General features: G+C 66.6%; 46 protein-coding genes and 1 pseudogene (1 of these 47 only partly in view). 11 read left to right on the top strand and 36 right to left on the bottom strand.

Features of this window, described 5'->3' with window-relative positions:
- Positions 1-548 precede the first annotated feature (548 nt).
- Positions 549-3626, top strand: coding sequence for a TonB-dependent receptor (locus tag AC5P78_RS18420; protein WP_495217318.1), 3078 nt, complete (start codon positions 549-551; stop codon positions 3624-3626).
- A gap of 204 nt (positions 3627-3830) precedes the next feature.
- Positions 3831-4025 carry a heavy-metal-associated domain-containing protein gene (locus AC5P78_RS18415; protein WP_005409441.1) on the top strand — a complete coding sequence of 65 codons (195 nt, stop codon included), beginning with the start codon at positions 3831-3833 and terminating at the stop codon, positions 4023-4025.
- Between the two features lie 79 nt (positions 4026-4104).
- On the opposite strand, the gene cueR is transcribed toward AC5P78_RS18415, so the two are convergent.
- From cueR to hisS, 18 genes are all read right to left on the bottom strand, one after another.
- Positions 4105-4560 carry a Cu(I)-responsive transcriptional regulator gene (gene cueR, locus AC5P78_RS18410; protein ID WP_043035085.1) on the bottom strand — a complete coding sequence of 152 codons (456 nt, stop codon included), beginning with the start codon at positions 4558-4560 and terminating at the stop codon, positions 4105-4107.
- A gap of 11 nt (positions 4561-4571) precedes the next feature.
- On the bottom strand, positions 4572-7073 hold the full coding sequence (locus tag AC5P78_RS18405) for a heavy metal translocating P-type ATPase (RefSeq protein WP_065183916.1): 2502 nt from the start codon (positions 7071-7073) through the stop codon (positions 4572-4574).
- 173 nt (positions 7074-7246) lie between these two features.
- On the bottom strand, positions 7247-10204 hold the full coding sequence (locus AC5P78_RS18400) for a TonB-dependent receptor plug domain-containing protein (protein ID WP_329761489.1): 2958 nt from the start codon (positions 10202-10204) through the stop codon (positions 7247-7249).
- A 400-nt stretch (positions 10205-10604) separates the two neighbouring features.
- Positions 10605-11336, bottom strand: coding sequence for a copper homeostasis protein CutC (locus tag AC5P78_RS18395; RefSeq protein ID WP_138969629.1), 732 nt, complete (start codon positions 11334-11336; stop codon positions 10605-10607).
- The gene (locus tag AC5P78_RS18390; RefSeq protein WP_138969630.1) at positions 11333-12331 is read right to left on the bottom strand and encodes a glycosylasparaginase; all 999 of its coding nucleotides are present in this window, start codon (positions 12329-12331) and stop codon (positions 11333-11335) included. Before AC5P78_RS18390 ends, AC5P78_RS18395 begins: the two co-directional genes overlap by 4 nt.
- A 51-nt stretch (positions 12332-12382) precedes the next feature.
- On the bottom strand, positions 12383-13405 hold the full coding sequence (locus tag AC5P78_RS18385; protein ID WP_138969631.1) for a glucokinase: 1023 nt from the start codon (positions 13403-13405) through the stop codon (positions 12383-12385).
- 84 nt (positions 13406-13489) lie between these two features.
- Positions 13490-13774, bottom strand: coding sequence for a hypothetical protein (locus AC5P78_RS18380; protein WP_012480039.1), 285 nt, complete (start codon positions 13772-13774; stop codon positions 13490-13492).
- Positions 13775-13809: 35 nt separating this feature from the next.
- On the bottom strand, positions 13810-15399 hold the full coding sequence (locus tag AC5P78_RS18375; protein WP_172711738.1) for a calcineurin-like phosphoesterase C-terminal domain-containing protein: 1590 nt from the start codon (positions 15397-15399) through the stop codon (positions 13810-13812).
- 154 nt (positions 15400-15553) lie between these two features.
- Positions 15554-16174 (bottom strand): bifunctional phosphoribosyl-AMP cyclohydrolase/phosphoribosyl-ATP diphosphatase HisIE, encoded by a 621-nt coding sequence (gene hisIE / locus AC5P78_RS18370; RefSeq protein WP_012480037.1) that lies wholly within the window; start codon positions 16172-16174, stop codon positions 15554-15556.
- Positions 16164-16940, bottom strand: a complete 777-nt coding sequence (gene hisF / locus AC5P78_RS18365; RefSeq protein WP_005409431.1) for an imidazole glycerol phosphate synthase subunit HisF — start codon at positions 16938-16940, stop codon at positions 16164-16166. The genes hisIE and hisF overlap by 11 nt, the downstream gene beginning before the upstream one ends.
- A complete protein-coding gene (gene hisA / locus AC5P78_RS18360) occupies positions 16934-17668 on the bottom strand; it encodes a 1-(5-phosphoribosyl)-5-[(5-phosphoribosylamino)methylideneamino]imidazole-4-carboxamide isomerase (protein WP_049395190.1) in 735 nt (244 codons plus the stop codon). Before hisA ends, hisF begins: the two co-directional genes overlap by 7 nt.
- Positions 17665-18267: an imidazole glycerol phosphate synthase subunit HisH gene (hisH, locus tag AC5P78_RS18355; RefSeq protein WP_227415213.1), complete on the bottom strand. Its 603-nt coding sequence runs from the start codon at positions 18265-18267 to the stop codon at positions 17665-17667. The genes hisA and hisH overlap by 4 nt, the downstream gene beginning before the upstream one ends.
- Entirely contained in the window at positions 18264-19337 is a 1074-nt protein-coding gene (gene hisB, locus AC5P78_RS18350; protein ID WP_241875929.1) for a bifunctional histidinol-phosphatase/imidazoleglycerol-phosphate dehydratase HisB, read from the bottom strand. The genes hisH and hisB overlap by 4 nt, the downstream gene beginning before the upstream one ends.
- A complete protein-coding gene (hisC, locus tag AC5P78_RS18345; RefSeq protein WP_241880192.1) occupies positions 19334-20428 on the bottom strand; it encodes a histidinol-phosphate transaminase in 1095 nt (364 codons plus the stop codon). The genes hisB and hisC overlap by 4 nt, the downstream gene beginning before the upstream one ends.
- The gene (hisD, locus tag AC5P78_RS18340; protein ID WP_414498646.1) at positions 20425-21720 is read right to left on the bottom strand and encodes a histidinol dehydrogenase; all 1296 of its coding nucleotides are present in this window, start codon (positions 21718-21720) and stop codon (positions 20425-20427) included. The genes hisC and hisD overlap by 4 nt, the downstream gene beginning before the upstream one ends.
- The gene (gene hisG, locus AC5P78_RS18335) at positions 21717-22628 is read right to left on the bottom strand and encodes an ATP phosphoribosyltransferase (RefSeq protein ID WP_012480030.1); all 912 of its coding nucleotides are present in this window, start codon (positions 22626-22628) and stop codon (positions 21717-21719) included. Before hisG ends, hisD begins: the two co-directional genes overlap by 4 nt.
- 34 nt (positions 22629-22662) lie before the next feature.
- On the bottom strand, positions 22663-22971 hold the full coding sequence (locus AC5P78_RS18330) for a YerC/YecD family TrpR-related protein (RefSeq protein ID WP_005416326.1): 309 nt from the start codon (positions 22969-22971) through the stop codon (positions 22663-22665).
- A 306-nt stretch (positions 22972-23277) separates the two neighbouring features.
- Positions 23278-24672, bottom strand: a complete 1395-nt coding sequence (hisS, locus tag AC5P78_RS18325; protein ID WP_414498269.1) for a histidine--tRNA ligase — start codon at positions 24670-24672, stop codon at positions 23278-23280.
- A gap of 127 nt (positions 24673-24799) precedes the next feature.
- Here hisS and AC5P78_RS18320 point away from each other — a divergent pair, with 127 nt between their 5' ends.
- Positions 24800-25552, top strand: coding sequence for a Crp/Fnr family transcriptional regulator (locus AC5P78_RS18320; protein ID WP_060380847.1), 753 nt, complete (start codon positions 24800-24802; stop codon positions 25550-25552).
- A gap of 102 nt (positions 25553-25654) precedes the next feature.
- Here AC5P78_RS18320 and thrC read toward each other — a convergent pair whose 3' ends face one another.
- Genes thrC through thrA form a run of 3 tightly spaced genes read right to left on the bottom strand, consistent with a single transcriptional unit; the run spans position 25655 to position 30386 of the window.
- On the bottom strand, positions 25655-26941 hold the full coding sequence (thrC, locus tag AC5P78_RS18315; protein ID WP_012480027.1) for a threonine synthase: 1287 nt from the start codon (positions 26939-26941) through the stop codon (positions 25655-25657).
- A gap of 29 nt (positions 26942-26970) precedes the next feature.
- The gene (locus AC5P78_RS18310) at positions 26971-27885 is read right to left on the bottom strand and encodes a homoserine kinase (RefSeq protein WP_235643847.1); all 915 of its coding nucleotides are present in this window, start codon (positions 27883-27885) and stop codon (positions 26971-26973) included.
- On the bottom strand, positions 27882-30386 hold the full coding sequence (gene thrA / locus AC5P78_RS18305) for a bifunctional aspartate kinase/homoserine dehydrogenase I (RefSeq protein WP_060380063.1): 2505 nt from the start codon (positions 30384-30386) through the stop codon (positions 27882-27884). Before thrA ends, AC5P78_RS18310 begins: the two co-directional genes overlap by 4 nt.
- 27 nt (positions 30387-30413) lie before the next feature.
- On the opposite strand from thrA, the gene AC5P78_RS18300 reads away from it, so the two are divergent.
- A complete protein-coding gene (locus AC5P78_RS18300) occupies positions 30414-30734 on the top strand; it encodes a hypothetical protein (RefSeq protein ID WP_167552812.1) in 321 nt (106 codons plus the stop codon).
- Positions 30735-30743: 9 nt separating this feature from the next.
- Here the strand turns inward: AC5P78_RS18300 and AC5P78_RS18295 are convergent, their stop codons facing one another.
- Both AC5P78_RS18295 and AC5P78_RS18290 read right to left on the bottom strand, forming a co-directional pair.
- Positions 30744-31694 carry a DMT family transporter gene (locus AC5P78_RS18295; RefSeq protein WP_065183930.1) on the bottom strand — a complete coding sequence of 317 codons (951 nt, stop codon included), beginning with the start codon at positions 31692-31694 and terminating at the stop codon, positions 30744-30746.
- Between the two features lie 119 nt (positions 31695-31813).
- Positions 31814-32512, bottom strand: a complete 699-nt coding sequence (locus tag AC5P78_RS18290; RefSeq protein ID WP_060380061.1) for a helix-turn-helix domain-containing protein — start codon at positions 32510-32512, stop codon at positions 31814-31816.
- An 81-nt stretch (positions 32513-32593) separates the two neighbouring features.
- Between AC5P78_RS18290 and AC5P78_RS18285 the strand changes: the two genes are divergently transcribed.
- Positions 32594-33373: a DUF6491 family protein gene (locus tag AC5P78_RS18285; RefSeq protein WP_099485199.1), complete on the top strand. Its 780-nt coding sequence runs from the start codon at positions 32594-32596 to the stop codon at positions 33371-33373.
- On the opposite strand, the gene AC5P78_RS18280 is transcribed toward AC5P78_RS18285, so the two are convergent.
- The 3 genes from AC5P78_RS18280 to AC5P78_RS18270 form a co-directional block, all read right to left on the bottom strand.
- A complete protein-coding gene (locus AC5P78_RS18280; protein WP_012480021.1) occupies positions 33370-34422 on the bottom strand; it encodes a linear amide C-N hydrolase in 1053 nt (350 codons plus the stop codon). The two genes, AC5P78_RS18285 and AC5P78_RS18280, sit on opposite strands and share 4 nt — an antisense overlap.
- Positions 34423-34491: 69 nt before the next feature.
- Positions 34492-34905, bottom strand: a complete 414-nt coding sequence (locus tag AC5P78_RS18275; RefSeq protein WP_005409414.1) for a DUF6691 family protein — start codon at positions 34903-34905, stop codon at positions 34492-34494.
- Complete coding sequence (locus tag AC5P78_RS18270; protein ID WP_012480020.1) at positions 34902-35339, bottom strand: YeeE/YedE family protein; 438 nt, start codon at positions 35337-35339, stop codon at positions 34902-34904. Before AC5P78_RS18270 ends, AC5P78_RS18275 begins: the two co-directional genes overlap by 4 nt.
- 86 nt (positions 35340-35425) lie before the next feature.
- Between AC5P78_RS18270 and AC5P78_RS18265 the strand changes: the two genes are divergently transcribed.
- Positions 35426-35746 carry an ArsR/SmtB family transcription factor gene (locus tag AC5P78_RS18265; RefSeq protein WP_012480019.1) on the top strand — a complete coding sequence of 107 codons (321 nt, stop codon included), beginning with the start codon at positions 35426-35428 and terminating at the stop codon, positions 35744-35746.
- A 204-nt stretch (positions 35747-35950) separates the two neighbouring features.
- Here the strand turns inward: AC5P78_RS18265 and AC5P78_RS18260 are convergent, their stop codons facing one another.
- From AC5P78_RS18260 to AC5P78_RS18245, 4 genes are read right to left on the bottom strand one after another with little or no spacing between them, the layout of a single operon-like run.
- Complete coding sequence (locus tag AC5P78_RS18260) at positions 35951-37084, bottom strand: hybrid sensor histidine kinase/response regulator (RefSeq protein ID WP_012480017.1); 1134 nt, start codon at positions 37082-37084, stop codon at positions 35951-35953.
- A complete protein-coding gene (locus tag AC5P78_RS18255; protein ID WP_005409409.1) occupies positions 37081-37656 on the bottom strand; it encodes a chemotaxis protein CheB in 576 nt (191 codons plus the stop codon). The genes AC5P78_RS18260 and AC5P78_RS18255 overlap by 4 nt, the downstream gene beginning before the upstream one ends.
- Positions 37656-38480, bottom strand: coding sequence for a CheR family methyltransferase (locus AC5P78_RS18250; RefSeq protein WP_005409408.1), 825 nt, complete (start codon positions 38478-38480; stop codon positions 37656-37658). The genes AC5P78_RS18255 and AC5P78_RS18250 overlap by 1 nt, the downstream gene beginning before the upstream one ends.
- Positions 38477-41578, bottom strand: a complete 3102-nt coding sequence (locus AC5P78_RS18245; RefSeq protein WP_012480016.1) for a hybrid sensor histidine kinase/response regulator — start codon at positions 41576-41578, stop codon at positions 38477-38479. Before AC5P78_RS18245 ends, AC5P78_RS18250 begins: the two co-directional genes overlap by 4 nt.
- A 151-nt stretch (positions 41579-41729) precedes the next feature.
- Here AC5P78_RS18245 and AC5P78_RS18240 point away from each other — a divergent pair, with 151 nt between their 5' ends.
- Together AC5P78_RS18240 and AC5P78_RS18235 are read left to right on the top strand one after the other, a co-directional pair.
- The gene (locus tag AC5P78_RS18240) at positions 41730-42893 is read left to right on the top strand and encodes a two-component system sensor histidine kinase NtrB (protein ID WP_394253808.1); all 1164 of its coding nucleotides are present in this window, start codon (positions 41730-41732) and stop codon (positions 42891-42893) included.
- Positions 42883-43242: a response regulator gene (locus AC5P78_RS18235; RefSeq protein ID WP_012480014.1), complete on the top strand. Its 360-nt coding sequence runs from the start codon at positions 42883-42885 to the stop codon at positions 43240-43242. Before AC5P78_RS18240 ends, AC5P78_RS18235 begins: the two co-directional genes overlap by 11 nt.
- A 31-nt stretch (positions 43243-43273) precedes the next feature.
- Here the strand turns inward: AC5P78_RS18235 and AC5P78_RS18230 are convergent, their stop codons facing one another.
- Positions 43274-43840: a TetR/AcrR family transcriptional regulator gene (locus tag AC5P78_RS18230; RefSeq protein ID WP_005409404.1), complete on the bottom strand. Its 567-nt coding sequence runs from the start codon at positions 43838-43840 to the stop codon at positions 43274-43276.
- Between the two features lie 172 nt (positions 43841-44012).
- Between AC5P78_RS18230 and AC5P78_RS18225 the strand changes: the two genes are divergently transcribed.
- Positions 44013-44843 carry a universal stress protein gene (locus AC5P78_RS18225; RefSeq protein ID WP_005409403.1) on the top strand — a complete coding sequence of 277 codons (831 nt, stop codon included), beginning with the start codon at positions 44013-44015 and terminating at the stop codon, positions 44841-44843.
- Here AC5P78_RS18225 and AC5P78_RS18220 read toward each other — a convergent pair.
- Positions 44791-45684 carry an AraC family transcriptional regulator gene (locus AC5P78_RS18220; protein ID WP_076738982.1) on the bottom strand — a complete coding sequence of 298 codons (894 nt, stop codon included), beginning with the start codon at positions 45682-45684 and terminating at the stop codon, positions 44791-44793. The genes AC5P78_RS18225 and AC5P78_RS18220 overlap by 53 nt on opposite strands.
- Before the next feature lie 146 nt (positions 45685-45830).
- Between AC5P78_RS18220 and AC5P78_RS18215 the strand changes: the two genes are divergently transcribed.
- The gene (locus AC5P78_RS18215; protein ID WP_414498266.1) at positions 45831-46469 is read left to right on the top strand and encodes a GNAT family N-acetyltransferase; all 639 of its coding nucleotides are present in this window, start codon (positions 45831-45833) and stop codon (positions 46467-46469) included.
- Here AC5P78_RS18215 and AC5P78_RS18210 read toward each other — a convergent pair.
- The 4 genes and pseudogenes from AC5P78_RS18210 to AC5P78_RS18195 all read right to left on the bottom strand — a co-directional run bounded on the left by AC5P78_RS18210 (position 46391) and on the right by AC5P78_RS18195 (position 49716).
- Positions 46391-46855, bottom strand: a complete 465-nt coding sequence (locus AC5P78_RS18210; protein WP_059034281.1) for a GNAT family N-acetyltransferase — start codon at positions 46853-46855, stop codon at positions 46391-46393. The two genes, AC5P78_RS18215 and AC5P78_RS18210, sit on opposite strands and share 79 nt — an antisense overlap.
- Positions 46856-47028: 173 nt before the next feature.
- Positions 47029-47511, bottom strand: a complete 483-nt coding sequence (locus AC5P78_RS18205) for a hypothetical protein (protein WP_005409399.1) — start codon at positions 47509-47511, stop codon at positions 47029-47031.
- A 1165-nt stretch (positions 47512-48676) separates the two neighbouring features.
- Positions 48677-49120, bottom strand: coding sequence for a RidA family protein (locus AC5P78_RS18200; RefSeq protein ID WP_099561527.1), 444 nt, complete (start codon positions 49118-49120; stop codon positions 48677-48679).
- Positions 49121-49190: 70 nt separating this feature from the next.
- A pseudogene (locus tag AC5P78_RS18195) lies at positions 49191-49716 on the bottom strand (hypothetical protein).
- Positions 49717-49957: 241 nt separating this feature from the next.
- On the opposite strand from AC5P78_RS18195, the gene AC5P78_RS18190 reads away from it, so the two are divergent.
- Positions 49958-50319, top strand: partial view of a GNAT family N-acetyltransferase gene (locus AC5P78_RS18190; RefSeq protein WP_087803449.1) — the 5' portion only. It continues 100 nt past the right edge of the window; only the first 362 of its 462 coding nucleotides appear in the window; the start codon lies at positions 49958-49960; the stop codon falls past the right edge of the window.

Raw genomic sequence — 50319 nt, 5'->3', positions numbered from 1 at the left:
GGATGGCGCCATCGAGCCCCCAGGGGTGAGGGCGCTTTGCTTGCGAAGCACTGCTTCGCAAGCGCCCGAACGCACAGCCGCCAGCGGCTGGGCCGGACCCCGGAAGGGGGGTTTACGGCGTGTCCTGCCAGCCCACACCGCCCCACCAAACCAGCAGAAAACCAGAGCCGCTTTGGCTTTGGGTTGTTGCCGGCCAGCGGCCGGCACACCGCGGGTGCAGGGCGCAGCCCTGCCGACCCACCCTCCCCTGCGCACGAAAACGATTTCACTGTTTTCAGCAAACCGTCATCCCTTCGCCACGCCAGTACCATATTGCGGAGCAGCATGCGCCCACGGGCGACCCATGCTAAAAAACGCCCGCCCATCGCTTAGATCGATCCAAGACGACATTGCGATGGCCGGGAGTTGGGGGAGCGGCAACAGGACGTACCAGGCCACGCGTACGGTGCAACTGCCACTGCATGGCGATAGCGACAATGTCACTTCAAATTAGATCGATTCAAGTTGTCCGTGCCACGTCACCGGATCAATCCAGGAGAGAGGGAGAGATGGGAATGAAGCATTCAACACGTACGCATGGCCAGGACGCACTGTCGCTGGCCATCGCGCTGGCCCTGGCCGCCGCCGTCGTTCCGGCCGGCGCCGCCGCGCAGCAGGCAACCACCAGCGGCTCGCAGGAAGCCACCAACCTGGACAGCGTCCAGGTCACCGGCTACCGCTACGCCATCGAAAAGAGCCTTGAGCAGAAGCGCGACGCCAACGCCGTTGTCGAAGTGATCACCGCCGAGGACGTCGGCAAGTTCCCCGACAAGAACGTGGCCGACGCACTGCAGCGCGTGCCCGGCGTGGTCATCACCCGCAGCGGTGGTGAAGGCAAGAGTGTCAGCGTGCGCGGCCTTGCGCCGGACCTGACCCTGACCCAGTTGAATGGCAACTACGTGGCCACGTCGGAAACCAACGACGAAGCCACCCGTTCGTTCAACTACACCCTGCTGCCGTCGAACATGCTGTCCAGCGCCGAGCTGTTCAAGTCGCCGGAAGCACGCATCGACGAAGGCGGCATCGGCGGCACGGTCATCCTGCACACCCGCCGTCCGCTGGACATGGAGTCCAACTCGGGCTTCGTCACGCTCGAGGGCACCTCCTCCGATACCCACCACGATATCGACCCGCAGGCCTCGGCCCTGTATTCGTGGCACAGCAAGGATGAGCGTTTCGGCGTGCTGGTCGGCGTGACGCAGCAGAAGCGCACGACCCGTACCATGGAAGCCAGCACCGAGGACTACCAGTGGTACGGCGCCGGCAAGGCACGCGACGCCTATGGCAACGTGCAGCAGCAGGACGGCATCCACTACTGGTGGGGCAAGTCCGGCTTCAACAACCAGACCGGCGGCAACTACAGCGACTTCTTCATGCCGACCTCGGTCAACTTCGCCGTGAAGGAAGAAAAGCGCGAGCGCAAGGGCGGCCAGCTGACCTTCCAGTTCAAGCCGGTCGACAACGTCACGATGACCGCCAACTACTTCCGCTTCGAGCTGCAGGGTGACTACACCCAGAACATGCTGAAGATTCCGGAATGGAGCATGGCCCGCTTCAACGGCGATGGAAACTGGGCCGGCGGCCGCCTGCTCAACGGCCTGGATTTCGACCCCAGCGGCAACACCGTCACCGGTGCCCAGTTCGAAAAGCTGGCCGGAAAGACCTACTACTGCAGCGAAGACCAGGCCAAGGCCGCCGGCCTCAAGCCCGGCGGCTGGGGCCCGGACGACTGCACGATTCCGACACCGCAGCTGACCGGTGGCTACAGCAAGGAAAAGGCGCTGTCGCAGACCGCCGACCTGACCATCGACTGGGACATCAGCCCGCTGTGGAAGGCCTCGTTCACCGGTGGCCGCACCTGGTCTGAAGGTGGTCCGTCGATGAACTTCCGCATGTCGGCCAAGCCGCGCCGCAAGGTCGGCAACGACTACCTGTCCGGTAACCAGTACAGCGCATGGGACCTGACCGGCACGCCGTCTGCCACCTTCTCGCCCGACCTGCAGCAGCAGCTGATGAACGGCATCGCCGAAGTCGACACCGGCTCGACCGATTCGTCGTGGAAGCGCACCGAGGTCAAGCAGAACTACTTCCAGGCCGACGTGACCAAGCTGTTCGAGTCCGGTTGGCTGGATTCGATCCAGTTCGGTGCCAAGTACCGTGATGGCAAGGTCCACCGCAACACCGGCAACACCTACTGGGTATGCCCGGGCCGTGACCCGGCCGACTATGACAACAGCCGCTACCAGAGTGGCTGCGATCCGACTGCCGGCGATGCGCAGCCCGGCTTCTTCCTGTCGAACCCGATCAGCAACATTGCCGGTGGCTTCAATGCCAACGTGTTCCCGGGCATCAACTACCCGGCGTACATCGACTATCTGAACAAGACCTACGGTGGTTCGCACAACCGTACCGAGGAAGACTTCGTCTACAACGTCAACGAGAAGATCTACTCCGGCTACTTCCAGGCCAACTTCCGCACCGAGCGCCTGCGCGGCAATGTCGGCGTGCGTGTGGTGCGCACCAAGCAGTTCGCGCAGTCTTCCGACTCGATCGAGAAGTTCAACGACTACTTCCTGGACAACGCGTCCGGCGCGCCGATGGCGTGCACCGATCCCGCCGCTGCGGCCTACCCGACCTACAGCTGCGAGAGCGGCTTCGTGCGCCTGCCGCATGACCTGGCGCAGAGCAAGACCTACAGCCTGATCGGCGTGGACCGCACCTACACCGACGTGCTGCCGAGTTTCAACATTGCATGGGACATCACCGACACGCTGGTGCTGCGTGGTGCCGCATCGAAGGTGATCGCCCGCCCTGGCTACACCGATATCGCAGCACCGGGCGCGCTGAGCTACTACAGCGAGGAGTACGTCAATGATCGCCGCGTTGCCGGTGGCGCATCGACCGCAGGCTGGGTCGGCCAGGGCAGCAACAAGCAGCTGGAGCCGTTCAAGGCCACCCAGTTCGACCTGGGCCTGGAGTGGTACTTCCAGCCGGGCGCGGTCGCCGGCGTCAGCCTGTTCCGCAAGAACGTGGACAACTTCACCCTGCCGGTGGTGCGCGACACGCCCATGGTCATCAACGGTGAAGCGATGAACGTGCAGCGCTACGAGACCCAGGCCAATGGCCGCGATGGTGTGTCGCAGGGCGTCGAGCTGTATGGCCAGTACACCTTCGATTTCGGCTTCGGCGTGCAGGCCAACTACACCTACAACGACACCAACCTGGCTTCCATTGTTCTGGACGGGCAGGAAATCGGCTCCTCGCCGCTGGTCGGCAGCGCCAAGAACCAGGCCAACGTGACGGTCTTCTACGAGAACGAGAAGTTCCTCGCGCGCGCCTCGTTCAACCGTCGCGGCCAGGTGGTCGGTGGGCTCAACAATGGCCTCACCGTCTACACCGAGCCGTATGACCAGCTGGACCTGAACGTTGCCTACAACCTGACCCCGGACTGGACCCTGACCGCCTCGGTTATCAATGCCACCAAGTCCGAGCAGCGCGTGCACCTGGGAAGCGACACCAAGTCACGCCTGATCTCCAATACCTATGCAGGCCGCCAGCTGTACTTCGGCGCTACCTGGAAGTTCTAAGGCAACACCGGGTTGCCCGGGCGTGCCCCGGTGCAACCCACGCCCCGCCCTGGCGGGGACGTTCCTCCACGGCAGCCGCGCTGGTACAGGTGGCTGCCGTTTTTTTCTGTCGGCGCCTTGCCTTTCGTTCAGCCCGGCGCTTGACCCTGCCATCGTTGGAAGGTGCACACTGACTCCACCCCAAGAGCACCGAAGGAGCTACAGATGGAATTCCATGTCGATGGCATGACCTGCGGCGGCTGCGCGCGCAGCGTGACCCGTGCGATCCAGCAGATCGATCCCAACGCCAGCGTGGTCGCCGACCCGCCGACCGGCCTGGTCAAGGTGCAGACCACCGCATCGCAGGAAGACGTCTTCGCCGCAGTGAACGACGCCGGCTTCCCGCCGCGTACTGCCTGATCCCCTGCCCCGTCTCACACAGGAAAGCCCGCCCGGTGCCGCTGCACCCGGCGGGCTTTTTCATGCATGCGATATCGAGTCAATGCTTGTGCGTACGGCGCCGCACCGCACCGGTCTTGGCGGTATCGACCGGTACCGGCGTCTCATCGTCCTCACCCAGCCGCTGCAGGATCGGGCACTCCGGGCGCTCGTCGCCCGCGCAGCAATTGATCAGCGACTTCAGCGTGTCGGCCATCTGCCGCATGTGCTCGATGCGCTGTTCCAGATCGACGATGTGCTGCTCGGCCAGATGCTTGACGTCGGCGCTGTGCCGCGAGGTGTCATTCCAGAGGCCCAGAAGATCAGTGATCTCGGCCACCTGGAAGCCGAGATCGCGCGCGCGGCGAATGAAGCGCAGACGGTGGATGTCCGCCTGCGAATACGCCCGGTAGCCCGACTCGGTTCTATCAGCGGCGGGAATCAGGCCGATCTGTTCGTAGTAGCGGATCATCTTCGCCGACACGCTGGAGGCCTTGGCAGCTTCACCGATGTTCATGCGGATCTCCTTCAGTGGGTGGCAGCGGCGGCATCCGCCATCGGCGGCTGGTAGCGGCGCAGGCGCAGCGCGTTGCCCAGCACGAACACGCTGGACAGGGCCATCGCACCGGCCGCGAACACCGGCGACAGCAGCACGCCCCAGACCGGGTACAGCACGCCGGCCGCTACCGGAATCAACCCGGTGTTGTAGGCGAAGGCCCAGAACAGGTTCTGCCGGATGTTGCCCAGCGTCGCCTTCGACAGCGCGATGGCATTCGGCACGCCCTGCAGGTTGCCGGACATCAGCACCACGTCGGCCGATTCCACCGCGATATCGGTACCGGTGCCGATGGCCAGACCAATATCGGCCTCGGCCAACGCCGGTGCATCGTTGATGCCATCGCCGACGAACGCAACATGACCATGCGCGGCCTTCAGCCGGCGCACCGCCTCGACCTTGCCTTCCGGCAGCACCTCGGCCACCACTTCGTCGATGTCGAGCTGGCGCGCGATCGCCTGCGCGGTACCAGCGTTGTCACCGGTGATCATCGCCACCTTCAGGCCAAGCTGATGCAGTGCCGCGATTGCGGCCGGCGTGCTCGGCTTGATCGGATCGGATACCGCGATGATTGCGGCCAGGCGGCCGTCGATGGCGGCATACAGCGGCGACTTGCCCTGGGTGCCCAGCTCTGCCGCCAGCGTCGCGAACAAAGTGATGTCCACGCCCAGGTCGCGCATGAAGCGATCGGCACCGACCTCCACCCGCGCACCATCAACGTTGGCACGCACGCCCATGCCGGTGACTGATTCGAAATCGACCATCGACGGCAGCGCGATGCCCTGCTCGGTGGCTGCATCGACGATGGCGCGGGCAATCGGATGCTCAGAGCGCGATTCCACTGCGGCAACCGCCGCCAGCACGGTGCTGCGATTGAAACCGTCCGTGATCTCGAAGTCGGTCAGGCGCGGGCGGCCTTCGGTCAGCGTGCCGGTCTTGTCCACCGCCACCACCTTCGCGTCCTTCAGCAGCTGCAGTGCTTCGCCCTTGCGGAACAGCACGCCCATTTCGGCGCCGCGGCCGGTACCGACCATGATCGAGGTCGGCGTGGCCAGCCCCATCGCGCACGGGCAGGCAATGATCAGCACCGCTACCGCGTTGACCAGCGCGAAGCTCAGCGCCGGTGACGGACCAAAGATCAACCAGACCAGGAAGGTCGCCAGCGCGGCCAGCATCACCGCCGGCACGAACCACAGCGTGACCTTGTCGACCACCGCCTGGATCGGCAGCTTCGAGCCCTGCGCCTGTTCGACCATGCGGATGATCTGCGCCAGCATGGTCTGCGCGCCCACCGCCGTGGCACGTACCGTCAGTGCGCCCTTCTGGTTGACCGTACCGCCCACCACGCTGCTGCCCGGCTGCTTCTCGACCGCGATCGGCTCGCCGCTGATCATCGATTCGTCGATGTAGCTGCGGCCTTCAACCACCTCGCCATCGACCGGCACGCGCTCGCCCGGCCGCACTTCCACCATGTCGCCGCTCTGCACTTCATTGACCGGGATGTCGACGGTGCGGCCGTCACGGAACACATGGGCGACCTTGGCCTGCAGGTTGACCAGACGCTTGATCGCTTCGGAGGTACGGCCCTTGGCGCGGGCCTCGAGGAAGCGGCCGAGCAGGATCAGCGCAACGATGACCGCGGCCGCTTCGTAGTAGACGTTCACCGTGCCCGGCGGCAGCAGCCGCGGTGCAAAGGTCGCCACCACCGAGTAGCCAAACGCCGCGGCGGTGCCCACCGCCACCAGTGAATTCATGTCCGGCGCCAGCCGCAGCAGTGCCGGGAACCCCTTCTGGTAGAAACGGCGGCCGGGAATGGCCAGCACCAGGAGGGTCAGTACGAACTGCAGGTACCAGCTGGCCTGCATGCCGATGGTGGCCATCACCCATTCGTGCATGCCGGGAATCAGGTGCGAGCCCATCTCCAGCACGAACACCGGCAGCGCCAGCGCGGTCGCCACGATCAGGTCGCGCTTCAGTTCGGCGCGCTCGGCATCCTTCTTTTCAGCGGCTTCATCATCGGACTGCACACCGGCCTCGATCGGGCGGGCGGCGTAGCCGACCTTGTCGATGGCCGCAACCAAGGCGGCCGTATCAGCCACGCCGCGCACGGTCGCACGCTCCGTGGCCAGGTTCACGCTGGCCTGGCTCACGCCTGGCACCGCCAGCAACGCGCGCTCCACGCGGCCCACGCAGGAGGCGCAGGTCATGCCTTCCACGGCCAGTTCAACGGTGGCGGGGGGCACGTCGTAGCCCACCCGCTCCACCGCCTGGATCAACGCGGCCCGATCGACCGGACCGGACGGGCGGATATCCGCGCGCTCAGTGGCCAGATTGACCGAAACACTGCCCACACCTTCGACCCTGGACAGCGCCGCCTCGACCCGGCCGACACAGCTGGCGCAGGTCATGCCCTCGATGGGCAGGCTGATGGTGGCAGGGCTTGCGGGGGCTGCAGTGGCGCGGGGCGTGCTCATGATCGGATTCCCGGGGTTCCTTCTGGATGCGGACAGGCTAAACCTTGCCATCGTGGGAAGGTCAAATCCAGCCACCCCGGGGTTCATGATGGGGTTCATCCACGCATGGCGTGGAACTACCGAGCGGACGGAGGCGCCAGGCGGATCAAGCCCGGCGCCCCCTGCGGGTCTGCTCAGAAGGTGAACACGTACTCCAACGCGAACTCGCGGCCGACCGCGCCAAGCAGGCGGGTCGGGGCGAAGTCGTAATCCAGCTTGTACGGGTCCTTGTGGTTCCAGCTGGCGGAGTTGAAGGCGTTGTTGAGGTACACGTTTACCTTCGCGTGTTCGGTTACCTGGTAGCCCACGTTGAAGTTCCAGGTGATGAACGGCCCCACTCGACCGTAGTAGCGCGCCGTCTGCTGCCCGGCATTGGGGTTCGGGTTCGGCGAGCCGTCCGGACGTGTCGCCGGCTCCAGGCAGTTCAGCGACGGGCTGTCGCTGGGCACGTAGCCGTCGGCGAACGGCAGGCAGCCGCCGGGGTTGTCCAGGCGGTCGGTGCCCCAGTGGTAGCGCACGCCCGGCACCGAGCCCACGCGGTCGGCATAGACATTGGCATTCCAGTTGCCGTGCTGCCAGGCCAGGCTCGCGCGCAGCTTGCTGCGCAGGTCGCGGTCGCGGCGTTCCGGGTTCGGGTCGTTGGCGTAGCGCTGTTCCTTGGTCGAGATCTGGTTGGTGTAGTTCAGGCCCAGCTGGAAGCTGCCCCACTGCGCGGTTTCCAGGCGATAGCGTGCGGTCAGGTCGACACCACGTACTTCGCGGCTGGCCAGGTTGAACGGGCCGCGCTCGATCGACACCAAGCGGCCGCTGCTGTCACGGTTCACGCGTGCCAGGATGCCGGCGCAGTATTCGCCACCGGCCGGATTGGCCCATGGCGTGCCATCGATGTTCTTGCCGGTCAGGCAGCCGGCCTCGCTGGCCAGCACCTCATCGGCGCCGACGTCGACGATCATGTCTTCCAGTTTGATCGCCCAGTAGTCGGCACTGACCGACAGGTTCGGCATCACGTCCCAGACGAAACCGACCGTCCACGAATCACCGGTTTCCGAGCGCAGCAGCGGCGTGCCACGCCGGTTCACGTCGAAGGTGTACCAGACATCGGTGTTGCCCACGCCGCAGTTGTTGACCAGGTACGCGCCACTCTGGATGCAGCGCAGGCGGTCATAGGTCTGCACTTCGGAGCTGCTCGGCTGGCCCAGCAGGTAATGCATGTCCGGCGCATGGAAGCTGGTGGCATAGGAGCCACGCACCAGCAACGATTCAACCGGGCGCCATTCCAGGCCGACGTTCCAGGTGGTTTCCTTCTGGCTGCCGATGTCCAGTGCTTCGCTGCTGTCGTCGGCCTTGTAGTTGCCATAGCGGTCATAGCGCGCGGCCGCAGTGGCGGTCACGCTGTCCAGCAGCGGAATCTTGAATTCGACGCCGGCCGAATAGCGGGTGCGCTCGCCGCCACCGCGATCGACGTTCTGCAGGTCGAAGTCGATGCCTGCGCGTGGGTCGGGGCTGAGGTGATAACCCTGCTGCGCGACTTCAGCCACCGCGGCGAACGAGATCGGGCCGGCCCAGCCCTGGAACAGTTCGCCGGTGATATCCGCCGAGGCCTGGTTGACCCAGGACGCCGCACGGTTCTTCGCCACCGTACCCATCTGCCAGTACTGGTCCGGCGTCAGCGGATTCCACCAGCGCGATTCGTTCAAGGCGTAGATCGCCTCGCCATCGGCCGTGGTGCCCAGCTTCGGGCCGAGGAAGTAGTCGTACGACTTCTGCTTGTCGACCACGTTCTGCCGTTCTTCCACGCGGTAGTACGAGCGCCCCACCGTGGCGCTCCAGTCGAAGCGGTCGGCGAGGCGGCCACGCAGGCCGGCGCTCCAGTCCCAGGACAGTTCGCGGTTGGTGTTACGCAGCGTATCCAGGCCACCCACCTCGTTTGGAGTGAACTGGCGCACGCCGAGGATCGGGCGGTTGCGGTTGGCGTCCCAGTAGTAGCCGTTGTCATCGTCGACCAGCGACACGCCGGGCGGATTGGTGCCCCAGATCGCTTCGGAACGGTAGACCGCCAGATTGGTCCAGGCCTGCAGGTCATTGCTGAAATCGAAGGTGGCATACAGGTTGCCGGACACGTTCTCGGCGCCGCCGGTGAGCAGCCAGTTGGCGTAGTCGGCGCTCATGCCGCACAGGCGGCCGGTGTTGGTGATGGTGTTGGCGGCGTAGTTGTAGACCAGTCGATCGGCGGTGTAGTACTCACTGCCGAACTTCTCGCAGGTGCCGGTGGGCGGCGCCAGGCGCTGGCCCGTGGTGGGATCGATCAGCGCCAGACCGGCGGTAGGACGGAAGCCGACCTTGCGTTGTTCCATGTTCCAGGACGGGTACGGCGCATCATCGGCGTCGTCCATCTGCGGGCGGTCACGGCCGAACAACGGATCGCGCTTGGTGTACTGCAGCGCGTAGGTCACGCTCCAGTTGTCACCGGTCTTGCCGCCGGCCCAGGACAGGTCCCAGGTGTCGCGCCCACCCTCGGTGGAGGTGCCGCCACGCACGCGCACTTCGTCGCCGTCGTAGTTGGTCTTCAGAATGACGTTGACCACGCCGGCGATCGCATCCGAGCCATAGATGGCCGAGGCGCCACCGGTCAGCACTTCGATGCGCTCCACCGCCGCGGCCGGAATGTTGCCGTAGTTGGAGAAGTTGGTTTCACCGCCATAGGGCAGCGGGTAGTCGGCCACGCGACGGCCGTTGACCAGCAGCAGCGAGCGGTTCGGGCCCATCCCGCGCAGGTTCAGGCCACTGGCATTGGGCGTGTGCGAGCCCCACTGCGAGGCGGCTTCAACAGTGCCGGTCGCTTCGGTGAGGGTCTTCAGCGCGTCGTACACGCTGACGAAGCCTTCCTTCTGGATCTGCGCGGCGGTGATCACGTTGACCGGTGCCGGGCCTTCGACGCTGGCGCGCTTGATGCGCGAGCCGGTGACGGTGACCGCGTCGAGATCCTTGGTGGATGAACTGGCAGCCTCCTGCGCGCTGGCAGCCAGGGGCAACAGGGCCAGGACCAGGGCCTGGGACAGCAGGTGACGACGCTTGCGGACGATCTGAGCCATGGGTGGTTGCTCTTCGAAAGTGTGGACGCACGGACGGGTGGTGGCGCGGCACTACAGCTGATCCGGGCACCTGGATCGGTTCAAGACCGTCCCGACGCCCTCCCCTGTGGATCGATCCAAACTAAAGCACAGCTGAACCACGCCGGGCATGCGGCGACGCAGCAATGCCCGGTTCAATGCCGCTATCGGCCGCAGGTATCAAGAACAATCAAAGGGTTGCGAAACATCGCTGAGAGAACAGCGCACACGTCAATGACATGATCGCGACAATCGCGCGCGGAACGGATTTGTCCGGCGCAAGCCAGCGTCCGGGGTCGGATCCCCTCGCAGAGGGGCTCTGACCCGATTGCGTCGGGTGGGTCAGAGCCCTTCTGCGAAGGGATCCGACCCCGGCCAGCTCTCAGCCGTCCAGCGCCTGTCGCAGCGCGGCCACGGTCGCGGTGGCGGTCTGGCTCCAGTCCGGGTCCAGCCCGCGCAGGTCCGGGTTCTGGAACTGCATGGCCGAGCGCCGCAGGCCTTTGGCCGAGGCGTGCAGTTCGGTGCAGCCGCTGCGTCGTGCGACGGTGGCGATATTGGCCGGGCCCAGCCCCGCGCCGGCCATCACACTGATGCGCCCTGCCGCCTGGGTAACCAGTCCCGCCAGCACATCGGCACCGGCTTCGGCGCTGACCTGACCGCCCGAGGTCAGCACGCGCTGGCAGCCCAGCCCGATCACCTGCTCCAGCGCCGTCGGCAGATCACGGGCGGCGTCGAAGGCGCGATGGAAGGTCGCCTGCAACGGCCCGGCGGCCTGCACCAGTTCGCGGCACAGCGCCACGTCGATGCCGCCCTGCACATCCAGCGCACCGATCACCACGCCATCGCAGCCGAGCGCGCGGCACTGCGCGATGTCACGCAGCATCAGTTCGGTTTCCAGCGCGTCGTAGTGGAAGTCGCCCGGGCGTGGTCGCACCAGCACGAACAGCGGAATCGACAGGCGTTCGCGCGCAAGCGCGATGGTGGCGAACGACGGCGTGGTGCCACCCTCGGCCAGGTTGTCGAACAGCTCGATGCGGTCGGCGCCGCCGGCCTGTGCCGCCAGCGCCGAAGCCAGCGAGTTACTGGCAACCTCCAGGGTCAGCCGCGTGCTCACGCCTGGGTGCTCGTGTAGATCGACGGCGAGTCGCGCAGGTCATCCTGGCGCTGCGCATCGCACACGGCGTAGACGAAGCCGCGATGCAACGCGTAGGCGCCCACCTCGCCCTGCTTGTTCATGGCCAGGAAGCAGACCTGCAGTGTCCTGCTCGCTTCGGGGCGCTTGCGGACCACGCGGTCGATGGCTTCACGGCAGGCCTGTGCCGGCGAGCGCCCCTGGCGCATCAGTTCGACCACCAGGAACGAAGCGGCGTTGCGGATCATCTCTTCACCCACGCCCGAAGCAGTGGCCGCGCCCACGTCGTTGTCGACATACAGGCCGGCACCGATGATCGGGCTGTCGCCGACCCGGCCGTGCAGCTTCCAGGCCATGCCGCTGGTGGTGCAGGCACCGGCAAGGTGGCCCTTGGCATCCAGCGCCAGCATGCCAATGGTGTCGTGGTTGTCGCTGTTGCCGGGAATACCACGGCGCTCGGCGTTGATCTGCGGCTGATACTTCTCCGTCTTCAGCCACTCGCGCCAGGCCGCTTCGGCCTGCGGCGTCAGCAGGTGCTTGCGCTCGAAACCCTGCTGCACCGCGAACTGCTGCGCGCCCTCGCCCACCAGCAGCACGTGTGGGCTGTTCTCCATCACTTTGCGGGCCACCGACACCGGATGCAGGATGTCGACCAGCGCGGCCACGGCGCCACAACGGCCATCGCCATCCATGATGCTCGCGTCCAGGCTCAGCACGCCGTCGCGATCCGGGTTGCCACAATGGCCGACGGTGGGGTTGCACAGCTCGCTCTCGGCCCAGCGTGCGCCTGCTTCCACCGCATCCAGCGCGCTGCCGCCCTGCGCCAGCACCTTCCATGCGGCCTGGTTGGCCGGCACGCCGAAATCCCAGGTTGATACGACCTTCGCCCCGCCCTGGCTGCGCGCCCGCACGCCCGGCAAAGCCGCCATGCCTGCAGCCAGTGCACCGGCCTGCAGGAACTTCCTGCGATCCACCATCTTCCCCTCCCAGTCTGCAATGCACGGCCGGCCCGATGCCGACCCTGCCGATCAGTCGTGCGTGGGCTGCCGTGCGGCGTGCCAGACCGCTGCGCCGAGCACGCCCAACTGGCCGTGCTCCACGCGCCATACCGGCACCTGGCGCAGCACCTCGGTCAGCACGCCCTTGTTGAGGAAGCGCTCACGGAAGCGGCCATCGGCCAGGAAATCCTGCACATGCGCGGAAATGCCTCCGGCCAGGTACACCGAACGTGCACCGACGGCGATCGCTGCGTCGCCGGCCAGGCTGCCCAGCCACGCACAGAACACCTGCAGTGTTTCCACGGCCAGCGCATCCTCGCCGCTGCGTGCGGCGCCGATCAGTGCCTCGGTGCTGGTCCACACCGGGGTGACGCCGCGCAGTTCGCACAGGCACGGATACAGGTTCATCAGGCCGCTGCCGGACAGCACGCGTTCGTTGTCCACGTGCGCCCAACGCTGCAGCAGCTTGCCCAGCACCTGCAGTTCCAGCGCGTTGCCGGCGCCAAGCGCGGCATGGCCGATCTCGCTGGCCAGCACCGGGCGCTCGCCGTCGGCAAAGCGCAGTGCGGCGCCCAGGCCGGTACCAGCACCCAGCACCAGCGCCGGGAATGCCTGCGCCGGATCAGCATCGCCGTTCAGCGGCACCAGCGTGTCCGGCTGCAGATAAGGGATGGCCAGCGCCACCGCCTCGAAATCGTTGATCAGCTGCAGTTCGCCCAACCCGGACTGCGCGCGGGTGGCCGACAGCGAGACCGTCCATGGCAGGTTGGAATTGATCAGCACATCGCCATCGAGCAGGCCGGCAATGGCCACCACCGCGGTCTGCACCGGCTGGCCAAGGCCTGCGGTGAAATCGGCCAGGATCGCCGCCAGGCTGGGATGCTCGGCGCAGGCATAGGTGCGATGGCTGCCCAGCAGCGGCGCCTGGCCGGGTTGGGTTTCAGCCAGCGCAAGGCGGGCGAAGGTGCCGCCGACATCGGCAACGACCAGACGGCGTGGAAGACCGCCGCGGGCGGAGTCAGAGGAAACCGGGGACGCTGCTGCGATGGTCACGCTGGCCTGCTTGGATCGATTGAATCGCCCCGATTCTCAGGCATCGGGGCGGCTTTGCCTAGCGCGCCGATGGTTCAGGTTGGCCTACATGCCTTCCTGTTCGGCCACCTGCACACCATCCACCAGCACTCGCAGCCGCTGCGGGCGGAAGCCGGCGAACAGCAGCGGCCGGGTGCGCTCGACCAGCACTTCATGGCCGGCGATGTGGCGCAGCCACGACTGTACCAGCGAGAACGAGAAGTGGGTGCCCGGATGCAGCGGGTGCTGCACCCAGACCGTCTCGGTGGCGCTCTGCAACTGCATCGCGCCGGTGAACCAGTGGCGGCTGAGGGTCACCGGCGTGGTGCCGGCCATGAAGCGGATATCCATGCGGGGTCCTTTCGCTGGAGCGGTGGTGTGCGGGGTCAGGGCTGGGCAGTCTGCAGGCTGTAGCTGGTGCTGGCGGTGAACACCGCGCCGTCGGGCTGGGTGGAGCGCACCTCGACCTTGTGGCTGCCCACGGCCAGATCGGTCGGCAGCGCGCCACGCCACAGGTGCGGCGATGCGGTGGCCTCCGGCGAGCGGTCGTAGCCACGCAAGCTGTCTGCAAGATCGTCGGCCACGTTCTCCACCATCAGGCGCGGATCGGGTTGGCTGACCTGCTTCATCGGCTGCCAGGCGCCTCCATCGACGCGGTACTCGACCACGCTGGCATCCTCACCCATGTAGACGTTGGCATAGATGCCCCAGGCCGGGTAGGCGCCCTGGCGCAGCACCTTCGGCGCATGCAGGCCGATCTGCTCGCTGGCCGGTTTTCCGGCCACGCGGTACTGCAGTCTGTAGCTGCCATTGCCGGCCACGTCGAGCAACGCATAGCCCTTCGGCGTGCCATCGCTCATGGTGCTGTCCGGCACGCCGGCGGCATTCTTGACGCCTGACCAGAACGCACCGCAGTTGGCACCGACGTTGTATTCGTGCAGCGGCTTGTCGCCGTTCCAGCCCTCGGCCTTGCCATGGTAGACGTGCTGCTGGGTGTGGCTGTGGCCGCTGAGCACCAGCACGTTGCGGAAGTCCTTCAGCAGGTCGAACAGGCGCTGGCGGTCGGCATGGCGGAAGGTCTCGCGTCCGGGCGCCGCGTCGAACAGCGGGATGTGCATGCCCAGCACCAGCAGGCGATCCTTGTGCAGGCCCTTCAGGTAGCTGGCGAGGAAGGCGAACTGGTCTTCGCGCAGGCCGCCGATGTACTTCGGCTTGGCCTTGGGGTCGTACACCACGTCGTCCAGGAACACGAAACTGGCGCCGCCCTCTTCCACCGCATAGGTGTCTGGACCGTAGATGTTGCGCCAGCTGTCCAGCGAGTGTTCGTCGCTGGCCGCATCGAAGTCGAGATCGTGGTTGCCCGGCACATGGAACCACGGCACGCCAAGTCCGGTGGTGACCTTGTTGATCGCCGGATACAAGGTCAGGTCGTCGTTGACGATGTCACCCAGAGTGGTGCCCATGCGCGCCTTGGTCTGTCCCACCAATGGCGCGACGATCGACTGCTGGTAGTAGCCGATATCCTTCAGGCTGGCGGTCTGCGAATCGGTGAACACCAGCATCTGGAAGCCGCGCCGACTGTCATGGCGATCCGACTGCAGGGCGAAATCCCAGTTGCGGGTGACGTCGCTGGTCGCGGCGATGCCGCCGTACTTCAACGCCGGCGAACCGTTCGGGCGATAGTGCCGCCAGAACGAAGGCAGGCCGTCGGCCGCTTTCGGGAAGGAATACGCATCGGGCTTGATCACGAACACGGTCTGGCCATCACGCAACGGCAGGCTGTAGCTGCCGTCTGCAGCCGTCTTGACGATGGCCTCGCCGTTGGAGACCTGCACGCCGGCCAGGCCCGGATCGGTCGCACCGCGGCCGGGTTTGCCGTCGCGCTCCAGATAGACCTTGCCGGTGACCACGGTATCCGCGGCCCAGGCCGGCGAGGTCAGCAACAGGCAGCACAGCCAGGCGGCAGGCAGTTTCATGGGCGGTCCGGGTAAAGAAAGACCGCCTATTGTAGATTCCGTTGATGACATCGCGCACGCGATGACGCATGCCGGTAGTGCCGGCCGCTGGCCGGCAGCCTCATGAACGTCGGGCATCCGGGGCTTGCCGGCCAGCGGCCGGCACTACCACACGTCAACGATGGCGTTTTTCCAGCACCGCACGCGCATCATCCAGCGACAGCCCGCGCGCGCGCAGCAGCACCAGCAGGTGGTACAGCAGGTCCGAGGCCTCGCCCAGCAACGCCTCATCATCCTGCGCCACCGCCGCCAGGGCGGTCTCCACCCCCTCCTCGCCCACCTTCTGTGCGATACGGCGGATGCCGCCCTCGAACAGGCTGGTGGTGTAGCTGCCCGGCGGGCGTTGCGCCTCACGCATCGCCACCAGCTGGCCCAGCCCGCCCAGGAAATCCTTCGGCGCCTGGTCGAAGCAGCTCTCTGCACCGGTGTGGCAGGTTGGCCCCGCCGGCCGTGCCATCACCAGCAAAGTATCGGCATCGCAGTCGACGCTGATCGACTGCACCACCAGTACGTTGCCGGACTGCTCGCCCTTGGTCCACAACCGCTGCTTGCTGCGGCTGAAGAAGGTCATGTGGCCGATGGCCAACGTGGCCGCCAGCGATTCGGCACTCACATAGCCCAGCATCAGTACCTGCAGGGTATCGGCATCCTGCACCACCGCCGGCAGCAGGCCGTCGCCCTTGCTCCAGTCCAGCGCCTGCAATGCGTCCAATGACGGCCTGACTTCAATAGACATCCCGCACCTCGATCTGCTGTCCGCGCAGGTAGCGCTTCAATTCCGGAATGGCGATCGCGCCGCTGTGGAACACGCTGGCGGCCAGCGCGCCGTCGACGTCGGCCTGGTCAAAGGCTTCGGCGAAGTGCTCCATCGCACCCGCACCGCCGGAGGCGATCAGCGGCACCTGGCACAATGCCCGTGCCTGCTGCAGTTGCACGACATCGTAGCCACGGCGTACGCCATCGCTGTCCATGCAGTTCAGCACGATCTCGCCCGCGCCACGCCGTTGCGCTTCGACGATCCAGTCCAGGGTGCGCAGCGGCACCGCCTGGGTCTTGTCCGGATCGCCGCTGAAACGACGCACCCGCCATTGCCCGTCGGCCTCGCGCACCGAATCGACACCGACCACCACGCACTGCACGCCGAACTCGTCCGCCAGCTCGGTGATCAGCTCCGGGCGCCCCAGCGCCGGCGAGTTGATCGACACCTTGTCGGCACCGGCAAACAGCACGCGGCGCGCGGTTTCCACACTGTCGATGCCACCGGCCACGCAGAACGGAATGTCGATCAGCCGCGCGATGCGCTCGATCCAGGCAACGTCGACCGAACGCGCCTCGGGGCTGGCGCCGATGTCATAGAACACCAGCTCGTCTGCCCCCTGGTCGCGATAGCGCTGCGCCAACTCGGCGATGTCGCCCATGTCGACGTGGTCGCGGAAGCGCACGCCCTTGACCACGCGGCCATCGCGCACGTCCAGGCAGGGAATGATGCGGCGGCTCAACATGCCAGCGCCTCCGCCAGGTCCATGCGCTGCTCCAGCAGTGCCTTGCCGAGGATCGCACCGCCACAGCCGGCGGCACGCGCCTCGGCCACATCGGCCACGTCGCGGATGCCTCCGGAGGCCTGCACCGCCACCCCCGGCAGCAACCCCGACAAGTGCCGGTAGAGGCAGATGTTGGGCCCGGCCAGCATGCCGTCCCGGGCGATGTCGGTACACAGCAGGTGGCGCATGCCGGCGCGCGCGTAGCGCTGAGCCAGCTCATCCAGGGTCACCCCGGCGTTCTCGGTCCAGCCGTGCACCGGCAGCTGCCACTGCCCCTGTGCGTCCTGGCGCGCGTCCAGCGCAATCGTGATGCGCTCGGCGCCGAATTCCTCCAGCCAGCCGACCACTTCATCGGGGCGACGCACCGCCAGCGAGCCGACCACCACGCGACCGGCGCCGGCATCGAGGATGCGCGCCACATCGTCGCGGCCGCGCACGCCACCGCCGGTCTGCACCTGCAGCGATGTCTGCGCGCGGATCGACGACAGTAGCGGCGCCAGCGTATAGCCACCGGCGCGCGCAGCGTCCAGATCGACCAGATGCATCCACTGCGCACCCTGCGCGGCGAAGGCCTGCGCGCGTGGCAACGGATCGTCGCCATACGAGGTTTCCTGCGCGTAGTCGCCCTGGCGCAGCCGCACCACGCGGCCGTCGCGGATATCCAGCGCGGGGTAGACGATGAAACTCATGCAGCAGTGCCCTCGAGAAAATTGCGCAGCATCAGCGAGCCGGTGTCGCCGGAGCGCTCGGGGTGGAACTGTGCGCCGTAGTAACGCCCCTGCTCCACCACGGCAGTGAACAGGCCGCCGTGGTCGCAGGCAGCGACGGTGTGGGTATTGAGGGGCGCGGCGTAGCTGTGCACGAAGTAGGCGCTGGCACGCTCCGGCACGCCGCGCAGCAGCAGCGATTCGCGCAGCGGCAGCAGGCGGTTCCAGCCCATGTGCGGCACCCGGATGCCGCAGGCCGGCACCAGCTTGCGCACCACGCCGGGAATCAGGCCCAATGTCTCCACACCCGCTTCCTCGGAGCGTTCGAACAGCAGCTGCATGCCCAGGCAGATGCCCATCAGCGGCACCTCCAGTCGCTGCAGCGGTTCCACCAGGCCCTGCGCGTGCAGGCGCTGCATGCCGGGACCGGCGGCGCCGACGCCGGGCAGGATCACCCGCTGCGCACCGACCAGACCGTCCACATCGCGCACCAGCCGTACCGTCGCACCCAGGCGCTCCAGTGCGTAGCGCACCGAGCCCAGGTTGGCGCCGCCGGCATCGATCAGCGCAACGTCACTCACAGCGCCCCCTTGGTGCTCGGCAGTGCCGTGCCCTGCCGGGCCAGCGCCGGACGCAGCGCGCGGGCCAGGGCCTTGAAGCACGCCTCCACCTTGTGGTGATCGTTGTCGCCGCGTACCTGCAGGTTGAGGTTCAGGCCGCTGGCATCGCACAGCGAGCGGAAGAAATGCGGCACCAGCTCGGTCGGCATGTCGCCCACGCGCTCGCGCTTGAACTCGCCCTCGAACACGAAGTACGGGCGGCCACTGAAGTCCAGTGCAGCACTGGCCAGCGTCTCGTCCATCGGCAGGGTGAAGCCGTAGCGGCCAATGCCGCGCTTGTCGCCCAGCGCCTCGCGCAGGGCCTGGCCCAAGGCCAGCCCGGTATCCTCGATGGTGTGGTGTTCGTCGATGTACAGGTCACCCTCGGCCTGGATGTCCAGCGCGAAGCCACCGTGCTTGCCGATCTGTTCCAGCATGTGGTCGAAGAACGGCAGGCCGGTGGAGATGCGTGCATCACCCGCGCGATCCAGGTCCAGTTCGACGCGGATCTTCGTTTCTTTCGTATTGCGCTGGACCACGGCGGTGCGCGGTGCGTCGGCCAGCGCGTGGGCAATGCCCGGCCAGTCCCACTGACCACCGAACTGCTCGGTGCGCAGCTGGAAACCGCGGATGTTGAGGTTGTCGGCAAACTGCAGGTCGGTGATGCGATCGCCGACCATGCCCGAACGCGCCCAGTCGATGCTGCGGTCCTGCAGATAAGCCGTCATCAGTCCGATGCCCGGCTTGCGGGTCGGCGCATTGTCCTGCGGCCAGCTGCAGTCGATCAGCACGTCACGGAAAGTGATGCCCTGGCTTTCGAAGATCTGCAGCATCAGCTCGTTGGGGCCATCGAAGCTGGCACGCGGGTAGCTGTCGCTGCCCAGGCCATCCTGGTTGGTGACGATCACGAACTGGTAGCCGGCATCCCGCAGCTTCAGCAGCGCCGGGATCACCTGCGGCACGAAGCGCAGCTTCTCGTAGGCGTCGATCTGGAAATCGGACGGCTCCTCGATGAGGGTGCCGTCGCGGTCGATGAACAGGATCGGGGTCATGCTGCGGCCCTCCGCGCCGACAGGGCCGCGAGCACGCGGTCATTCTCTTCCGGGCTGCCGATACTGATGCGAAGCGCATCGCCCAGCTGCGGCGCGGCGCGCTGGTCGCGCACCACCACCCCTGCAGCAAGCAGCGTATCGAACGCCGCCTGTGCATCGGCGAAGCGGACCAGCAGGTAGTTGCCGGACGAGGCGTACACCCGGCGTACACCGGGCAGGCTGGCCAGTGCCGTTCGCAGGCGTTCGCGCTCGGCGATGACCGTGGCCACGCGCTCGGCGGTGCGTGCCAGCGCGGCCGGCTGCAGGGCCTGCACGGCCAGTTCCGCGCACGGGGTCGGCACCGGATACGGCGCCTGGCAGCGGCGCAGCACGGTAATCAGTTCCGGGGCGGCGATCAGCGTTCCAATGCGCGCGGCCGCGAGTGCGTGTGCTTTCGACAGCGTGCGCAGCACCGCCAGGTTGGCGTGCGCGGCCAGCAACGTGGTCGCCGACGGACGCTGCGCGTACTCGACATAGGCCTCGTCCACCACCACCAGTGCCTGCCCGCGCAACGCAACCGCCACCCGTTCGACCTCGTCCAGGGCGATATCACTGCCGGCCGGGTTCGACGGTGCGCACAGGAACACCAGCTTGGCATTGCGTGCCCTGGCGGTGTCGATGACCGCGTCCAGGTCGGCGCGAAGGCCATCCTCGCTGTCCACCAGCGGCACTTCAATCAACGCGGCACCCTGCAGGCGTGCGCAGACAGCGTACATGCCGAACACCGGCGGCGTGACCAGCACGCCATCGCGGCCCGACACGCACAGCGCGCGCACCAGCAGATCAATGGCTTCGTCGCTGCCGCGACCGATCAGCAGCTGCTGTGGCGTCACGCCGTACAGCGCCGCCAGACCCTCACGCAATGCCAACGGCTGCGGTTCGGGATAGCGCCGGCTGCTGCCTGCGGCGTCTGCCGGATTGGCCCAGGCTGATTCATTGGCGTTCAACCAGACCTCGCCCTGCACCGCCATGCTGCGCGCCGAACTGTAGCCAGCGAAGGCCTGCAGATCGGGGCGCACCAGGGCCAGCACGTCATCAATGGAGGCACTCATGCCGCTGCCTCCATGCGCAGGGCCACTGCACGCTCATGCGCATCCAGGCCTTCGGCACTGGCGATGATGCGCGCGCAGCCGCCGATTGCCGCCAATCCTGCGGCGCTGGCGCTCTGCACGCTGATCAGGTTCTGGAAGCTGGCGACGCTGACGCCACTGTAGGCACGCGCGGCACCGGCGGTCGGCAGCACGTGGTTGGTGCCGCTGCAGTAGTCGCCCAGTGCTTCGGGGGTGTAATCCCCCAGGAACACCGAGCCGGCCGCCTGCACCTTGTCCAGCCACGCGCGCGGATCACGCAATGCCAGGATCAGGTGCTCCGGTGCATAGCGGTTGCTGATCGCGAAGGCTTCGTCCAACGAATCGACCTGGATCAGCCGCGAGGCCGACAGCGCCTGGCGTGCGATCTGCTGGCGCGGCAGCAAGGCCACCTGGCGCTCGACTTCAGCCTCGACCGCCGCCAGCATCGCGGTATCGTCGGTCAGCAGCAGCACCTGCGAATCCGGGCCGTGCTCGGCCTGCGACAGCAGGTCGGCTGCAACGAACGCCGGGTTTGCACCTGCATCGGCAATCACCAGCACTTCGGAGGGACCGGCCGGCATGTCGATGGCGGCGGCGCCGTCCTGTGCGACCTGCTGCTTGGCTTCGGTCACGAAGCTGTTGCCCGGCCCGAACAGCTTGTCACAGGCCGGAATGCTGGCCGTGCCGTAAGCCATCGCAGCGATGGCCTGGGCGCCGCCCAGCTTGAACACGCGCTGCACGCCGGTCAGGCGTGCGGCCACCAGCACCGCAGGATCGGCCGTGCCATCGGCACGCGGCGGCGTGCACAGCACCACCTGCGGGCAGCCGGCCAGCTGCGCCGGCACGCCCAGCATCAGCGCGGTGGACGGCAGCGGTGCGCTGCCGGCCGGCACATACAGGCCCACCCGGCCAATCGGGCGCAGCATGCGTTCGCAGACCACGCCCGGCGCGGTTTCCACGGCATACCCCGTACCCATGCCGGCGGCGTGGAAGCGGGCGATGCGTTCGGCAGCTTCGACCATCGCCTGGCGCAGTTCGGCGGGGACGGCGGCATCAGCCGCTGCGAACTCGGCTTCGCTCACTTCGAACGATCGCAGCTCGACACCGTCGAAACGTGCGGTGATCGCACGTAGCGCGTCGTCGCCCTGCGCGCGCACCTGTGCAATCAGCGTAGCCACCGCATCGCGGGTCTGCTGCGCCACGGTCTGCACCGGGCGGGTCAGTGCCGCACTGCGCGCGGCCTCATCAAGTCGGGACCAGATCAGACGGTTCATGCCAGCGACCGCTCCACGCTCAGTACCATCAAGCCCTGCGCGCCGGCGCGCTCGAGTTCCTCCATGCGCTGCCAGCTCAGCGGGCCCGGGCACATGGTCTGCAGGCGCAGTGCGCCGCCGTCGGCCGGCAGCCGCACCAGCGGCTCGGCATCGGCCAGCAGCTGCGCCAGCGCGTCGACGCGATCCTCGCTGGCGCGGAACATCAACAGCTTGCGGTCCTGGCGCTGCACCACGCCGTCGAGGCGGCGCAGCAGCATCGCGCGCAGCGATGCACGTGCATCATCCGGCACGCGCACCGCACCGGCCAGCACCGCCTCGCTGTCGAGCAGGTTGTGCACCGGGGTCAGCTGGTTGGCGCGCAGCGTGGCGCCGCTGGAGACCAGATCGCAGATCAGGTCGGCGGTACCCAGGCGCGGGGCGATTTCCACCGACCCGGACAGCTCGACCACCTGTGCGTCCACGCCCTGTTCGGCCAGCCATTGCTTGAGGATGGCCGGGTAGCTGGTGGCAATGCGGGCACCGGCCAGCTGCGCCGGTCCCTGCCACTGCCACTCCTCGGGTACCGCCAGCATCAGCCGGCACTGGCCAAAGCCCAGTCCGCGCAGTGCCTGGTAGGCATCCGGCAGGCCGATCTGGCGACGTGCCGCAGCCTGCTCGTCCAGCTCGTTGCGGCCGACGATGCCGAGGTCGCAGACGCCGTCGGCGATCAGGCCGGGGATGTCGTCGTCGCGCACCAGCAGCAGGTCCACCGGCAGCGATTCGCCGTAGCAGAACAGCTTGTCGCGGCTCTCGCGCCAGCTCAGGCCGCAGGCGCTGAGCAGGTTGCGCGCGGGTTCGGCCAGCCGGCCACTCTTCTGGATGGCGATACGCAGCCGGTCTCGTGCCGGCGCTGCCTGGGTTGCACTCATGGGGGAGGTCTCGAAGTTCGGAACGGGGCGCGGATCAGCGCGAGGCAAGGCGGTCGATGGCGGCGGCATAGCCTCGATGGCCATGCTCAAGGGTGCGTGCCACCCGTCCGGTGGTGGTCACGCTGACGCCGGTGCGCTCGTGGATCTCGCGGTACGGCACGCCCTGCTGCAGCAGCGGCACCACCTTCCAGCGGTCGGCCATGGCTTCCAGCTCGGCCGGTGTGCACAGATCGCGCAGGAAGGCCTCGACCTGTTCCGGCTCGCGCAGGGCGGCAAAGGCCCGGGCCAGGGCTTCAAGGTCGGCCTTCGGGTCTTTGGCGGCAATTTCGGGGCGGGCTTTCACGGGGTCGTTTCCATGCATCAATGTAATAGCGCGTTAGTACATTAGCGCATTCTTGCGCAGTGCGTCAAATCGAGGGTTGAGGGTGCGGCAGGGCTGCTGCCCCGCACCCGCAGAGGCCGGAGCATCGGCACAGCTGGGTTCCGGACCGACCCCGCCCTCGACAGGTGGCCGCGAGCTGTTGGGACGGCCGGGGTCGGATCTGTTTTCCAGAGGAAAACGGCTCTGACCCCGGAACGGGGCCCGGAAACGAAAACGCCCACCGGTTGGTGGGCGTTTCGTTGAAGCGCTGCATGCTGCCAGGGGCCGTTACATCACCTTCGACTGCTCCAGCTCGACCTGCAGGGTGCTGGCCAACTCGTCACGGGAGACTTCGAACTGCTGCTCGCGCAGCAGGTCCTTCACCGCCACCACGCCGCGCGCCAGCTCGTCCTCACCGGCCAGCACCACGAAGCGGATGCCGGCCTTGGCGGCGTACTGGAACTGCTTGCCGATCTTCTTCGGCTCCATCTGCACTTCGGTGTTGATGCCACCGGCGCGCAGGCGGCGCGCGATGTCCAGCGACTGCGGCATGCCCTGCTCGTCCATCAGCGCCACCAGCGCCTGCACGCTGCTGCCCTCGATGCCATCGATCAGGCCGGCTTCGCGCAGCTGCCAGAACAGGCGCGACAGGCCGATGGAGATGCCCACGCCCGGCAGCTTCGACTTGCTGTAGTGGCTGGCCAGGTCTTCGTAGCGGCCGCCCGAGCAGATCGAACCGATCTGCGGGTGGTCGGTCAGCGTGGTCTCGTAGACGGTGCCGGTGTAGTAGTCCAGGCCGCGCGCAATGGAGAAGTTCAGGCAGTACGCGGTTTCCGGCACGCCCAGCGCCTGCACGAGCTGCAGCACTTCGCGCAGTTCGGCGACGCCGGTACGCAGGATCTCCGAAGAACCGGCGTCGGCTTCAAGCGTGGCCAGCTGCGCCAGTGCATCGGCATGGCCCTGCGAACGCACGGCCACGAACGCCAGGATCTTCTCGACCTGCTCGGCCGGAATCTCGAAGCCCTCGCCCACCAGCGTCTCGCGCACGTAATCGGCGCCGCGCTTGTCCAGCTTGTCCACTTCGCGCAGCACTGCCAGCTGGCGCTCGCCCTCGGCCACGTCCAGGCTCTCGAAGAAGCCACGCATCAGCTTGCGGTTGTTCAGCTGGATGCTGAAGTCACCGATGCGCAGTTCCGAGAACACCGCGTGGATGACCGCCAGCACTTCGGCGTCGTATCGCACGCTCAGGCTGTCCTTGCCGATCACGTCGATGTCGCACTGGTAGAACTCACGGAAGCGGCCGCGTTGGGCGCGCTCGCCGCGGTACACCCGCTGCATCTGGTAGCGACGGAACGGGAAGGTCAGTTCATGCTCGTGCTCGGCCACGTAGCGCGCCAGCGGCACGGTCAGGTCGAAGCGCAGCGCCATTTCCGGCAGCGAACGGTCACCCGATTCGGCGGCGTTGGCCAGCGCACCGGTGGACTGCACGAAATACACCTGGCGCTCGGTTTCGCCACCGGACTTGGTCAGCAGCACGTCGGACAGCTCGAACACCGGCGTCTCCACCGGCAGGAACCCGAAGCGCTCGTAGTTGCGACGGATCACGTCCAGCATGCGCTGGAACGCAATCTGCTCGCGCGGCAACAGTTCAAGGGTGCCGGGCGGGGTACGGGGCTTGATCACGGGCGGAACTCCTGCTGGAACGGGACGTGGGAGGGGGCGACATTCTAGCGCCCCCGCCTCGGGCAGGGTCGAACGGCCGCTTGAAGTATCATAAAGCCCTCCCCGCCCGCGATACGCCCCCCGCAACATGTCACGGCCTTCCGGCGCTCCGCCCGCCACCAACGATCCCGCCTCGCCGTCCTGCACCACGCTGGACTGCCTGCACTGCTCGGTTCGCCACCTTGCGGTGTGCTCGGCGCTGTCGCCCGATGAAGTGCAGGCACTGGAACAGGTCACCGTTTCCCAGCAGGTCAGCATGGGCAGTACCCTGGCCCGCACCGGCGAAGAGCGCGACCATGTCTATACATTGACCGGCGGCGCCCTGCGCCTGGTGCGCACCCTGGCCGATGGCCGCCGCCAGATCAATGGCTTCGTGCTTCCCGGCGACTACCTGGGCCTGAGCGGCAGTGACCACCACCGCTACGATATCGAGGCCATCGCAGACAGCCGCGTATGCCGTGTCGCGCTGCCGCAGATGAAGGCGCTTCGCAGCCGTTTCCCGCACCTGGAACGCAAGCTGCTGCAGCGTGCCTGCCAGGAGCTGGACGCCGCGCAGGATGCCGCGCTGGCACTGGCGCGGCTGCAGCCGGCCGAGAAAGTGGCCGACTTCCTGCTGCGCCTGGCCGCGCGCGAGGCCAAGCTGGGTGGCGATGGCCTGCGCGTGTCGCTGCCGATGGGGCGTGGCGACATCGCCGACCATCTGGGCCTGACCATGGAAACGGTCAGCCGTACCTTCACCAAGCTGCGCCAGCAGGGGTTGATCGCCCTGCCCCACCTGAACGTGGTGGAAATCCTCGACGAGGACGGGTTGCGCACGCTGGCCGGTGAAGGGTTGATCTGACCGCATCGCGGTTGGCTGGGTTGCCGGCCAGCGGCCGGCACTACCAGGTGGACGCAGCACGGGTAGTGCCGGCCGCTGGCCGGCAACCCCAGATGCCTTCGATCAACGCAGCAACACCTCACGCAACGCCGCATACTCCGCAGCCAACGGTTCCGCGTGCGCGGGCCGCTGCAGCAACGCATCCAGCGCCGGCGGCACGGCCACTGCTTCGCCAATCAAGGGCTCCACCACTGCCTCGAACTTGGCCGGATGTGCGGTAGCCACCACCGCCCAGTCGCCCTTGGCGCCGCGCGCACGCAGGTCCTGCAGCACCTTCACCGCTGTGGCCGTATGCGGGCAGAACAGTTCGCCGTTGCTGGCATGCGCCGCCGCAATCGTCGCGCGGATGGTCACGTCATCCACCGCGAACGCGCGGAACGCAGCGCGCAGCTCGGCGTCATCTCCGAGGTAAAGCCAGCGCAGGCGTTCAAAGTTGCTGGGCGCCCCTACGTCCATTGCATTGGCCACGGTGGCCACGCTGGCCTGCGGCTGGTAGTCGCCGCCATTGAAGTACGCCGGCAGTACCGCATTGGCATTGGTGGCCAGCACGATCTGCCCGATCGGCACGCCCAGCGCGCGCGCCAGCACGGCCGCCATCGCATTGCCAAGGTTGCCGGTCGGCACCACCAGGTTGAGCCGGCGACGATGCGTCGCGTAATGGGACAACGCCGCATGCGCGTAATAACTCATCTGCGGCAGCAGGCGGCCGAGGCTGATGCTGTTGGCCGAACTCAGCGGCACCTGCGCCTGCAGTTCGCGGTCAGCCAGTGCCTGCTTGACCATCGCCTGGCAATCGTCGAAGGCACCGGCCACGCGCAGCGCCTGGATGTTGTCGCCGAAACAACCGAGCTGATGCGCCTGGCGCGGTGACACGCGGCCATCCGGATACAGCACCACCACGCGCACGCCGGGCTGGCGATGGAAGGCCGCAGCAACGGCGGCGCCGGTATCGCCAGACGTGGCGACAACAATCGTCAGATCGCGGTCCTTGCCGGCCTGCAGCCGCGACAGTGTTCCGGCCAGGAAGCGCGCACCGATATCCTTGAACGCCGCCGTCGGCCCATGGAACAGCTCCAGCACATGGTCACCGCCGCCCAGTGGACGCAGCGGCACCGGAAAGTCGAACGCCTCGCGGCAGATCGACGGCAACGCAGACTCCAGCGCGTCGCCGGAAAAGAACGGTGCCAGCAGATCGGCGGCGGTATCGGCCAGCGTTGCGCCGGCCCGCAGCTCACGTGCCGCCGGCAGCACCTGCGGAACATACAGCCCTCCATCGGGCGCCAATCCTGCAGCGATCGCCGCACTGAGGCCAACGGCCGGGGACTGACCCCGGGTCGAAACAAATTGCATGGGTTCGGTATCCAGTAATGGGGAAGGATTCAGCACAAGCGGGCTCCCGGTGCATCCAGCGGCGACACCCAGGCATCGCTGTCGAAACCGGCGGCGGCAAATGCCGCCTGCACCGGTGCGGCAGCGGTGCGGGCCTGGTCGGCGTCCTCGAACCAGGCGAACACGCTGGGTCCGGCACCGGAGATGCCCGCCCCCATTGCATGGGCCGACAGCGCCGCATCGCGGGCTGCTTCGAAACCTGCAATCAGGCCGGCCCGCCGTGGTTCCACCAGCACATCGCGCAATCCAGCCCGCACCAGCGCCGCATCACTACGATGGCAACCACTGAGTACCAGCGCGAGGTTCGCACTCTGTGCCACGAATTCACCCAGCGCGTAGCTGCCCTGCAGCACCTGGCGCGCACGGCGTGTTTCCAGCACCGCGTGCGGATGCACCAGCAGGCTGTGCCAGGCCGCCGGCACAGGAATTGGCAGCAGGCGGTCGGCCGTACACAGCGCAAGACCACCCAGCAGCAACGGCCCCACGTTGTCGCCGTGGCGGCCACCGCTGGCCACCGCCTCGCCATCGAGCGCAAACGGATACAGCGCCTCGCGCGACAGCGGTACATCCAGCAGCGCGTTGGCGGCAACCAGCGCCGCAACGCATGACGCTGCCGAACCGCCCATGCCGGAACCGAACGGAATGCCCTTGTCGATCTCCACCGCGAAACCGAAGTCCAGGCCCAGGCCTTCGCGCAGTGACATCAGCGCAGCGCCCGCGGTGTTCCCGGCGGCCTCCAGCGGCAGCTCGACCGCACTGCCACGGATCGCTTCGATGCGCACCAGCGGTTCCTCGATGCGGCCCACGCTCACGGTATCGCCAACACCGGCGATGGCATGACCAAGAATGTCGAAGCCCACCGCCACGTTGGCCACCGAGGCCGGCGCGAACGCACGTGCGATCACAGGCGCGCTCCTTCACCGGCCGCGACCCGCAGCAGGTCGGCAAACACACCGGCGGCGGTGACTTCCGGGCCGGCGCCCGGACCCTGCACCACCAACGGGTTGTCGCAGTAGCGACGGGTACGGAACTGCACCACGTTGTCGGTCAACCGAAGGTTGGCGAAGGCGTGGTCGGCGGGCAGTTCCTGCAGGCCCACCGAGGCACCGTCAGCGCCCAGCTGTGCCACGTAGCGCAGCACCGCGCCACGCGCCCGCGCGTCCTGCAACCGCTGCAACAGGCTGGCATCGGACTCGCCCAGCCGCGCCATGAAGTCATCCACGCTGCCGTCGCGCAGCAGCGCCGGCACCAGGCTTTCCACCTGTACCTGTTCCAGGCTGAGCGCGTGGCCGGCCTCGCGGGCGAGGATCACCAGCTTGCGCGCCACGTCCACGCCCGAAAGATCATCGCGCGGGTCCGGCTCGGTGTAGCCCATCGACCGCGCCTGCGCGACCAGCTGCGAGAACGGCTGACTGCCGTCGAAGCGGTTGAACAGCCACGCCAGCGTGCCGGAGAAGATGCCTTCGATCGCCAGCACCTCGTCGCCCGTATCGACCAGATCACGCAGCGTGGTGATCACCGGCAGGCCCGCGCCCACCGTGGCTTCGTAGCGGAAGCGCGCACCACTGGCCGCCGCAGCAGCACGGATGCGCTGGTAGCGCGGCAGCGGGCCAGCACCGGCCTGCTTGTTCGGGGTCACCACGTGGATGCCGGCAGCCAGCCAGCCCTCATAGCGCTCGGCCACGTCGGCGCTGCCACTGCAGTCGATCACCACCGCATGCGGCAGGTGCGCGGCCAGCAGATGTTCGGTGAAGCGATCCAGGTCGCTGGGCTCGCCCGCGTCCTGCAATGCCTCCCGCCAATCGGCGTGCAGGCCATCCACTTCCAGCCGCATGCGCGAACGCGAGGCCAGCGCGCGCAGGCGAAGATCCACATTGGCCTTGGCCAGCAGCTGCAGGCGGGCCGCCAGCAGCTGGTCCAGCAGTGCCGCGCCGACGTTGCCCGGCCCGATCACGCCGACCGCGAACGTCTGCGGCGACAGCCAGAAGCCCGCATGTGCGGCCCGCAATGCGCGGGTGGCATCGGCACTGTCCACCGCCACAGAAATATTGCGCTCCGACGAGCCCTGCGCGATCGCCAGGATGTTCACCTGCGCGCGTCCCAGCGCCTCGAACAGGCGCGCCGCCACACCGGGCTGGCCGGCCATGCCGTCACCCACTGCCGCCAGCACGCTGACGCCCTCACTGACCTGCACGCGCTGCACCTGCCCTACCGACAGTTCATGCGCGAACGCGTGCAGCAGTGCCTCACGGCCACGCGCCGCTTCGGCAGCGCGCACCACGCAGCAGATCGAATGCTCTGACGAACCCTGCGAGATCATCACCACCGACACCTGCGCCTGGCGCAGCGCCGCGAACACGCGCTCGGCGGTACCGGGCACACCGATCAGGCCGGTGCCTTCCAGGTTCAACAGGGACAGCCCGGGGCTCAGGGTCAGGCCCTTCACCGGCCCGCGCGGCGAGCGCTCGGCGCTGATGCGCGTCCCCGGATGCGCCGGCTGGAAGGTATTGCGGATGAAGATCGGCAGGCCGAGGCGGATGGCCGGCGACATCGTCTGCGGGTGCACCACCTTGGCGCCGAAATAAGCCAGCTCGCAGGCCTCGTCGTAGCTTAGTGACTCCAGCTGCACCGCCTCGGGCACCAGCCGCGGGTCGGCCGACAGCACGCCGTCGACGTCGGTCCAGATGTGCAGTTCATCGGCATTGAACAACGCGGCGAAGATCGCGCCGGAATAGTCGCTGCCATTGCGGCCGAGCGTGGTGATGCGGTCATGGCGGTCACGGGCAACGAAACCGGTGGCGACCAGGCGCATCTGCGGATGCCGCAGGCGCCACTTGGCCAGGCGGTCCGCGCTGGACTCCCAGTCGACATCCACACCCAGTTCGCCATGCCCGACCACCAGCACGTCGCGTGCATCGAGTACCGCACAGTCTTCGCCCAAGGCACGCAGGTGGGTGCCAAGCAGCTGCGCGGAGAATACTTCGCCCAGGCCCTGCACGCGGTCGAGTACTTCGCGCGGCAGCTCGCCGATCACCGCCAGCGCCGCCAGCACTTCGGCCAGTTGATCGAAGCGGGCGTCGATCCATTCGACGGTCTCGCCCACCTGCTCGCCCAGCAGGGCCACGGCGGCACCACGGTGACGCGCGCGCAGCGCATGCCAGGCCTCGCGCCAGCCTTCGTCGCCCTCGGCCGCCAGCTGGGCCAGCTCGATCAGCGCGTCAGTGACGCCCTTCATTGCCGAAACGACAGTGACCTGCAGCGATTCGGGACGGGCCAGCAGCAGGCCCGCGACATGGCGGTAGCGTTCGGCATCGGCCACCGAGGTGCCGCCGAACTTGTGCACGACGATGGACGGTGCAGCCAGATCGGCCGGGGCAACGGGATGAGCGGGGGCGTGGGAAGACATGCAGACCTCGGCAGGAGGCCCCGTCGCATGCAGGTGTCGAGTTTCCCCGCCACCTGTATGGTGCGGGGCCGTGGTTTTCGGGAGTTACACGAAGACGACGGGCCGCACCAGGGCAGTGGTGACGGTGGTGGTGGTAATGGTGGTGGTGGCGACCGGCGCAGTCGAACGGCCCGCAGTGGCGGGAGCGATCAGGCTGGCGTGGGCGGCATCAAGAACCATGACGCACAGAAAACACTGTGCGCCGGCCTGCTGTCAAGTGCTGCGATGCAAAAAACCAGTGCCGCGATCATCGCTCAACGTGCCGGCATTTGGTTGCATCTGAGACCAAGGCAGCATCAGCACGCTTGACGCACGCATTCAGCCGGCATGTTCGGCGATCGCCCGTGGACTGCGATGGGCATGCGCGCACAGCATCACGCCGGCCACCAGGAACACGATCGCCAGCGCTTCCAGCAGCGAAGGCCAGCGCTGCTGCCAGGCGAAGGCATACGCCAGCGCGAACAGCGTCTCGAACACGATCATCTGGCCGGTCAGGGTCAGCGGCAGCAGGCGGCTGGCGCGGTTCCAGAACGCATTGCCGAGGATCGAGGCCACCACCGCCACACCGGCGCTGATTGCCCAGAAACCACTCCACTGCGCCGCCGTGTGCCCGCTGGTGTGGCCGATGAAGGCCATCGGCACCAGCAGCAGGGCCAGGCCGCCGGTGGTGACGCCGGTCAGCAGCGACCAGTCGTGGCTGGACAAGTCCGGTCGACGCGCCAGCCAGCGGCTGTTGCCGATCGAGTACAACGCCCACGAGAACAGCGCGCCGAACGCGCACAGCAGGCCGATCAGGCGCTGCCGCCACGGGGTTGCCAGGTGCTCGGACATCAGTGCTTCCCAACCAACCAGGGCCACGCCCAGCACGCACAGGCCCAGTGCCGGCAGCAGCTGTTTCAAAGGCACTGCACCCTGTTCGCGCACGCCGACCAGGGTGACCACCACCGGAATCAGGCCGACAATCAGCGACGCCGCCGCACCGCCAGCCCACTGCACCGCCGTGGCCAGCAGCAGGAAGTACACCAGGTTCCCGGCCAGGCTCAGCCACAGCAGCCCGATCCATTCGGCGCGACCCAGCTGCGGTGCCAGCCGCTTCCAGCGCGGGAGCAGCAGTACTACGGCGATCAGGCCGTAGACCAGATAGCGGCCGGCCGACAATTGCAGGGCGTTGAACGACTGCAGCACGGCGGGCGCGAGGAAAACCACGCCCCACAGCGCGCCAGCGGCCACGCCATTGGCGATGCCCAGGGCCATCGGGTTGTTGCGCATTCGGGTTCTTCGGGGGGAGAGAACAGGCCGCGCAGTGTAAGCGCTGGCCAGCGGGCGCTCTTGACCGAGGCTATTGCCCTGACCGGCCGCGCGTGCGCAAAGCCGAGCGTGGCTCGACCCTACAGTCCGGCGCCCCGGCGCCACGCTGCGGGAGTCTGGCCGCACTCGCGGCGCAGCGCACGGGTCAGTGCGCTCTGCTCGGAATAGCCCGCGGCCAGCGCGATATCGCTGATCGGCGCCACGCTGGTGCGCAGCTGGTGCTTGGCCCAACGCAACCGGCTTGCGCTGAGCCAGGCCTGCGGGCTGAGCCCGAACTCCTGCCGGAACAGCGCATGCAAACGGCTCTCGCTGACCCCGACGAACGCCGCCATGCGCGCCACCGGCCACGCCTGCCCGGGGTCGGCCTGGACCGCCGCACACAGACCCTGCATGCGCGCGCCACTGCCAGCAGGTGCAAATACCTGCAGCAACTGCGGCAGCAGCGCCGGCATCGACTGCCCTGCCTGCACCTCAGCCAGGCGTCGGCGCAATGCCAGCGGCAGATACAGCCAGCGCTGCCGGCACAGATGCTCCTGCGTGCCGTCATCAAGTACGCCCGGAGGACAGTCAACGATCACGAAACCATTGGGACCATCAGCCATCTGGTCATGCGCCTCACCGGCGGCCACGAATGCCCCCTGCAGCACGTCCAGCCGACCTCCGCGACCTTCCATTTCGAACTGCAGTTCACCCTGCACTGGCAGCACCCACTGCGCGTAGTCATGGCGGTCCAGGCCGGTAGCCTGGCCGTAGTGCCGCAGATGGAAGATGGCGCCCATCCGGGCAGTGTGCGCGTGTAACAACGGCCGTGCAAACCGTTGCTATAGTCGATCCGTCATCCAACGCAGGGAGTGCAGGACATGACCCATCAGCAGGTGTCCCTGGTGCTCGCCACCAGCCTCGGCCTGGTGCTCGCAGCTTCGGTCTCCGCACAGGAGCGTACGCCACCGGCTCCGCACTGCATGGACGCTGTCGGCGTACAGGAAGTGGAGCAGGCATCACCGCGCTCGATCGCACTGCGCGCCGCCTCCGGCCAGCCCTTTCGGATCGACTTCAACGAAGATTGCCCCGGCGTCCGCGGTGCCACCTCGCTGAAACTGGAAGCCCCCGCCGGCTGGGCCTGCGGCCGCCCCAGCGAACGCGTCGTGGTCGACGGCCGCCGATGCACCATCAGCGCGGTCACCCCGCTGCAGAATCGCGACTATGCCAGCGTCGCCCGCGACAGCGACCGCCTGCGCACCGCTACCCTGCCTGCCGTGACCATCCGCGAACGCAAGGAGGTGCGTCGCAGCTTCGGCGGCTCACCGTCCTACTGCTTTGCCACGCGCAACGTGCGTGCCTGGTCATCCGACCCGCAGGGCATGCTGGTGGAGACCAATCCGCGCCGCAATGGCGGCCATCGCTACTACCGGGTCGAACTCGGCAGCCACTGCCGCCAGCTCGACCGCGCGCCGCAGCTGAGCTTCCACTCGGGCCTGCAGAACGGCCTGATCTGTGGCAATCCCGGCGATCGGATCATGACTGCCGAATTCGAGACAAACGATCTGCGCGGTGAAAGCATCGCCCCGCTGCCGCAGTACACGCGCGGCAGCTGCACGATCCAGGCGGTCTACCCGGCCTCCAGCCAGGCGTCGAACTAACCGTCGACGCCGAGGAAGGCGAACGGTGCGCTGGGCACGAACTGGCCCAGTGCATCACCGGCGAAGGTATTGCGCTGGTCCTTGCCGAGGTCGAGCTTGAGCACCTTGCCGGCGAAATCGACCTTGTTCAGATCGACCCAGAAGGTGTTCGGGGTCAATGCCGATTCGAAGAAGTACAGCCGCCGCTTGTGGTCGGCCACGGTGCGCCAGCGCGTGGATGAGATGTTCGGCTCACCCGGCGTGGTGATGCCATACGGCACCGACGCGTTGCGGATCACGCTGAACACACTGGCCAGGGCCTCCACCGGATCCTCGGCCTTGGGAATGGCGTTGATGTAGAACGAGGCGCGCGCGAAACGGTCAGCAGAGCGGTTGGTGCCCGGCAGCATCACCGTGCCGCCGATCTGCTGCCAGTAGCTGTTGAGCGCCAGCTGCTGCTCGAAGATCGGCGAATTGGTCATTACCTGGTAGCGCCGGTCATGGTGGATCACCTGGCGCCCGCCGATGTACTCGACGATGGCACTGTCGCCGCTGGCATCGGACAGCGACAGGTGCAGCGTCGCCTGCCGATCTTCACCGGGCACCTTGTCGGTGACGATCGAGTACGGCTCGCGCTTCAACGCGGCGACCGCCTCTTCCACGGTAGCGAAGTTGTCCAGCACATACTGCGCCCACAGCGAAATCGCCAGACCCGGCTTGTTGCCACGCTGCTGCGGATACTCCGATTCGACCAGCCACAGCAGGTTGGCCACCAGGCCCTTTTCGTTCATGCCATCGGTGGTCGACACGTCGTAGCCGGTGGCCACCACCGAGCCGTAGCGCGCGGTCCACGCCAGCGACTTCGGGCCGGCCTGGCCGGTGCGCGCAATGCCGCGCGGCAGTATGTAGAGGTTGGTCGCCACATCGACCTTCCAGTCCATCGAGCGCGCGGTGATCACATCGCCGTTGTCACCCAGGTACACCGCGCGCGTGCAGGCCAGTGCCGGTGCCACGGCTGCGGCCAGCGCGACCGCCAGCATTCCCCTTCCCATCCACTTCATCCGTGCCATGTCGTTGCACTCCTTTTCCCCGTGATCCGAAGATAGGACCCCAGGCAGGGTGAGACAGGGGTGAAAGCCTCAACGGACGAAGCGGTCGTGCAGCCAGAATCCTGCAAGCATCGAAGGCACGAACCACAGGGCTTCGCGCGACGCCACGGCCACCCCGGCGATGGCCGGGCCTGGGCAATAGCCCGCCCAGCCCCAGCCGATCCCGAACAGCGCGGCACCCAGCAGCAGGCGAGCATCCACACGCCGGGTAACAGGCAGCCGGAAGCGGTCTGCGTACAGCGGCTGCTGTCGCCGCAACACCCACCGCTGCCCGATCGCGCTGACCAGCAGCGCCGAGCCCAGCACCCACAGCAGCGTGGGATCGAAGTCACCGGTGATGTCGAGGAAGCCGAGGACACGACGCGCGTCGGTCATTCCCGAAAGTGCCAACCCCATGCCAAACAACGCGCCCGCCGCGCCGGCGGCCCAGACTGCGCGGCTCATGTCGGGCCTCCGCCATGACGGACCAGGAAGGTGGTCAGCATCGCGCAGACCATGAACACCAGCACGGCCGCCAGCGATCGCTTCGAAGCGCGGGCCATGCCGCACACACCGTGACCGCTGGTGCAGCCGTTGCCCAGCCGCGTACCGAAGCCGACCAGCAGGCCGGCTCCCATCAACTGCCATGCCGGCAGCGCATCACGCAGCAGCGCACGCGGCGATGCCTCGGGCACCGATTGCCACCACAGCACCAGCCCCGCCGATGCTGTCAGGCCGGCGAGGAAGGCCCAGCGCCAGGCACGCTCGCCCTTGCCTGCGCGCAGGCTGCCTGCGGTGATGCCGCTGATGCCCGCCACGCGTCCGATGGTGGCGAACAACAGCACCGCGGCGGCGCCGATCAACGCACCACCTGCCGCCGCACTCCATGGCAGGTTCATGCCCTGCCCTCTTCGCTGCCGTACATGGGATTGCCTATTTGTTTAGATTATTCTAAATTAGATCATTCTAAACAAAATGGTCAACCATGGCCCGGACCCAGCTCGACAGCGCCGCGATGGCCGAACACGCGTCGCAGGCAGCCACGCTGCTCAAAAGCCTGGCCCACCCGGCCCGGCTGCGGGTGCTGTGCCGCCTGGTGGAAGGTGAAGCGCCGGTACCGGAACTGCAGGCACTGACCGGCCTGAGCGCATCGGCGTTGTCACAGCATCTGGCGGTGCTGCGCGGACTGGATATCGTGGCGACCCGGCGCGAAGCGCAGGCGATACACTACCGGGTTCTTGAAGGGCCCGCACTGGGCGTGCTGCAGGCGCTGCATGCGGCGTACTGCGGTGCTGCTTCGCGCTGAATCCGGCGCAGACCATCAGCCTGCGTGCAGCGCCGACTGCACCACCTGATCGAGCAGGTCCACTGGCGTCGGTGCCGAACGATCGCCCTGCAGGCGCCGGGAGAATCCGGACCGGTCACTGCAGGAAAGCTGGCGAGAATAGGCACCCACGCTGGCAGTTGCGGACCAGTCCGCCTCAGTCCGCCGAAACGCTGGCCGAAGCGTTCAGGTTGCCGCCAAGACCGTGCCGTCGCAGCGCCGTGGCAGCATTGCCTCGAACACGACCTGGCCCGCTTCGTTGCGGGCCGCAATGCGCCCGCCGTGCGCGCGGACGAACTGATCGACGATGTACAGGCCCAGGCCCAGGCCCTTGCTCTGGTGGAAGCTGGCCTTGAACGGTTCGAACAGTCGCGGCAACAGCGCGTCATCGATCCGGCCGGCGTTGCTGACCCGCAGCAATACGCCGCGCGGGTCGCGCCCATCCACCTGCACCCTCGCCTCGCTGCCATGGGTCAGCGCATTGCCGACCAGGTTGGCGGCGACCTGGCCAAGGCGATCCAGATCGCCCTGCAGCCGCGTGTCTCCCTGCAGGTCCAGGTGGATCCGGTCCGCCCCATGCGCGCTGCCCGCCTCGGCGACTACCGCGCGCGTCACGTCGGCCAGATCGCAGGCACTTGCCTCCAGCCTCAGGCCACCGCTGCGGATCCGCGAGAAATCCAGCAGCTGCTCGACCATCCGCGCCATCCGCAGGGTGCTGGCTTCCAGGTACTGCAGGGTCTGCTGCGCGCCTGCGTTGTCTTCCGGAAGCTCCAGCGCCAGCTTGTCGGTGCACAGCAGGATCGCCGACAACGGCGTGCGCAGGTCGTGGGTCAAAACGGCAGCCATCGTCTCGTTGAGCTTCAGCGCCCGCTCCAGTGCCTCGTTGCGCGCCTTCAGCAGCTGCCGCTGCTGGTACAGTTCGATGAAGACGTTGACCTTGCTCAGGATCACCTGCGGCGCCACCGGCTTGTGCAGGAAATCGACCGCACCGCTTTCGTAGCCCTTGAACACGCGCAGGGGATCATCCGGAGAGGCGGTCAGGAAGATGATCGGCACGTCGCGGCTGCGATGCGAACCGCGCATCAGTTCGGCCAGGGTGAAGCCATCGATCTCCGGCATGTGCACGTCAAGCAGGGCCAATGCCACCTCGTGCTCGAGCAGCAGCTCCAACGCCTGCGCGCCCGAGCCGGCCAGCAGCAGGTTGACCCCTTCGCGCTGCAGCAGGGCCTGCATGGCTACCAGGTTCTGCGGCACGTCATCGACGATCAGCAGGTTGACCGGGGTCTGCGACTGCGCAGGTTCCGGTGGCAACAGGTTCATGCAAACAACTCCTTCAGGCGGCGACACATCAGTTCAAGGGGCAGCACGGCATCGGCGCCGGCGTACTGCAGGGCGGAAGCGGGCATCATCGACGCCTCGGCTTCCTCGGGACATTGCAGCCAGGCATGGCCACCGGCACGGCGCACGGCGGCAACGCCCTCGCTGCCATCACTGCTGGCACCGGTCAGCAGCAGGGCCAATACCTGCGCGCCGAACACCGCCGCAGCGGAGTCGAACAGCGGATCGATGGCCGGACGGGAAAACAGCACCGGTGCATCCACCGACAACGCCACCGCCCCCTCGTCCTCCACCAGCAGGTGGTAATCCGGCGGCGCGAACGTCACCGTGCCCGGCTGCAACGGCTGCTTGTCTTCGGCTTCGCGCACCGGCAACGCGCAGTACGGCGCCAGCACCTCGGCGATGCGGCTGGTACGGTCACGCGGCAGGTGCAGCACGGCCAGTACCGGTACCGGCAGCTTCGCCGGCAGTGCACCGAGCACCGCCTGCAGGGCCGCCACGCCACCGGCGGACGCGCCGATCACCAGCACGGCCGGACGCACCGGCAGCGTCATCAGGCCACCTTCCGATAAAGGCGGTGCTCTCGCGAACAGACCTCGAAGGCATCGTGGTGGCACCCGAACTGCAGCGACTCCTTGCTGCCCAGGCCAAGGAAGCCCCGGTGCACCAGCGCTTCGCGGAACAGGCCGACGGCACGGTCCTGCAGGTCGCGGTTGAAATAGATCAGCACGTTGCGGCACGACACCAGGTGCACTTCGGAGAACACGGTATCGGTGGCCAGGCTGTGGTCGGCGAACACCACGTTGCGGCGCAGTTGGCGGTCGAACACCGCACCATCGTAGGCGGTGGCGTAGTAGTCCGACAGCGACGCGGTGCCACCGGCGGCCAGGTAGTTGCGGCTGAACTGGGCCATCCGGTCGATGCCATAGGCGCCCGCCTCGGCGGTGGCCAGCGCGGCCGGATTGATGTCGGTGGCATAGACGATGCTGCGCTCGAGCAGGCCTTCCTCATGCAGCAGGATCGCCAGCGACCACACTTCCTCGCCCGTGCTGCAGCCGGCCACCCACAGCTTCACCGAGGGATAGGTACGCAGCACTGGCACCACCTGCTCGCGCAGCTCACGGAAATACGCAGGGTCACGGAACATCTCCGAGACCTGCACAGTGAAGAACTGCATGGCCTGGGCGAACAGGTCCGGCTCGTGCAGCAGCCGGTACTGCAGGTCGACCAGCCGCTCGCACTCATAGCGCTGCATCGCCTGGCGCATGCGTCGGCGCAGCGACGACACCGCATAGCTGCGGAAATCGTAGTGGTAGCGCTGGTACAGCGCCTCCAGCAGGACCTTCAGTTCGAGGTCGAACAGCGCCTGTTCGTTCATTGCCGCGAGCACCAGACCCGGCACAGCGAGACCAGCTTGTCGACGTCGATGGGCTTGGCGATGTAATCGTTGGCGCCCGCCTGCAGGCAACGCTCACGGTCGTCCGGCATGGCCTTGGCAGTCAGCGCGATGATCGGCAGGTCCTGCAGGTGACGCTGCGCGCGGATCTCGCGCATCGCGGCCAGGCCATCCTTCTCCGGCATCATGATGTCCATCAGCACCAGGTCGACTTCGCGCTCGGCCAGGCGGTCCACTGCCTCCTGCCCATTGCGCGCGATCTCCAGCGTCACGCCCAGCGGCTCGAGCACGCTGGACAGCGCAAAGATGTTGCGCACGTCGTCCTCGGCCAGCAGTACGGTGCGTCCATCGAGCACGGTGTCGCGACGGCGCGCCTCGCGCAGCAGGCGCTGCTGGTCGGTGGGCAGGCTGGCTTCCACGCTGTGCAGGAACAGGGTGACTTCATCCAGCAGGCGTTCGGGCGAACGTGCGCCCTTGATGATGATGCTCTTGGAATAGCGGCGCAGGCGCTGTTCTTCCTCGCGACCGAGCGCGCGACCGGTATAGACGATCACCGGCGGGAAGCCGACGTCATCGTTGCCGGCCATGTGTTCGAGCAGGTCGTAGCCGCTGCCGTCAGGCAGTGACAGGTCCATCACCATGCAATCAAAGGTGACCGTGCTGAGCTGCTCCAGCGCGCCAGCAAGCGTTCCCACGGCGACGATCTGCAGCTGATCACGGCCCAGCAGCAGTTCCAGGTTGTGGCGCAGCTCGCTGTCGTCCTCGACGATCAGCAGGCGCCGCACGTCGCGCTGGCTGGTCTGTTCCAGCTGCTCGATGGCGCTTACCAGGCGCTCGCGCGTGGTCGGCTTGATCGCAAACCCGATCGCGCCAAGCTCGCGCGCCACCTGGCTGCGGTCCGTTGCCGAGACCACGTGCACAGGAATATGACGGGTATCGGGGTTGCGCTTCAGGCGCTCCAGCACGCTCAGGCCGGACACGTCCGGCAGGCCGATATCGAGCAGGATGCCGTTCGGTCGCAGTTCGCCGGCCAGGGCCAGCGCCTCTTCGGCCGTCCCGGCCACCACGCAGTCGAAATCCAGTTCATGGGCCAGGGCCACCAGCGCTTCGGCGAACGTAGCGTCGTCCTCGACGGCCAGGATCAGGCGGCCCGGGTGCTGGCGACGACCGCGGTCGTCGGCCACGCTGGGCACCGTCGTCGTCGGCGCCACCGGAGCCCTTGCTGGCACCTGCATCGCCGGCACAGCGGCCGCGACCGGCGAGGCCACGGGGGCTGCGGCGATGTCCGCGGCGCTCGACGCGGGCGCGCCCTGCAACGGCAGTTCCAGAATGAAGCAGCTGCCACGGCCCGGTTCGCTGTCAACCTGGATGCTGCCGCCCATGCGCTCGGCCAGATCGCGCGAGATCGACAGCCCCAGGCCGGTGCCACCGTAGCGGCGACGGGTGCTGCCATCGGCCTGGCGGAAGGCTTCGAAGATGACCTGCAGCTGCTCGCGGGCAATGCCGATACCGCTGTCGCAGACCTCGAAACGGATGCGCCCCTGGCCGGCCGCGCGCACGTGCAGGCTGACCTTTCCATGCTCGGTGAACTTCACCGCATTGGCCAGCAGGTTCTTCAGGATCTGCTGCAGGCGCTGGCTGTCGACCACCAGCTGGCTCGGCGCCAGCGCATCGGCCTCGATCTGCAGGGCCAGGCCCTTCTGCCGCGCCATCGGCTCGAAAGTCTCGCGCAGGCGCTGCAGCACGCTGTCGGTCACCACCACTTCATCAGCCAGCTCGACGTGGCCGGCCTCGATGCGCGACAGGTCCAGGATGTCGTTGATCAGCGCCAGCAGATCGTTGTTGGACGACAGGATCGCACGCGCATACTTCACCTGTTCTTCGGTGAGCGTGCCGTCCTTGTTGTCGGCCAGCAGCTTGGCCAGGATCAGCGAGCTGTTCAGCGGCGTGCGCAGTTCGTGCGACATGTTGGCCAGGAACTCGGACTTGTAGCGCGATGTCGCGGCCAGTTCGTTGCTGTTGCGCACCAGCTGGCTCTGCGCGACCAGCAGTGCCTGCTTCTGCGCCTCCAGCTCGTGGGTCCGCTCTTCCAGCTGGACGTTGCTCTGTTCCAGCTCGGCCTGCTGTTCTTCCAGATGGCTCTGCGACTGCAGCAGGCTGCGGCTCTGCTCTTCCAGTTCCTCATTGGCCACGCGCAGCTCTTCCTGCTGGGCCTGCAGCTCCTCGCCCTGGCGCTGCGATTCCTCCAGCAGCACCACCAGTTGTGCGCGCAGCAGCGATGCACGCAGCGCCATGCCGATGGTCTCGGCGCAGCGCTCCAGCAGTTCGCGATCCAGGTCGCGCTGCGCACCCGCCCGGGCGCGTCCCAGCTCGACGATGCCTACCACGGTGCCGTCACTGCTGATCGGCGCCAGGATGCGCTCGCGCACCGGCAACCGCCCCAGGCTGGTCTGCAGTTCAAGTACGGCGTCGTCGCTGCCCTCCAGGTGACGGATGCACTCATCCCGCGCCACCTGCCCGGCCACGCCCTCCTGCAATGCCAGCGACGCCGGCATGCCGGACGGCAACGCCAGGCCGCCGGTCAGCTGCAGTCGTCCGCCTTCCAGCCGGTACACGGCGCCGACGTCGGCCTCCAGTTGCGCGCCCAGGCTGGTGGCTGCCGCCTCGGCAATCTGCTCCGGGCCGAGGTCGCCGCGCAGGCTCATCGCTACCGCGTTCTCGGCCTCCTGCAGCCACAACGCCCGCATTGCGTCCCGGCGTGCCTGGATCGCGCGGGAGACGATCAGCGCGATCATCAGGAACGCACAACCACCGATGCTTCGGTTGACCAGCGAGAACGCCGAGTTCGAGCTGGCCGGGGCGATGTTGAAACCGATGACCAGCAGGACGCAGGCGAGCACAGCCACGATGAACGGCGCGCGCGCACTGCGCTGGAACACCGTGACGCCCACGGCCAGGAAATACGCCAGCCATACCGCATAACCGAGCGGTACCACCAGCTCCAATGCGATGGTCGCAGCCAGCAGCACGGCGGACGTCATCCAGATCCAGCGGTCACGCGTAGTCGCACCAGGACGCATGCAGGTCGGTTCCAGAACAAAAAGGGTGGGTGATGGTACTCCGTGTCGTATTCAGCCGCACAGGACAAATGGCACGTGTCCCGCCTCCACGCCTCCTTCACACTTGAATGCCTAGCTTCACGTCCCTCACAGGGGTAACACTTATTTTTACGTGGACGCTGCCGCCTCTACGACGTCCGTGCTGACGGACCCTTCCCGCCAACTGCGACTGCTGATCGACAGCGTGCGCGACCATGCGCTGTACCTGCTTGATCCGGATGGCATCGTCTGCAGCTGGAACCCGGGTGCGGAGCGCATCAAGGGCTATTCAGCCGATGAAGTGGTGGGCACCCACTTTGGTCGCTTCTACCTGGCCGCCGACCGCGAGGCAGGAGAACCGCAACGCCTGCTCCGCCATGCAGCGCAGCATGGCCACGTTGCCAATGAGGGCTGGCGGGTACGCCGCGATGGCTCGTCGTTCCGTGCAAGTGTTGTCATCGAGCCGGTGATTGAAGCGGGTGAGCTGCTCGGCTACGTCAAGATCACCCGCGACATCACCGAGCAGTGGCAGGCACAGCGCCTGCTGCGTGATGCCCAACGAGCGCTGCGCAATACCCAACAGTTCGAGGCCGTCGGCCGACTCAGCCGCGGCCTGTCGCATGAGTTCAACAACCTGCTGACCACCATCGGCAACGCACTTGACCTGCTGTCCCTGCGCGTTGGCGGTGACGATGCGCGCGCCGCCGAGCTGCTCGATGCCGCGCAGAGCGCGACCGATCGTGGTGCGCTGCTGACCCGCCAGCTGCTGGCGTTCAGCACTGGCCAGACCCTGATCCGCGAACCACTGGATATCAACGTGTTGATACAGCAGTGGCTGCCGGACCTGCAACGCGCCTGCCCGTCCACGGTGATGCTGGATGCCCAGCTGGCACCCGGCCTGCCTGCGGTCAACACCGATGCGGCGCAGCTGCAGACGGCGCTGGCCAATCTGGTCGCCAATGCCGCCGATGCTACCCTTGAAGGCGGTCGCATCCTGATCGGCACCGCGCTGGAGCATCGCCTCGACCCGGACGCGGACTCCACGCTGCAACGTGGCTATGTCACCCTCAGCGTCTGCGATGAAGGCCACGGGATGGCGGCCGACATCGCCGAACGGGCCACCGAGCCCTTCTTCACCACCAAGGACATCGGCAAAGGCAGCGGCCTGGGCCTGAGCCAGGTGTTCGGATTCACTACCCAGAGCGGCGGCTTCGTCGACGTGTCCACCACGCCCGGTGTCGGCACCACGGTCAGCCTGCTGCTACCCGCAATGGAGGACCCTGCCGATGACCGATGACCCGATCCGCGTACTGATGGTGGAAGACCAGACCGATCTGCGTGAAATGATCGGCCTGGCCCTGCGCGAACTCGGCATCGATGTGGCCACGACCGCCGATGGCCACGAGGCGGCGGAACTGCTCAAGGGCGAAGCACGTTTCGACGTGGTGTTCAGCGACGTCAGCATGCCCAACGGCATGTCCGGCATCGAGCTGAGCGAGCATGTGGCACGCGAACAGCCGCAGGCAAGGATGATCCTCTCGTCCGGCTATGCCCGTTCGCAGCTGCCGCCGCTGCCAGAGCAGGTGGAGTTCCTGCCCAAGCCCTATCGCCTGCGCCAGCTGGTGCAGCTGCTCAGGCAGGCGTAAGCCACGGCGCTCCCGCAGGAAACCCCTGCGGTCAACCCATCATCGCCCCGCGCTGGAACGACGCCAGCAGCGTAGAGGCTGCCGCTGCCGGCGCCAGCCGACCGCGTGCCAGTGACCAGGTGATGCCGTAGAAACAGCTCCAGTAGAAGTCCGCGAGCCACACCGCGGTGAAACCGACGTTGAACTCTCCGGCCGCCTGACCCCGCAGGAAGAAGGCCTCGAAGCGCTCGCCGATCGGCGCCCAGCGCTCCGGCAGCAGGTGCAGGTCGCCCAGGCGCTGCTGTTCTTCCATCATCCGTGCGAACAGCAGCGTCACCAGCTCCCAGTCCGCCAGCAGCGTGGCGGTGACCTGCTCCAGCACGTGGCGTGCATCACCGCCCTGGTCGAACCAGGCCGCCGCGGCTTCCACGCGCTCGAAACCGGCCGCGAACAGGGCCTCGTCGATCGCCTCCCGGGTAGGCGCAAACCGGTACAGGGTCGCGCGGCTGATGCCCGCCCCGCGCGCGAGTTCGCTGAGGGTGCAGCGTGGATGGCTGACCAGGGTGGCCGCCAGCGCATGGGGCAGGTCGCGTCGTGTACGTGCTGCGGCAGGTCGCATGAAAAGCGATGGGGTGTGGGCTGGCCCTCACGCTAGCATGAATCATCAATTAATAAACTGAATCAAATATGATTCATCCGAATCACGGATGCGCTACAACGGGGGTGCGTCCGGTGCACCCGGGTCGGTGCACGGCAGGGAACGCGTCACAGGCATCGAGGGAGACAACGCCATGCTGCACCCACTACGCGATATCGCCGTGCTGTTCGACGCCAGCGACACCGGGCACCGCGTTCTCAACATCGCCGCCGACCTGGCGCAGGCCCAGCAGGCGCATCTGGTCGCAGTCTCCACGGCCCTGCATCCCACCGACATCGCCAACGGCTTCGCGCGCGGTGCCGGCATCGCCGCCGCGCTGGACCACGAGGCCCGCGCGGATGCCGCCTGCACCGCACAGCTGATGCAGAACCTGCGTGCCGTGTCCGAGCCGCTGCAGATCAGCACCGAACTGCGCATCGTCTCGGACTACCTGGGTGGCGCCGACCTGGCGCTGCAGTCGCTGTACTGCGACCTGATCATCGCCGGCTATCCGCACACACCAGGCGCGCCCTCCGGCTGGCATCCACTGGGCACGCTGCGCCAGACCGGGGTACCGATGCTGCTGGTGCCGCCGCACTGGAAGGGCGAGCAGGTCGGCCGGCGTATCGTGGTGGCCTGGAATGCCAGCAAGCAGGCCCGTCGTGCGGTGGCAGATGCCCTGCCTCTGCTGGCCCGGGCGCAGGCCGTGCACCTGCTGATGGTCGACACGCCCAAGGCTGAAGCGGCACCCGGCGCTGAAATGGCCCAGCATCTGGCGCGGCACGGCGTTGAAGTGGAGATACAGGCGATCAGCTCCAGCCAAGGGGGCGTAGCTGCCACCATTCGCCAGCATGTACTTGATGCCGAAGCCGATCTGCTGGTGCTGGGGCCCTACAGCCGCAGTCGCGTGGTCGAACGCGTGCTCGGCGGGGTCACCGAGGATCTGCTTGCCGAAGTACCGGCGCCCTTGTTCGTATCGCACTGATACCGCCCTGCCCCGCCCGGCGGTAGCCGGTCAGCGATTGGCCGGTGTGCCGCCGGAAATAGCGGCACAGGTAGGACGCGTCCTCGAAACACAGGCGTTCGGCGATGCGACCGATCGGCAGTTCGCTGTAGCTCAGCAGCGCCTTGATCTCCAGCACCACCTGGCGGTCGATCAACGCCTTCGGCGTTTCGCCGAAGCATTCCCGGGTCACCTGCGAGAGATAGAACGGGGTAATGCACAGCGCCTCGGCGTAGGACTGCACGTCGCGTTGGCGCGTGCTGCGCTGGCCGACCAGTTCCCAGAAGCTCCAGGCCAGGCGCTCGCGTCGGCCGACCGGCGGCGCCGCCTCGTAGTATGCCGGGAGCAGTGTGGCGAACTTCAGGAAAAACGTCTGCAGCAGGTTGCGCAGCATCACTTGCCGATGGCGGCCACCGTTGTGCTGGGCATCCATCAACTGCTGCAGCCAACCCTGCAGCAGCGGCACCTCCAGCGGTGACGGTACACAATGAGGGTGCTCGTGCAGGAACTTGAACAGTGCATTGGGCAGCACATAGGCCACCTCCGAGGCCAGCGCTTTCGGCACCAGGCAGGCCACCACAAGGAAGCCGCGCGAACGCTGCCGCAGCAGCGTCAGCGTATCCTCCGCCAGCACCAGTACGTCGTGCCGCTGCACCGCCACTTCGCGGAAGTTCAGTGCGAACCGCGCACGCCCGGACACGCACACCAGCACCGTCAGATAGGCGTGCCCGAACGACAGCGGAACACCCAAGCCTTCAGCCAACGTACTGACTTCCAAGCGCATGGATTCGTCCTGTTCCAGAAGCTGGGGAATGCGATCCATGGGCCGATCCACTGGGATATCGCGGCAGAGCATATCCGCCCGAACGAAGAAGTTGTGAAAAGTACCGAAACCATCAAGGTCCCGCCCTGTGCTCCCCGCCCGTCGAAACCTAGCCTGTGCACTCTCTTTCCACCGACGGACCCGCCATGCAACTGGCCACCCAACGCTTGATCCTGCGCCCCTGGCGCGACAGTGACGCCGCCGATCTGTACGAGTACGCCCGCGACCCGCGCGTGGGGCCCATCGCCGGTTGGCCACCGCATGCCAGCGTAGAGGAGAGTGCCGACATCATCCGCACCGTGTTCAACCGACCGGAGGTCTACGCCCTGCAGAGCCGCGAGAACGGGCGTGCCATCGGATGCGTCGGCATCCTGATCGGTGCTGACAGCAACTTCAGCTTGGGCGAGCGCGAGGGAGAGATCGCCTACTGGATCGGCGTACCGTACTGGGGTCGTGGCCTGGTACCCGAAGCTGTACGTGAGGTGATGCGGCATGCCTTCCTGGATCTGCAGCTGGATGCGTTGTGGTGCGGCTACTTCGCCGACAACCTGCAATCAATGAGCGCGCAGGCCAAATGCGGTTTCCGCCATCACCACACCGAGGTCAACCAGTTCAACCGCTTCCTTGGCGACTACCGCACCGAGCACATCAGCCGCATCACTGCCAGGGAATGGCAGGCGCAGCAGACCGTACCGCTGCCCACGGCTCAGCCGTCGCTGCGCTGCATGAACAACAGTTCCGGCGTCGAGGCATCTTCCATCGGCTGGAAGCCGAAATCGCGGTAGAGCGCGACCGCCGCGACGTTGTCATGATAGACACGCAGGCTCAGGCGCTGCACATCCGGCGACCGCAGGGCCTCGGCACACAACAACTGCATCAGCACCCGGCCCAGGCCGCGCCCACGCGCCTGCGGCGAGACAATGATGCGGCCCAGGTGGGCAGTGCCGGGCGCGGTCAACCAGTACTGGCCGAACCCCATGCACGCACCCTCCCCGTCCAACAGCACCCAACCCGGGCGCTCGGCCAGTTCAAGAGCCCGTGCGAATGCCTCAGGCAGCAGAGGAAACGCAACGCCCGGGCCAGCCCAGCGTTGCGTCGCTGCAACCGAATCGAGCCAGCCAGCGATACGCGGATAATGCCGAGGTTGAACCGGTTGCAACTGTGCGGGCATATGGAAGCCTGTGTGGTCCCGTCAACCTGCCGCGGCCGCTGCCTGGGTTGGAGGGTGATGAGCAGGCGCTTGCAGCGGACGTGCTTGCGCGAATTGGGCTGCGGTAACAGTGCGTGAGACGGATGTCCGATGCAGGAAGCCGCCGCACTCGACGGCGGCGACCTGTCGGCGCTTTACCGGCAGACGTACTCGCGTGCCGATTCGATGGTGTCCACGTCGAGCTCTTCGTATTGGATCTCGACGGTTTCCATGCTGGACGCGGTGACCACCGCGCGCGCGCCAAGATTGCAGGCGGCAGGCAGCCCGCCAGCGTACGCTTGGCCATTGATCGCATACGCCAGGCCGTAGCAGGCCGAGCCGAGCTGGAACGGATTGTGGTTGCAGGCCATGAGCTGACTGTTGGCAAGGTCACTGGAGGCCGTGTAGTTGGACGTCCAGCCACTGCCGGCATCGCTGCCGCAGCTACCCGGGTACCCCTGGATCTGCGCACCGCTGGAGTCGCAGGTGTGGTAGGCGAAACTGCCGAAGAAACTGGTCTTTACGTACGCGGTGCGGCCGCTGTCTACCCATTGCGCCGCAGCAGCGCTCTGGGCAAAGGCGGACAGGCCGAGCAGGCACACCGCAGCAGCGGTGAGAGGTTTCAATCCCTTCAACATGACTATCGTCCTCGGTATTGGCGTAGTGCACGCCTCATGCGTGCCAACCGAGTCTACCCCGCAGGTATACGGGCAAATATGACAGGCTCGACAGTCTGGGCCCTTCTGCGCACTTGACTGGCCATTGTGGCCACTGTGACCAAAGCACTGGAAGGTGCCGTGGGATAAGACGCTGGTGATCACTGCCCATCAGGGAGCCCGAGAGGCAGGACTGGCGAATGTTCACCTTTCCCAAGCACCCGTGCTACGTGATCAAAGAGCTCTTCCGCCAAAATCGGCAAAAGCTCGCGCTAGGCTCGCGAGTATAAGGTGAAACACCAGCACGTTCATGCTGCGCTTATCTTGCACGCAATCTACAACTGCAGGAAGGAACTGAAATGCGTTTGAACGCTGCATTCTCGTGCAATACACCTGCCAGGATCACGGATAGAGATACATCCGCGGATCCGGGCGAGACGCGGCAGGAAATGTGATTCCTGACGGGCAGAAGGATATAGCGAACCCCGATCAAGGTTACCAAACGTACATTTATCCGACGGGCCCACTTGCGGCAGGCCTGGGCGGTGAAATGCTACGACACCTCGACAACCTGGGCGTCCGTTGGATCGGCGCAAAATCTCCACCGGTATATGTTGGTTTCCGAATCGGCTGTTCCTACACTCCCTCAGGTGCACAATGCCAAGTGAACTCCCTAACCCCATAGAACGTGGATCAGAGCGACTGATCCACGGAAACGGCATTCTTATCCGGGCATTTCTGATCCTGACGATGAGCTCTGCAGTATGGATGCTGGCCGGACTGTCGATCGGAAGGGGTGCCAAGGGCGCTCTTGTCTGGCCGTACATCATTCCATCCCTCGTCTTCATCGCGCTCATCGTTTCCTATAGAGCGAGGGTGCGGAATGCCGAATGGTTCACCAATAGGCCACGGACGCTGTTCCTGCTTACTCTGTCTTGGATTGCCTGCGCAGTGGGGCTTGTTCTTTCAGTAGCACCCTTCTGAGGACTGAGCCCTGCCGTCGTGATGGCGGTGGGGCTCACATTTCCTCATGAGGGCTGCGCCCTACAGCACCAGTGCTCTCTCGCCTGAATCGACAGGTCACCCTCGCGGCCTCCGGCGCGGACCTGGCGGATGAGGCGCGTACGCCCCCAATCCGCTCCTGTCTTCAGCTCTGGACTTCTGCCCGGAAGGCAATCTCGATCAGCTGCTCGGGGAAGGCCAGCGCCGAGACCCCAATCAGGTTACTGGCAACCTGCGGCACCGGCTGACCATACACGGCCGGCCGGACCTTGCCGCTGGCCGCGAACGCGGCCGGAACGTCGATAACGAACAGCGTTTCCTCGACCACGTCAGCCAGCGACCCACCCAACTCTGCCAGCAGCACTTGCGCGTTCTCGTAGGTGCGTCTCATCTGGGCTTCCATGGTGTCGAAGTTGGCGGGCTTGCCATCCACCCCCAGCTCTGCGGGTGCGACCAACTGCCCCTCCGGCGTATGGGACAGCTGTCCGGACACGAAAATCGTGTTGTTGACGCGGACCGCTTGGACGTACCCGTAAGCCGACTCCCACGGGACTCCGAAGCTGGCGGTCTTGCGAATGCTGGCGCTCATCGTTGCTCTCTCTGGTGAAAGGGCAAGTCTGACGGGCAAGCAAGGTCGACCGCCTCCCCTGAACGGGGCATCAGATTCGATCTCGGAACAGCTGCTCTCTACCTGCCCCGACCCACGCCTTCATGGGATCTCTCGCCCTTGGCTTGGTCTCCTTCTGCGGTCGGCGTGGCTCCAGCGCTTCCCTGATTCGCGCCACCTCCACTGTCCCGGCCTCCGCCAGGCGCCAGGCCTGTTGCCGTTGCTCGCGGGTCGGCGGCAGATCGGGCAGTGGCGAGGGGCAACTGGATCGGCGTGCTGTCGGTCAGCCGGGCAACGGCCTCACGCAGAGGCAGCTCGGGATACAGTCTGGCGGCGCACCAACGCGCGGCGTAGCGCTTCGCCTGCCTGACATTGGCGGCGCGGATTTCCTTCACTTCCCAGAACTTGCAGCTCTCCATCCAGAGGCGCACCCCAAGGCCGCCATCGGGTTCGACGCCGGCCGTCCCGCGGCCGTCGTACCAGAGCGCCCAGCGCTCACCCGTCTGGACCCAGCCAAAGGGAATCGGGGCGGTGCGGAAACCTTGGTAGCGGTGCGAGGGAAGCATGGCCGGAAGCATACGGCCGGGCGTCGCAGATCCTGCGAACGCGCTGGTCGCGTGGCTGAGCAGTTCGGAAAGAGCCCAGCGCGATGACCCCTTGTGGCAGCGTAGTGAGGGTCCTGCTGGCCGCAGGCACCGCAGACACGTGCGTCGGCCGTGCGCGCCGCTACCTCCAGCCGCGAGCAATTTCGTTCAATACGACTTGACGAGCCGGAGTCAAAGTTGGACGACCGAAGTCTGCGGAATGTGCTTAGTGAGTATGAACATTAGTTTGAGGCAGGTAACAAAGAGCAACTGGGTCGATATCATCAATTTGGAGATCTCCAAAGACCAAGAACAGTATGTGGCGCTCAATTCAGAAGCACTTGCCGCTTCAAAGTTCTTTGAGCACTACGTCAATCGAGCAATCTATTTGGATGAATGCCCGGTCGGATTCCTTCAGTACTATCCGAACCATGAGAACGGCCATCCAAATGAAATTTTCATCGATCAGCTCATGATCGATATCGGGCGGCAAGGGGAAGGGATGGGCACCATAGCAATTGCCCTTGCTATCGAAGAGATTGCTCAGCTTGACGAGTACACCAGCATCTCGGTATGCCATGTCCCCGGCCATGACGT

The organism is Stenotrophomonas sp. YJH_SMC_133 (assembly GCF_059370655.1).
Note: the sequence above shows the minus strand (reverse complement) of the source record. Positions and strands in the feature narration are given on the sequence as shown.

Bases quoted from the DNA above. Each gene is read 5' to 3' on its own strand.
- AC5P78_RS18260 (WP_012480017.1), bottom strand. From the start codon at position 37,084: ATGAACCTGTTGCCACCGGAACCTGCGCAGTCGCAGACCCCGGTCAAC.
- AC5P78_RS18250 (WP_005409408.1), bottom strand. From the start codon at position 38,480: ATGAACGAACAGGCGCTGTTCGACCTCGAACTGAAGGTCCTGCTGGAG.
- AC5P78_RS18295 (WP_065183930.1), bottom strand. From the start codon at position 31,694: ATGCGCAACAACCCGATGGCCCTGGGCATCGCCAATGGCGTGGCCGCT.
- AC5P78_RS18235 (WP_012480014.1), top strand. From the start codon at position 42,883: ATGACCGATGACCCGATCCGCGTACTGATGGTGGAAGACCAGACCGAT.
- thrC (WP_012480027.1), bottom strand. From the start codon at position 26,941: ATGCAATTTGTTTCGACCCGGGGTCAGTCCCCGGCCGTTGGCCTCAGT.
- AC5P78_RS18420 (WP_495217318.1), top strand. From the start codon at position 549: ATGGGAATGAAGCATTCAACACGTACGCATGGCCAGGACGCACTGTCG.
- AC5P78_RS18230 (WP_005409404.1), bottom strand. From the start codon at position 43,840: ATGCGACCTGCCGCAGCACGTACACGACGCGACCTGCCCCATGCGCTG.
- hisIE (WP_012480037.1), bottom strand. From the start codon at position 16,174: ATGTCTATTGAAGTCAGGCCGTCATTGGACGCATTGCAGGCGCTGGAC.
- AC5P78_RS18405 (WP_065183916.1), bottom strand. From the start codon at position 7,073: ATGAGCACGCCCCGCGCCACTGCAGCCCCCGCAAGCCCTGCCACCATC.
- AC5P78_RS18300 (WP_167552812.1), top strand. From the start codon at position 30,414: ATGCAGGTGTCGAGTTTCCCCGCCACCTGTATGGTGCGGGGCCGTGGT.
- hisD (WP_414498646.1), bottom strand. From the start codon at position 21,720: ATGAACCGTCTGATCTGGTCCCGACTTGATGAGGCCGCGCGCAGTGCG.
- thrA (WP_060380063.1), bottom strand. From the start codon at position 30,386: ATGTCTTCCCACGCCCCCGCTCATCCCGTTGCCCCGGCCGATCTGGCT.
- AC5P78_RS18280 (WP_012480021.1), bottom strand. From the start codon at position 34,422: ATGGCACGGATGAAGTGGATGGGAAGGGGAATGCTGGCGGTCGCGCTG.
- hisF (WP_005409431.1), bottom strand. From the start codon at position 16,940: ATGTTGAGCCGCCGCATCATTCCCTGCCTGGACGTGCGCGATGGCCGC.
- AC5P78_RS18255 (WP_005409409.1), bottom strand. From the start codon at position 37,656: ATGACGCTGCCGGTGCGTCCGGCCGTGCTGGTGATCGGCGCGTCCGCC.
- AC5P78_RS18290 (WP_060380061.1), bottom strand. From the start codon at position 32,512: ATGGGCGCCATCTTCCATCTGCGGCACTACGGCCAGGCTACCGGCCTG.
- AC5P78_RS18225 (WP_005409403.1), top strand. From the start codon at position 44,013: ATGCTGCACCCACTACGCGATATCGCCGTGCTGTTCGACGCCAGCGAC.
- cueR (WP_043035085.1), bottom strand. From the start codon at position 4,560: ATGAACATCGGTGAAGCTGCCAAGGCCTCCAGCGTGTCGGCGAAGATG.
- AC5P78_RS18375 (WP_172711738.1), bottom strand. From the start codon at position 15,399: ATGAAACTGCCTGCCGCCTGGCTGTGCTGCCTGTTGCTGACCTCGCCG.
- AC5P78_RS18415 (WP_005409441.1), top strand. From the start codon at position 3,831: ATGGAATTCCATGTCGATGGCATGACCTGCGGCGGCTGCGCGCGCAGC.
- hisC (WP_241880192.1), bottom strand. From the start codon at position 20,428: ATGAGTGCCTCCATTGATGACGTGCTGGCCCTGGTGCGCCCCGATCTG.
- AC5P78_RS18210 (WP_059034281.1), bottom strand. From the start codon at position 46,855: ATGCCCGCACAGTTGCAACCGGTTCAACCTCGGCATTATCCGCGTATC.
- hisB (WP_241875929.1), bottom strand. From the start codon at position 19,337: ATGACCCCGATCCTGTTCATCGACCGCGACGGCACCCTCATCGAGGAG.
- AC5P78_RS18200 (WP_099561527.1), bottom strand. From the start codon at position 49,120: ATGAGCGCCAGCATTCGCAAGACCGCCAGCTTCGGAGTCCCGTGGGAG.
- AC5P78_RS18215 (WP_414498266.1), top strand. From the start codon at position 45,831: ATGCAACTGGCCACCCAACGCTTGATCCTGCGCCCCTGGCGCGACAGT.
- AC5P78_RS18220 (WP_076738982.1), bottom strand. From the start codon at position 45,684: ATGGATCGCATTCCCCAGCTTCTGGAACAGGACGAATCCATGCGCTTG.
- AC5P78_RS18270 (WP_012480020.1), bottom strand. From the start codon at position 35,339: ATGAACCTGCCATGGAGTGCGGCGGCAGGTGGTGCGTTGATCGGCGCC.
- AC5P78_RS18400 (WP_329761489.1), bottom strand. From the start codon at position 10,204: ATGGCTCAGATCGTCCGCAAGCGTCGTCACCTGCTGTCCCAGGCCCTG.
- hisA (WP_049395190.1), bottom strand. From the start codon at position 17,668: ATGAGTTTCATCGTCTACCCCGCGCTGGATATCCGCGACGGCCGCGTG.
- AC5P78_RS18205 (WP_005409399.1), bottom strand. From the start codon at position 47,511: ATGTTGAAGGGATTGAAACCTCTCACCGCTGCTGCGGTGTGCCTGCTC.
- AC5P78_RS18390 (WP_138969630.1), bottom strand. From the start codon at position 12,331: ATGGTGGATCGCAGGAAGTTCCTGCAGGCCGGTGCACTGGCTGCAGGC.
- AC5P78_RS18245 (WP_012480016.1), bottom strand. From the start codon at position 41,578: ATGCGTCCTGGTGCGACTACGCGTGACCGCTGGATCTGGATGACGTCC.
- AC5P78_RS18380 (WP_012480039.1), bottom strand. From the start codon at position 13,774: ATGGATATCCGCTTCATGGCCGGCACCACGCCGGTGACCCTCAGCCGC.
- AC5P78_RS18275 (WP_005409414.1), bottom strand. From the start codon at position 34,905: ATGAGCCGCGCAGTCTGGGCCGCCGGCGCGGCGGGCGCGTTGTTTGGC.
- AC5P78_RS18285 (WP_099485199.1), top strand. From the start codon at position 32,594: ATGACCCATCAGCAGGTGTCCCTGGTGCTCGCCACCAGCCTCGGCCTG.
- hisG (WP_012480030.1), bottom strand. From the start codon at position 22,628: ATGAGTGCAACCCAGGCAGCGCCGGCACGAGACCGGCTGCGTATCGCC.
- AC5P78_RS18320 (WP_060380847.1), top strand. From the start codon at position 24,800: ATGTCACGGCCTTCCGGCGCTCCGCCCGCCACCAACGATCCCGCCTCG.
- AC5P78_RS18265 (WP_012480019.1), top strand. From the start codon at position 35,426: ATGGCCCGGACCCAGCTCGACAGCGCCGCGATGGCCGAACACGCGTCG.